A 42,980-nucleotide genomic window follows, 5' to 3' on the forward strand; every position below is an offset into this window, starting at 1 on the left:
GGTTATTAATCTTAGAACAAAAGGAATGACCATGACGAGATTACCTTTAACAGTTTGGGCATTCTTTGTTACGGCTATCATAGGTATCGTTTCTTTCCCTGTATTATTTTCTGCAGCTCTATTATTAATATTCGATAGAAGTTTTGGTACTTCATTTTTCTTATCAGATATTTTTATTCAAGGTGAAGTTTTACATTATCAAGGAGGCTCACCAGTTTTATTTGAACATTTATTCTGGTTTTTAGGACACCCTGAAGTATATATTGTTCTATTACCTGCTTTAGGTATTACTTCTGAAATTATTGCTACTAATTCAAGAAAGCCAATTTTTGGTTACAGAGCCATGATTGCATCAATATTAGCAATTGCTTTTTTATCAACAATTGTTTGGGGTCACCATATGTTTGTATCAGGTATGAATCCATTTTTGGGATCTGTATTTACTTTTACCACATTATTAATTGCAATTCCTTCCGCGGTAAAAGCATTTAATTATATTACAACTCTTTGGAAAGGTAATTTACAATTAAATCCAGCCATGTTGTTTTCTATTGGATTAGTGTCGACTTTTATCACTGGAGGTTTAACGGGAATTATTCTTGGGGATTCAACACTTGATATTAACGTTCATGACACCTATTTCGTTGTAGCACACTTCCACTTAGTAATGGGTATTTCTGCACTTTATGGATTTTTTGCTGGAGTTTATCATTGGTTCCCAAAGATGTTTGGTAAGATGATGAATAAAACATTAGGATATGTTCATTTCTGGGTTACTGCAGTTTGTGCTTACGGTGTATTCTTCCCAATGCACTTCATAGGTATGGCTGGTTTACCAAGACGTTATTATACTAATTCTGCTTTCCCATTATTCGATGAGTTAGCTGATGTGAATGTTTTAATTACTATTTTTGCAATTGTAGGAGCTGTATTCCAAGTAGTATTTTTCTGGAATTTCTTCTATAGTATTTTCTACGGTAAAAAAGCATCGCAAAATCCATGGAAATCTAATACTTTAGAATGGACAACACCTGTAGAACACATTCACGGTAACTGGCCAGGTGAAATTCCTGAAGTGCACCGTTGGGCTTATGATTATAGTAAACCAGGACATGATGAAGATTTCGTATCTCAAATTACACCAATGAAAGACGGTGAAGAAGAGTTACATCATTAGAATTATACTTATCTAAATAGTAAAAGCCTTTCCTCATTGGAAAGGTTTTTTGTTTTAACTTTGCCTATATTTGTGATATGAATCAGAATTTAGACCCTAATAAAGATCGCTTTACATCTCAAGAGATTGATATTGAAAAGGCTTTACGACCACTTTCATTTGATGATTTCGCTGGTCAAGATCATGTTTTAGATAACTTAAAGGTTTTTGTTCAAGCTGCCAATCAGCGTAATGAAGCTTTAGATCATGCTTTATTTCATGGTCCTCCAGGACTAGGTAAAACTACTTTGGCTAATATTTTAGCTAATGAATTAGGTGTTGGTATTAAAATTACTTCTGGCCCAGTTTTAGATAAACCAGGCGATTTAGCAGGTTTGTTAACAAATTTGGAAGAAAGAGATGTCTTATTCATTGATGAAATACATCGCTTAAGTCCTGTAGTAGAGGAATATTTATATTCTGCTATGGAGGATTATAAAATTGATATTATGATTGAAAGTGGGCCCAATGCAAGAACTGTTCAAATCAATCTAAATCCTTTTACATTAGTTGGTGCTACGACAAGATCTGGATTACTAACAGCTCCCATGCGAGCTCGTTTTGGAATCCAAAGTAGATTGCAATACTATAATACCGAGCTATTAGCTACAATTATTGAACGCAGTGCTTCTATATTACGTGTGGAGATAGATCTAGAAGCAGCTATAGAGATAGCGGGAAGGAGTAGAGGAACACCCCGTATTGCAAACGCTTTATTACGTCGAGTACGTGATTTTGCACAAATTAAAGGAAATGGTAAAATTGATGTAGAAATTACAAAGTATGCCTTAAAAGCCTTAAATGTGGATACAAATGGACTTGATGAAATGGATAATAAAATTTTATCTACCATTATTGATAAATTCAAAGGTGGTCCTGTAGGACTAACTACTTTAGCTACTGCTGTATCTGAAAATGGTGAAACGATAGAGGAAGTTTATGAACCTTTTTTAATTCAGGAAGGATTTATTATAAGAACACCAAGGGGAAGAGAAGTGACTGAAAAAGCATATAAACATTTAGGAAAAATAAAAATAAATAGTCAAGGCGGACTCTTTTAATTGGCTTATGATTACTTTAAAAAAAATTCCAGAGGTTTCTTTGTTAAAATTTATTAGGCACTCATTAGCTATCTTAAAGAATCCTTTGCCGTTTCATAAGGATAACTTTTTATTATACGGGAATATTTTTCGTTTAAAAGTGGGTTTTGGTAAATCTGTTATTTTTAGTCGTGATGCAGATTTATTAAGTTACGTTTTACAAAAAAATCAAAAAAATTTCACGAAATCCCCTATTCAGACTAGAGATTTAGCAAAGTATATTGGTAAAGGGTTGTTAACTGCGGAAGGAGAAAAATGGCAAAAACAAAGAAGATTGATCCAGCCAGCATTTCATAAAGGACAATTACAATTAGTATTGAACACTATTTATGTTACTATTCAAAAAGAACTTAATACGATAACTACTAATGAGCCTAAAGATATTTTTCCAGTATTTAATAACTTAGCTTTTCAAACGGTTGTAAAATCTTTATTTAGCTCTGAAATTAGCGAGGAAGATATTAAAAAATTACAGTATACAACAGAAGTTACACAACAAATGTTGGTTAAAGAATTGCGTCAGCCTTATTTAGGTTGGTGGTTTAAAATGTCAGGTAAAATTAAACACCATATTCTATTGATTGATGAATCTAGATTTATATTAAAGAAATTGGTTAACCAAAGAAAATCTAGTGAAATAAAATATAATGATTTATTAGAGATGTTGCTAGATGCTCGATATGATGATGGTTCAGAAATGGATGAATCTCAATTATTAGATGAAATTTTAATTTTATTTGCCGCTGGACATGAAACTACTTCTAATGCATTAACTTTTACCTGCGAATTATTAGCTAGAAACACTCAAGTACAGGACAAGATTTTACAAGAAGTAAAGGAGATAAAAGAGCAATCTTCCAATTTAATGGATTGGATAATGAAGGCTCAGTATACTAAATTAGCAATAGAAGAAGCTATGCGCCTTTATCCACCTGCTTATTTCATAGATAGAGTAAATAAAGAAGAAGATCAGTTTAAAGGTTTTGTTTTTCCAAAAAATTCAAATTTGTTGTTTTCCGTATATGAAATACATAGACATCCCGAATTTTGGGACAATCCTGAAGCTTTTATTCCTGAACGTTTTTTAAATGAAAATAGGAAGTTTTCTAAGAATTATTATCCTTTTGGAGCAGGACAAAGAATGTGTATTGGTAATAATTTTGCAATGTATGAGATGATTTTAACCATTATGACGGTAGTAGAACGTTATGAAATTAAAGAAAAATTAGACCCTATAAAAATAAAGCCTTTAATTACTTTAAAACCATTAGACGCTATTTTAGAATTTAAAGAAAGAAATTAAATTGAATCTTGCTGAAAAATATACAAAGCTCATAAAAACTGAAGCCAAGCGTTTAGGATTTCTTTCTTGTGGTATATCAAAAGCAGGTTTTTTAGAAGAAGAAGCACCACGTTTGGAAAATTGGCTACAACAAAATCATCATGGTCAAATGAGATATATGGAAAATCATTTTGACAAAAGATTAAATCCAACCTTGTTAGTAGATGATGCGAAAAGCGTGATTTCTTTATTGTTAAATTACTATCCTTCTGAGACGCCTCTTTATAATAAAGCTGAAATATCGTATAAGATTTCTAAATATGCTTATGGTCAAGATTATCATTTTGTAATTAAAGAAAAGTTAAAAGAACTGCTTTATTTTATTCAAACTGAAATTGGAGAAGTAGCTGGAAGAGCCTTTGTAGATTCTGCACCCGTTTTAGATAAAGCTTGGGCCGCAAAAAGTGGGTTAGGTTGGATTGGAAAAAACAGCAATCTGATTACTCAAAAAGTAGGTTCTTTTTATTTCATTGCCGAGCTAATTGTGGATTTAGAATTAGAATATGATATGTCTACTACAGATCATTGTGGAACATGTACTGCTTGTATAGATGCTTGTCCAACCGAGGCTATTGTAGCACCTTATGTTGTTGACGGAAGTAAATGTATTTCTTATTTTACGATTGAACTTAAAGATAATTTGCCTTTAGAAATGAAAGGCAAGTTTGATGATTGGTTTTTTGGATGTGATGTATGTCAGGATATTTGTCCTTGGAACCGTTTTTCAAAACCACATAATGAACCTTTATTACAACCTCATGAAAAATTGCTAAGTATGACGAATAAAGATTGGGAAGAAATAACACAAGAAACTTTTAATGCTGTGTTTAGAAACTCAGCTGTAAAGCGAACAAAGTTTGAAGGGCTTAAAAGAAATATAACTTTCCTTAAAAAGGACTAATATATAAATACTTCCTTTTGGTTATCTTTGTCTTCTCAAAAAAAAGTAAATCGTGAAAAAAAAATACCTTTTAATCACTCTTATTTTTATTATTTCTATAAGTTTTGGTCAAAACCTGCCAAATGATTGTCAGAATTACATTCAAGCTTGTGATAACCAGAGTGTATCGTTTAATGTTTCTGGAGCAGGAATTCAGGAAATTAATCCACCATCTTGCAGTAGTCAAGAAAATAATTCTCTTTGGTTACGGGTTACTATAGATCAGCCCGGAACATTAGGTTTTACTATCATACCACAAAGTAATAGTATTAATGAAGATTATGATTTTTGGGTTTTTGGTCCTGCATCAAACTGTGGTAATTTAGGAACACCTATCCGGTGCTCTACCACTAATCCAGCAGCAGCTGGCCAACCAAATAATCATACTGGATTGAGCGCAAATGCCACAGATACAAGTGAAGGCCCTGGCGCAGATGGTAATAGTTTTGTAAGTCAATTAAATGTATTATCAGGTCAAAGTTATTTTGTAGTGATTGATAGACCTATTGGTAGTTCTCCCTTTTCTTTAAATTGGTCAGGTACAGCCACTATTTTAAATCCTTTTGCTAATTTAAATTTACCTAATTTCCCTAATGTAATTTTATGTGATGAAGGAGCAGACAATTCTGAACCGTATGATTTTTCAGTTTTGGATGCGGCTTATTTAGCCTCTCTTCCTGGTTTTTCAATTACTTATTTTGCCTCCTTGCAAGATGCTTCATTGAATAATAATCCATTAATTAGTAGTACAGCTATTAGTCAGGGGACATATTATGCCCGAATAAGTTCAGATTCGGCACAATGTACAGAAATTAAAACCGTGCAAGTTCTTTTTAATAATTTAGCAACAAATGATGTTACGAAAACGGTTTGTGAAAATACCGTAATGGGAACTGTTAATTATGATTTGAGCTCGCATAACAATGAAATTTATACTGGAAATCAAATAGTAACATATAGTTATTATACTTCTTTAATAGATGCTACCAATACCACTAATAGTATTGCAAATTGGCAAAATATAAGTTTAGCTGTAGGAAATCATGTTTTTTATATTAGAACCGAAAAAGGAACTTGTTTTGATATTTCAGAATTAAGTATTGAAGTTTATGCAAGACCAGTTATCAATGATTTGGTTAGTCTAAAACAGTGTGACGATGATACCGATGGTTTTAGTGCTTTTAACCTTACAGAAGCAAACGAATTGATTACAAACAATCCAGCAGGTTTAACTATAGCTTATTTTCTAACCTTATCTGACGCGCAAAATAATACAAATCCAATTATTAATAATACAAATTTTGTAAACCAAACGGTTAATGTTCAAACAATTTATTATCGTGTCAGTAATGATAATAACTGTTTTAAAACTGGTCAATTGGATTTAACTGTTGCTGCTACCCAAATTCCGGCTACATTTAATCCATTAGTTTTTATTTCTTGTGATACCACTTTTGGAACTAATAACGATGGTATTGCTACTTTTGATTTTAGCACAGCCATCACTTCAATTTCAAATTTATTTACTGGACAAGTAGTAGAGGTAACTTTTTACGAAAATTTAAATGATGCTTTGGCTGAAATAAATGCCATTACAAATATCGCAAACTTTAATAACTTAACAAGCCCTACTACTCAAGATATTTATGTTAGAGTAGATAGTGATGTTAACAACGATTGCGTTGGACTTGGAAAATATGTAACATTGCAAGTAGAGCCTATACCAATTGTACTACCCAAATTAGTGAGAGGTTGCGATGATAATCAAGATGGAATATTTGATTTTGATACTACTACTATCGAAAGTGAACTTTTGAACGGATTAACTAATGTTGTTGTTACTTATACCGATGTTAATAATACAGTTTATAATGCATTACCTAATCCGTTTTCTACTAATTCTCAGGTTTTAAATGTAACAATTACAAATGCAACTGTTAATGCGTGTAGTTATACTACTACATTAGAATTCATTGTAGACCAAGCCCCAGTTTTTAATCCTGTAAACTCTAGTTTGTTAATTCAATGTGATGATGAATTAGATCCTCTTTTACAAGACGGAGTAGTAATTTTTAACACCTCTAATTTTGAAAATACAATCATTGGTAATCAAACAAATGTAGCCGTTGAATATTATGATATAAATAATAACCTATTACCCAATTTTATAGGAAGTTTTGAAACGGGTACACAAGATGTTTTGGTAAAAGTAATTCATCTAGATAATTCTAATTGCTTTGCAACTGGAATTCTTTCTTTTGTAGTGTATTCAAATCCTAAAATCATGATTGATGCACCAAATGAAATTATTTGTACAGATAATCCTAATGCTTTTGTGATTTTAGATGCTGGATTGGAAAATCCTACTAATATCTCAGATTATAGTTACCAATGGTACTTTGAAAACCAAGCTATCTCTGGAGCTAGTCAATACACTTATACAGCTAATACTACTGGAAATTATACTGTTGTTGTAACTAATTCTAACGGGTGTTCAAGCACAAGAAATAGTGTTGTTAATCCTTCCAATATAGCTATTATTGATGATATAGAAATTGATGATTTGGTTGATTCAAATACTATAACGGTTTTGATTTCAGGGGATGGAGATTATCAATTCAGTATTGATGGTGAAAACTATCAGGATAGTAATATTTTTTACGATGTACAGCCTGGATTGTTATCTGTTTGGGTTTATGATAAGAATGGTTGTGGTATTTCAAATAAAGAAATAAGTGTTTTAGGAGTACCAAAATTCTTCACGCCTAACGGAGACGGTTTTAATGATTTTTGGAATATTAAAGGGTTTAATGAACGATTTGGAAATCAAACGGTTGTTTCTATTTTTGATAGATATGGAAAATTGTTGAAGCAAATTTCTTCATTATCTCAAGGTTGGGATGGTACCTTTAACGGAGTTAAAATGCCAGCTGCAGATTATTGGTATACCATCAATATGTTAGATGGGAGAGTGCAAAAAGGACATTTTTCATTAAAAAGATAATTAGAAGATTTTTTCTACATTTTTAGAAAAGAGTAGCATTAAAATTTTTTTCTTTCATTGCTTATTTTAACTTTGTAAGTTCATATAAAAGTGATTATATGCACAAGGATACAAAAAGAAGAGAAGCTTTATTATACCATGCTAAACCTACACCTGGAAAGATTCAGGTAGTACCAACAAAGAAATATGCAACACAAAGAGATTTGTCATTGGCCTACTCACCAGGAGTTGCTGAACCATGTTTAGAAATTGCTAAAGATGTTAAAAATGTATATAAATATACAGCTAAAGGAAATTTAGTTGCTGTTATTTCAAACGGAACTGCTGTTCTAGGATTAGGAGATATTGGTCCTGAAGCTTCCAAGCCCGTAATGGAAGGAAAAGGTTTGTTGTTCAAAATATTTGCCGATATCGATGTCTTTGATATTGAAGTTGGAACAAAAAATATAGAAGAATTTATACAAACCGTTAAAAATATTGCTCCTACATTTGGAGGAATTAATCTGGAAGATATTAAAGCTCCAGAATCTTTTGAAATAGAAAGAAGATTAGTGGAGGAGTTAAATATTCCTGTTATGCATGACGACCAGCATGGAACTGCTATTATTTCATCGGCAGCTTTACTCAATGCTTTAGAATTAGCGGGTAAAGAAATAGATAAAGTAAAAGTAGTGGTTTCTGGGGCAGGTTCAGCAGCATTAGCTTGCGCAAATTTATACGTTTTATTAGGTGTGAAAGTAGAAAATATTTTCATGTTTGATAAAGATGGTATGTTAACAACCTGTAGAGAAGATATTTCAGATTTACAAAAAGTATATGCTAAATCATGCGATCCGCAATCGTTAAAAGAAATGATTGTAGGAGCAGATGTCTTTTTAGGATTGTCTGTAGGTAATATCTTTACTCCAGAAATGTTATTGTCAATGAGTAACGATCCTATTGTATTTGCAATGGCGAATCCTATTCCTGAAATAGATTATAATTTAGCCATAAGTACACGAGAAGATGTTATTATGGCTACTGGCCGTTCCGATCATCCTAATCAGGTAAATAACGTATTAGGTTTTCCTTATATTTTTAGAGGAGCATTAGATGTTCGCGCTAAAAAAATTAATGAGGAAATGAAAATGGCAGCGGTTAGAGCTCTTGCGGAATTAGCTAAAAGTCCAGTCCCAGAACAAGTAAATATCGCTTATGGTGAAACCAAATTAAATTTTGGTCGAGAATATATTATTCCGAAGCCTTTTGATCCTAGATTGATAGGTGTTGTTGCACCAGCGGTTGCAAGGGCTGCTATAGATTCTGGTGTAGCACAAGTAGAGATTAACGATTGGGAAAAATATGAATTAGATTTATTAGAACGTTTAGGTTCTGATAATAAAATGATTCGTATGCTAATGAATAGAGCAAAAACAAATCCGAAACGGGTTGTTTTTGCTGAAGCAGATCATTTAGATGTTTTAAAGGCTGCTCAAATAGTACTTGAAGAAGGTATTGGTGAACCAATTTTATTAGGGAATAAAGATATTATTCAAGAATTAAAAGTAGAAATTGGTTTTGATGCCGATGTTGAAATTATTGATCCTAAAACGGCTGAAGAAGACAAACGTAGAAAGAAATATGCCAAAGCATTTTGGAAATCCAGACAAAGAAGAGGGGTTACTATGTTAGATGCTGAAAAGTGGATGAGAGAACGAAACTATTTTGGTTTAATGATGGTAAATTCTGGTGAAGCTGATACGATGGTTACTGGATACTCTAGAAGTTATCCTACAGTAGTAAAGCCCGTAATGGAATTAATAGACAAAGCTCCTGGAGTTACCCGTATTGCTACTACTAACATGATGATGACTTCCAGAGGACCAATCTTTCTTTCTGATACAGCTATTAACCCAAACCCTACAGCGGAAGATTTAGCTAAGATTGCATTAATGACAGCTAAAACCGTGCGTATGTTTGGTATGGAACCAGTAATTGCCATGGTGTCTTTTTCAAATTTTGGATCTTCAGAAAATGAAAATCCGAAAAAAGTAAGAGAAGCAGTAGCTTATTTGCATAAATATTACCCAGATTTAATTATTGATGGTGAAATTCAAACAGATTTTGCGTTAAATTCTGAAATGTTGAAGAGCAAATTCCCTTTTTCTAAGTTAGCAAATAAGAAAGTAAACACACTAATTTTTCCAAATTTAGATTCTGCAAACATTACTTATAAATTAATGAAAGAATTGAATAAGTCTGATTCCATTGGACCTATTATGCTTGGACTTGATAAACCAGTTCATATTTTTCAATTAGGTGCAAGTGTAGAAGAAATGGTAAATATGGCAGCCGTTTCGGTGGTAGATGCACAAGAAAAAGAAAGAAGATTTAAACAATCTGTTTTAAAATAAAATTATTAAAAACTACTATTAACAAACATGATAACACACATTCAAGGAAGATTAATTGAAAAAACACCAACAGAAGTTGTAATTGATTGTAATGGGATTGGTTATCATGTCAATATATCTTTGCATACTTTTTCACTCATTCCAAATGAGGAAAAAATTAAACTTTTTACTTTTTTACAAATCAAAGAAGATGCGCATACATTATATGGATTTGTTGAAAAACAAGAAAGAGAATTGTTTAAACTTCTAATTTCTGTTTCAGGAGTTGGAGCTAGTATTGCAAGGACTATGTTATCATCATTAGCGCCCCAGCAAATTATTCAAGCCATAGCTTCAAATGACGTAGCTACTGTACAAAGTATTAAAGGAATTGGAACAAAAACTGCTCAAAGAGTAATTTTAGATTTAAAGGATAAAGTGTTAAATGTGTATGCTTTAGACGAAGTTTCTCTAATTTCAAACAATACTAATAAAGAAGAAGCGTTATCTGCTTTGGAGGTGTTAGGTTTTGCAAGAAAGACCGCAGAAAAAGCGGTAGAAAAAGTGATCAAGCAAGAACCTGATGCAAGTGTAGAAAATTTAATTAAACAAGCACTAAAAAACTTATAAGACTTGGAAAAGAAATTAAAACTGAATATTTTGAATAGGCGAGTAAAAAGAATAAAACAACTGTTTTTCGGAATACTCTTATTATTGTTTTTACACGTTAACGGCCAAGAAAATGACTCCATTCAATCTGGTGTAGATTTAGGAAAGATTAAAGTTCCAAATCCAAATAGTATAATAGAAGCTTATGAATATGATGTAACAACAGATCGATACATTTATACACATACATTTGATGGATTTAATGTGAACTACCCACTAGTATTAACTCCACAACAATATCAAGAGTTGGTTTTACGCGAAGAGATGCGTAAATACTACAGAGAAAAATCGGCAGCGGTAGATGGTAAAAAAGAAGGAAGTGAAGACAAAAAGAAAGATCTTTTACCAAGATATTATGTGAATTCTAAGTTTTTTGAAAGTATTTTTGGAAGTAATACTATAGATATTAAACCAACAGGTTCGGTTGAAGTCGATTTAGGACTTCGTTATACGAAACAAGATAACCCAGCATTTTCTCCAAGAAATAGAGTGACTACTACCTTCGATTTTGATCAGCGAATTAGTGTTGGTTTGCAAGGAAAAGTTGGAACCAGATTAAATGTAAACATTAACTACGATACGCAATCTACTTTTGCTTTTCAAAATTTAATAAAATTAGAATATGGCTCAACAGAAGATGATATTCTTCAAAAATTAGAAGTCGGGAATGTTAGTTTTCCTCTGTCTAATTCATTAATTAGAGGATCGCAAAGTTTATTTGGGGTAAAAGCACAATTGCAGTTTGGAAAAACAACAGTTACAGGTGTGTTTTCTGAACAAAAATCGCAGACTAAAACAGTTACCTCACAAGGAGGAGGTACCCTGCAAGATTTTGAATTGTTTGCGCAAGAATATGATTCAGATAAACACTATTTTTTATCTCAATTTTTTAGGGATAAATATGATAGAGCATTGGAAACATATCCTTATATAAATAGTAGAGTTCAAATTACAAGGCTAGAAGTTTGGGTAACGAATAAGCAAAATAGAATTAATTCCAATGAAAATAATTTACGAAATTTAGTTGCTTTACAAGATATTGGAGAAGCACCGTTAACTAATTTAGCACCTCAAGAAGTAGTTGGTATTAATTTAGCAACTTATCCAAACTTTTTTAATGCAGTTGCACCAGATAATCCTTCTGATAATGCAAATAATAAATTTGACCCCAATAGGATTGGAACAGGAAGCAGTTTTTTAACACAGGCTATTCGAGAAGTAGCAACAGCAAATAATGGTTTTACAGTAGGTGTTGATGAAGGATTAGATTATGCTAAATTAGAAAATGCAAGAAAATTAACAGCCTCAGAATATAGTTATCATCCGCAATTAGGATATCTTTCCTTAAATCAGAGGTTGGCGAATGACGAAGTTTTAGCCGTTGCGTATCAATATACTATTGGTGACCAAGTGTATCAAGTAGGGGAATTTGGAACAGACGGGGTTGATGCAACACAAGTTGATAATTCTGGAATTCCATCATCTCAAGCTTTAATTGTTAAGTTGTTAAAAAGTAATTTAACAGCGGTAAAACAAAAAGCTCCAAATGCAGATTTAACCATGCCAACATGGAATTTAATGATGAAAAATATTTATCAAATTCCAGGTGGATATCAACTACAAAAAGATGACTTTAAGTTTAATATTTTATATACAGATCCTTCTCCGTTAAATTATATTACAGCTGCAAACAGTGGTGCTCCCCTTCCTGTAGGAGTTAGAGATACACCTTTGCTGAAGGTGTTAAATGTAGATAAATTAAACTTTACGAATGACCCTCAAGAAGGAGGGGATGGTTTCTTTGATTTTGTTCCAGGAATAACCATTGATCCACAATACGGAAGAATTATATTTACAACAAAAGAACCTTTTGGAGAATTAATGTTTAAAAAATTAAATGATTCTCCAACAGAAGATTACGATAACCCTACAACTTATAATGATAATCAAGCAAAATACGTTTTTAGAACACTTTATAAATCAACCCAAGCGGCAGCATTACAAGAAAGTGAAAAGAACAAGTTTCAACTTCGTGGACGTTTTAAATCCTCAGGAGGAGACGGGATTTCTATTGGCGCGTTTAACGTACCACAAGGTTCTGTTGTAGTTAAATCGGGAGGCAGAATATTGGTGGAAGGTGTAGACTATACTGTAAATTATCAGTTAGGGAAAGTACAGTTGTTAGATCCTTCCTTGCAAGCATCTAATACACCAATTGAAATCTCTGTAGAGAACAATTCTGTTTTTGGTCAACAAACTAGACGTTTTTGGGGGTTAAATGTAGAGCATCAATTCAATAAAAACTTTTTAGTAGGAGGAACTATTTTAAATTTATCGGAACGTCCTTTTACAAATAAATCTAATTATGGTCAAGAATCTGTTAATAATACTATTGTAGGTTTAAATACTAATTTTTCTACCGAAGTGCCTTTGTTAACAAGATTAGTAAATAAATTACCTAATATAGATACCGATGTACCTTCAAATTTATCTTTCAGAGGTGAAATCGCTTATTTATTACCAGGCGCTTCAAAAGCAGATCAGTTTAATGGAGAAGCAACAACTTACGTTGATGATTTTGAAGGATCGCAATCTTCTATAGATTTGCGTTCGCCTTTATCTTGGGAATTAGCCTCAGTACCTTTAGAGGGTAACTTTGATGGTAATCCAGATACCACTGAACCAGCGTCTGATGATTTAAGCGTAGGAAATAAAAGAGCAAAATTAGCTTGGTATACTATTGATCCTATTTTTTACACACAACCACCAGGAGGAATCAATGATAATGATTTATCTTTAAATAGAACGAGAAGAATTTTTAGTAGAGAGTTATTTCCTAATGTTGATATTGCACAAGGAAATTCAAATGTAATTAGTACTCTCGATTTAACTTATTTTCCTAGAGATAGAGGTCCATATAATTATAATTCAAACATTGCAGCAACCAATCAGTTTTCGGTAACTGATGCACCAGATAACTGGGCTGGTATTATGCGTGCCATAAACTCTACTAATTTTGAACAATCAAACGTAGAGTACATTCAATTTTGGGTGTTAGACCCTTACGGCACCGATGCTCCTGATGCTGTTGATCCAGGGAATAATGGAAAATTGGTTATTAATTTAGGTGAGATTTCTGAAGATATCTTAAAAGATGGAAGAAAGCAGTTTGAAAACGGATTGCCAGAAGTTGGTGCTACAATTCCTGCCTTACAAACAAACTGGGGGCAAGTGCCAAGTTCTCAATCTTTAGTGTATGCGTTTGATACAGATGAGGCTAATAGAGCCCTTCAAGATGTAGGTTACGATGGATTAAACGATGCGGCTGAGGCTGCAAAATTCCCTGCGTATGCAGGATATAGCGATCCTTCTGCAGATAATTATCAGTTTTATTTAAGTGCATCAGGAGATATTGTTAATAGATATAAAAACTATAATAATTTTGAAGGAAACTCGCCAGTAAATGTAACAGATACAAACAGAGGAAACGATACTAAGCCAGACGTTGAAGATGTCAATCGCGATCAAACCATGAATACCATTAATGCTTATTTTAAATTTGAGGTTCCAATTCGCCCTAATCTACAAGTTGGAGATAATTATGTAGTTGATGTTAGAACGGTAAATGAGTCTGTACCTAATGGAGGTAATGTTCAAGCAAGATGGATACAATTTAAAATTCCTATTTTAGAATTTACTCAAGACAATGTAGTAGGTTCCATAGCGGATTTTCGTTCTATCCGATTCATGAGAATGTATATGACTGGTTTTAATGATGAAATAACGTTACGTTTTGGATCGTTAGATTTAGTAAGAGGAGAATGGAGAAGATATGTGAATACCTTAGATTTCAATGACCAAGACCCTACAGATGACAATACAGGGTTTGATGTTGTTGCGGTAAATATTCAAGAAAATGCAAGTAGAACGCCAATTCCTTATGTTTCGCCACCAGGAGTAACCAGAGAACAATTGTATAATAATAATACAGTTATTAATCAAAATGAGCAATCATTATCATTGAGAGTGTATGATAAAGACGGTGGTAATGATGATGGTTTACAACCAGAAGATGCTAGAGCAGTATTTAAGAATGTGAACGTCGATATGCGTCAGTTTAAAAAAATAAGAATGTTTTTACACGCTGAAGCACTACCTGCACCAGGAGAAACACAACCGTTACAAGATAATGAAATGAAGGCTTTTCTAAGATTTGGAAATGACTTTACTGAAAATTTCTATCAAATTGAAATTCCTTTAAAAGTATCTTCACAAAATGCTGCTACACCTGAAGCTATTTGGCCAGCTGAAAATGAAATAGAATTAGCATTAAGCGTTTTGACAGCGCTTAAATCGAAAATAATAAGTGATCCAAATTCTATTGCTCCTGATGTGAATGGAATACGCTTTTTAAACGAACAAGATTTAGGTTCTTCAGGAAATAAATTAACCATTGGTATAAAAGGAAATCCTAATTTTGGTTTAGTAAGAACCTTAATGGTTGGATTGAAAAACAATACAAACCAAGTAGTTAGAGGTGAAGTTTGGTTTAATGAATTAAGACTTTCTGATTTAGATAATAAAGGAGGTTATGCAGCAGTTGCTAATGTAGATACTAATGTGGCAGATTTTGCTACTCTTTCAGCAACAAGTAGAGTAAGTACTATTGGCTTTGGAGGAATTGAACAAGGACCAAACGAAAGAAGTAGAGAAGACGTATTTCAATACGATATTGTAACCAATTTAAATCTAGGAAAATTGTTACCAAGAAAATGGGGAATAACATTGCCATTTAATTACGCAGTAGGTGAAGAAACAGTTACCCCAAAATACGATCCTTTTTATCAAGATATTGAGTTGCAACAATTAATTGATAATACTTCTGATCAACAAGAAAAAGACAATATTAAGAACCGAGCTATAGATTATACTAAGAGAACAAGTGTTAATTTTATTGGAGTAAGAAAAGAAAGAGGAGAAGAACAAAAGCAACATTTTTATGATGTAGAAAATTTAACATTGTCTTATTCTTTTAATGAAACACAACATCATGATTATGAAATTGAAAGTTTAGTGGATCAGCAAAACAGAACTACTGTTGATTATGCTTATGCTTTTAAACCATTAACAATAGAACCATTTAAAAATTCTAAAAAACTATCTAAAAGTGGTTATTATAAAATGTTGAAAGATTTTAATTTTAATTTCTTACCAGCAAGCGTTTCTTTTAGTTCTAATATTATTAGACAATTTAATAGACAGCAATTTAGATTAGTAGATGTGGAAGGAATTGGATTAGATCCTTTATATAGAAGAAATTATTTCTTTAATTATCAATATGGGTTTAATTATAACATAACAAAGTCTTTACGTGTAAATTATACAGCAGCAACAAGTAATATCGTTAGGAACTATCTTGATGAAACCAATACACCTATAGATGGATTAGATATTTGGGATGATTATTGGAATGTGGGTGAATCAAATCAACATAACCAACAAATTGTTGTAAACTATGATTTGCCAATAAATAAGATTCCAGCTTTAAGTTTTGTGAAATCAAATTATAGCTATACTGGAGATTTTAATTGGCAACGTTCATCAGACGCTTTTTCAACAATTGAAGCAGAAGACGGAACAGAGTATCAACTTGGGAATACAATTCAAAATGCAAATTCTCATAAGTTGAATACTACTTTTAATATGGATTTGTTATATAAATATATTGGATTAACAGGTAATAAAAAGAAAAAAAATAAAAACAAGAAAGACGCAAAAGAAGCATTGCCAAAACCTGGACAAAAAGTAACAGCTAAAGGAAAGGTGGCTAAAAAAGACGGTAATATCTTTATAGATGGATTAATTGGAGTATTAACTAGTGTTAAAAACATTCAGGTTAATTATACACAAACCAGCGGAACGGTATTGCCAGGATATTTACCAGGTTTGGGATTCTTTGGTTCTTCTAAACCATCTTTAGGGTTTGTTTTTGGAAGTCAATCTGATGTGCGTTATGAAGCAGCTAGACAAGGTTGGTTAACTTCATTTCCAGAATTCAATCAGAATTTTACCCAAGTAGTTAATAAACAACTTAATTTTACTGCTCAAGTTGAACCATTTGCCGATTTAAAAATCGATTTAACAGCAGATAGAATGTATTCCGAGAATTTTTCTGAGCAATATGATGTTTTAAATGGACAATACAATTCACGTTCTCCTTATAATTTTGGTAATTTTAATATTTCAACAATCTTAATTAAAACCTCATTTAGCGAAAGCAATGAAACATTTTCGGAAGCATTTAATGATTTTAGAAATAACCGAATTTTGGTTGCAGAGAAATTAGCCGTTGATCATTATGGTAATAATAACTATCCTAGAGATGCAGAAGGTTATCCTGTAGGTTTTGGAAAAAATAGTCAACAAGTATTGTTGCCTTCATTTAGAGCAGCTTATTCAGGAAGAGATGTTTCAAAAGAATCGGTTGGTGTTTTTAAAAATATTCCATTACCAAATTGGAATTTAAAGTATACAGGATTAATGCGATATAAGTGGTTTAAAGATAAATTTAAACGTTTTTCGTTGCAACATGGTTATAGAGCAAGTTATAATGTGAATTCATTCCGTTCTAATTTAAATGAAGCTCCAACAGATGCAAATGGTAATTTTTATGCTAGTACAATTATATCTAATGTCAATTTAACAGAACAGTTTAATCCATTATTACGTGTAGATTTTGAAATGAAAAATTCAATCAAAATTTTAGCAGAAATGAAGAAAGATAGAACTTTAAATATGAGTTTTGATAACAATCTTTTAACTGAAGTAAGTGGAAATGAATATACAATAGGACTGGGTTACCGAATCAAAAACGTAACTATCAATTCAAAATTGGCCGATAACCCTACAGGAGTAATTAAAAGTGATATCAATATTAAAACTGATTTCTCTTTGAGAAAAAACAATACAATTGTACGTTATTTGGATTATGATAATAATGAATTAGCAGGAGGTCAAGATTTATGGTCAATAAAGTTATCAGCTGATTATTCGTTTAGTAAAAACTTAACAGCCATTTTCTTTTACGATCACCAGTTTTCAAAAGCAGTGATTTCAACATCATTCCCAATAACAAATATTAGGACAGGATTTACTATTCGATATAATTTTGGGAATTAAATATAATAAGTTAAAAATCCGTTTGAAAAAACGGATTTTGTTTTTTAAATGAGAAAAATAAAAAATATTATACAACTTATTTTAGAATTAAATTAATAAAACTACATTTGTAAAACGATTAAAAAATAACACAATGAATATACCATCAAACTTAAAGTACACAAAAGATCACGAATGGGTTTCTATAGAAGGAGACATTGCTACAATTGGAATTACTGATTTTGCACAAAAAGAATTAGGAGATATTGTTTATGTTGAAGTAGAAACTTTAGATCAAACTTTAGATAGAGATGAGGTTTTTGGAACAGTTGAAGCAGTAAAAACAGTGTCAGATTTGTTTTTGCCCTTAACAGGTGAAATCATAGAGTTTAATGATAATTTAGAATCAGAACCAGAAAAGGTTAATTCAGATCCTTATGGTGATGGTTGGATGATAAAAGTTAAATTTTCAGACGCTTCTGAAATTGAAAAATTATTATCTAATGAAGATTACGCAGCTCTTATCGGGGCGTAATTTTTTATACCTAGCCATAGTATGGACTTTGGTTGTTGCTTATCTTTGTTTAATGTCTATGCAACAGTCTGAAGTTTTGGTAAAAGTACCATATAAAGATAAAATAGTACATTTTACCTTTTATTTTTTACTTTTTTTTCTATGGAAGAAAGGGTTAAAAGTGAAAGGATTAAAATCACAAATAAAAATAGTTCTTGTTTTAGTGATGTATGGCATAATTCTTGAAGTATTTCAAGAGATATTTACTAGTGATCGTCAAGGAGATGTTTTTGATGCCTTGGCAAACACACTAGGAGCTGTTACATCGTTGATTTTTTTAAAGTTTGTTGATAAATAAACTTTGAAAAAATTTTAAAACTATTTTTTTATTAATTATATTAGCGACCTCAAAAACAAAATTATGGAAGTAAAGAAAAATCCTAATGTTGACCCTAAAAGGAATAGCGGACTATTTTTTCAGATAGGTCTTGTTGCTGTTCTAGTGCTTACTTATGTGGGTATTGAATTAAAATCAGAAGATCCAAGAGTTGAGACAGAAAAATTTGCGTTAACAGATAATTTAGTATTAGACGAAGAAGATGTAGTGTTAACTATGCCTCCAGTTCAAAAATTACCACCACCACCACCACCTGCACCAGAAGTAATTGAAGTGGTAAAAAATGAAATTAAATTAGAAGAAAAGAAAATTGAAACTACTGAGATTGAAGAAAATAAACCCGTAGTGGTTGTTGAGGCTTCAGAAGTAGGTGAAGCAGGTCCTAGCTTAGATGATATTCCAGATGAGATGCCATTTGCAATTATTGAGCAAATCCCTATGTTTCCTGGATGTGAGGGTGTTGCAAAAAGCAAGCAAATGGAATGTTTCAATGAAAAAATGAATGCACACATAAAAAAATATTTCAGTTATCCAGAAAGAGCTGCTGAAAATGGATCTCAAGGTTCGGTAGCAGTTCAATTTATGATTGATAAAGATGGTGTTGTAAAAGATATTCAAGTAAGAGGTAGAGGAATTAAACAAGATGCTGATTTGTTAGAGCAGGAAGCGCAAAGAATTATTTCTAAATTACCTAAATTTACACCTGGTAAACAAAGAGGAAAACCAGTAAGAGTAAAATATGGTTTACCTATTACATTCAAATTGCAATAAGAAATTTATTTCTATATTAAAAAGCTCAATCAAACGATTGAGCTTTTTTTTGGCATACAATTTGTAGTATTTTATTAACAAGCTGTTAACATTAAATACTATATAATTATGAGAGCAAAAGAAGATTTTAAAAGAAAGACGAAAAATAGTTTTATCTATTTTCAAATTGGTCTTATCACAACCATGGTAATTGCACTTTTTATTTTGGAAGCTAATTTTAAAGATGTAATTAAAAAAACGGATGCTGGATGGTTGACACCTATAGTAGATGATCCTTTTGTTTACAATCCTGCGGAACCAGAACGTCAAGTTGAAAAAGTGAAACCAGTACAGCCAGTTGCTAAGGTTCAACCTCAAGCTACGGTTCCAGATGTTATAGAAGAATTTGATCTTCAAGATGATGATGTGGCTGTGGAAAATCCAGATGTTGCTACTCAAGATGTAACTAATCCGGTTGAAGCAAATCCTGTGGCTTCAAATACAAGTAGTGCAGCAACTGACGTAGTTGATAATTCTCCGAAAAACATGCTTACGGTAGAGCAATTGCCTATGTTTAAAGCTTGTAAAGGGCTTTCTAGATCTGAGCAAAAAGCTTGTTTTGACGCACAATTATATAAAGCCATTTTAAAAAATTTGGTTTATCCAGCAAGAGATCATGAAAATGGAAAACAAGGGACTGCTCTTATCGAATTTATAATAGACGAAAACGGTAATATCACTAATGTTAAGGCTATTGAAAACAGAAGAGGCGCTACAGATGATATGAAGATAGCAGCTGAAAAAGCGGTAAAAAAAGTGCCTCAATTAATTCCTGCCAAACAAGGAAATAAAAATGTAAAAATTAAATATTCTATTCCAATTACATTTAAAGTAAATTAATTCGAATTATTACTAAAAAAAGAATCCCATATCAATGGGATTTTTTATTTTTACCGATATATTAAAAAGAAATGCAATGCATATCGAGCAATATCTAGATGCTACTTATTTAAAAACTGCAGAACAAGCTAAGATTTCTAAAAAGGAAAATAAGGCTATTGTAGAACAATATATTCATGAAGCTATTGATTACAACTTTAAGCTTATTATGATAAGACCTGAATTTGTTTCTTTGGCTAAAGAAATGATGCTAAATACGGTATCCAAAGTGTGTATTGGTACAGTAATCGATTTCCCAAAAGGAGATAAATCAACAGCATTTAAGCTTGTAGAGGCTAAAAAAGCAATACAGGATGGAGCAGATGATTTGGATTTTGTGCTAGATTATGAAGCTTTTAAAAGAGGGGAGATAGATTTGGTTAAAGAACAAGTTTTGGCATGTACTAAGTTAGGTCTTGAGCATCATAAAATTGTGAAATGGATTATTGAAGTGGCCGCATTAAACAATCATCAAATTGTTCAATTGTGTGCTTTGATTAAAAATGTAGTTATCGCTCATTTTAAAGAATCTTCTTACGAAAGTGTCTTTGTTAAATCCTCTACTGGATTCTATGAAACTAAAGATGGCTCTCCGAATGGAGCTACAATTGAATCTGTAAAATTAATGTTAGAAAATGCTTTTCCTTTGCCTGTAAAAGCAGCAGGAGGTGTTAGGAATTATCAAGAAGCAGTTGCTATGATAAAGTTAGGGGTTAAGAGAATAGGGACTTCGTCCGCAAAGACTATTGTAGATGGGAATGAATCAAATTCAATGTATTAGGATGAAAAAAATCATGGTTTTAATAGTTTTTTGTTTCGGTACATCTTTGTTTTCGCAAACTAAAAATGAAACTTTTCCATTGTTTTCGGAATGTGAAAATGAAACGGAAGAACAAGTTAAGAATTGTTTTTATACCACTTTAGAACAGTTTATTTATACTAATTTTAAAGTGCCAAACGTGCTTTCTGAAAAAAAATACAAAGGGAATGTTATAGTGGTTTTTGAAGTAGATACAGTAGGAAGTTTTAAAACGTTATATATTAATGCTGTTTCTAATGACTTAAAAATAGAGACACAAAGAGTCTTTGATATATTGCCAAAAATTAAACCTGCACTTTATTCGGGGAGACCTACCTATTCAAAATTTACACTAACAATAGCAATTCCTTTGGTAAACCCAGAAGAGCGTAAAATTGTTAATACTGTTGCAGAGGAAGAATCTAAAACCAATCAAATGTTAATTGATAATAATAAAGAATTAACTGAATTTGATGCGGTAGAGAAATCGTATAAACCTTTTAAAAATCCGAATTTCAATAGTGATTTAAATATTGCTTTTTCTCATCAGAATTATTATAATTTCGAAGCTTTATTAAATCAAGTTGGAAGTAACAATCATACTGCTACAAAGCCTTATTCGTATAATGAAGTGGCTAAATATTATGATTTTGAAGCAGTACAATCTAAATTGTTAAAACAAAAAGAGTCTTGGTGGGGAAAAAAAATATGGAATGAAAACTTGGTGGCTATTCAAGGTGAAGGCTATTGGTTTACTTTAAATCCAATTTTTGATTTAAGAATTGGAAAAGATTTTGATAGTGACTTATCGAATACGTTTGTAAATACTAGAGGAGTACAACTGCAAGGAGCTCTTGGGAAAAATATTACGTTCACCTCGTCAATTTATGAGAGTCAGGGTCGTTTTGCTGATTACTACAATGCTTATGCAGTTAGCTTGAAGCCTTCGGGTGGAAATCCGGCAATTGTGCCAGGAATAGGAATAGCAAAGCAGTTTAAAGAAGATTCTTTTGATTTTCCTATGGCAGAGGCTAACATTAAATACAAACCAAGTAATTTTATAGATTTACAAATAGGTTATGGTAGGAACTTTATTGGAGATGGATATCGTTCTTTGTTGCAAAGCGATGCTACTAGTCCCTATCCTTATTTTAAAATAAATACTACTTTTTGGAAGATTAAGTATACTAATACTTATATGTGGTTGAAAGACGTTAGGCCAGATGTTACACTAGAAGGAACTTATGCGACTAAATATATGGCAAGTCATTATTTAAGTTATAACGTTTCTAAAAGATTAAATATAGGATTATTTGAAAATGTGGTTTGGACAAATACAAATGATAGAGGATTCGATGTTAATTTTGTGAACCCAATTATCTTTTATAGAGCGGTAGAATTTTCATCTTCTTCAAAGAGTGGTAATGCTGTATTAGGAGCTTCGGCAAAATACAAATGGAATAATCAAGTTAATATTTATGGACAATTCCTGTTAGACGAATTCGCTATTAGTGATGTAAAAGCTGGAAATAAGAGTTGGAGAAATAAATTTGGGTATCAAATTGGAGTTAAATATTATGATGCCTTTCAGGTAAAAAATTTGATGTTGCAATTAGAATACAATCATGTGAGGCCTTATGTTTATTCACACAGCAATCCATTAACAAACTATGGTCATAATAACCAAAGTATGGGGCATGCTTGGGGAGCAAATTTTAGAGAATTGATAGGTATTGCTAGATATTTTAACGGAAGATATTTTGGAGAGGCTAAATTTACTTATGGACAGCGCGGGTTTGATTTTAATACAGCTTCAGATACTTATAATTACGGAGGAAATATTTATTTAAATTATGAAGAAAATAGACCTTTTGACACAGGTGTAAGTGTGGCACAAGGAAATAAAACCACAATTATGATAGCTGATCTGCAACTTGGTTATGTGGTAAATCCTTCGTCCAATTTAAAATTATTTGGGAATCTTATGTTTCGTGATTTTAACCCTAAAATTCAAACAGAAAATTTTCAAAAAATAAGCACAACTTGGTTTTCAATTGGTCTGCGAAGTGATTTATTTAATTGGTATTTCGATTATTAACATTTTTGAGCAATTTTTCTAGCAAAAATTAAGTATAAATAAAAAATCTTATTTGTATCTTTGCGCCCAATTAAACAAGGATATCTATTCATTTTGGATACTTTAGATCATACTATTTCAAAACCGTCACTTTTTTCAAGTTTTGTAGCAATTACTAAAGCTAGATTAGCGTTAAGTGTAGTTTTTTCTACATTAGCTGGTTATTTACTTGGAGTTTCAGATTGGACGAGTCAAAACTGGATTACTTTATTGTTTTTAATGGTAGGAGGTTACTGTATGGTTGGTGCTTCTAATGTTTTTAATCAAATTATTGAAAAGGACTTAGACGCTTTAATGGATAGAACAAAAAACCGACCCTTGCCAGCGGGAACAATTAGCAAGCAAAATGCTTTTATTTTAGGTGTAGTACTTACTGTTTTAGGTTTAGCGATTTTGTATTATGTGAATGCCAAAACAGCTATGTTTGGTGCTATTTCAATCTTTATGTATGTTAGTTTGTACACCCCCTTAAAAACGATAACACCACTATCGGTTTTTGTTGGTGCATTTCCTGGTGCAATTCCTTACATGCTCGGTTGGGTAGCAGCTACAGGTCACTTTGGAATTGAAGCAGGGACACTATTTATTATTCAGTTTTTTTGGCAATTTCCACATTTTTGGGCTATCGGATGGTTTTTATATGACGATTATAAAAAAGCTGGATTTTTTATGTTGCCTACAGGAAAAAAAGATAAAAAGACGGCATTGCAAACCATACTATATACTATTTGGATGATTATTGCTTCAGTTATTCCGGCATTTGGATTTACCGGTAAACTGTTTTTAACTAAAATTTCGGCTGCAATTGTGGTGCTTTTGGGGTTTTGGATGTTGTTTTATGCGTTTAAATTATATAATGAAATGAGTGCAAAGGCAGCTAGAAAATTAATGATAGTAAGTGTTTCGTATATTTCGTTGTTGCAAATTGTATTTATTTTAGATAAATTTATAAGATAGGATGGAAACAAATATGACATTAGAAGAGCACAATTCTAGAAAATCAAAAACATATAAAATGTTACTGATTTTTGGAATGATAAGTATATTTATGATTTTTGCTGGGTTGTCAAGTGCTTATGTGGTAAGTAAATCTAGGCCAGACTGGTTGAGTGATTTTCAATTGCCTATAGCTTTTTTGTGGAGTACTGTGGTTATGATAACGAGTAGTGCTACTTTCATTATGGCTTTACAGTCTATTAAGAAATCAAATCGTCTGAATACTACTCTTTTTTTGTGGCTTACATTGTTATTAGGAGTGCTTTTTGTGTTTTTTCAATTCAAAGGGTTTGCTCAAGTAATAGAAAAAGGGTACTTTTTTACTGGAAGTGAAAGTAATATTACGACAACTTTTTTATACATTGTGGTTTTAGTGCATTTAGCGCACCTTTTTGGAGGTTTTGTATCACTAATTATCGTAATTTATAATCATTATAAACAAAAGTATAATGCCTTACAAACCCTTGGTATTGAACTAAGTGCAATGTATTGGCATTTTATGGATTTTATTTGGGTATATTTGTTTTTATTTTTCTATTTTTTCAAATAGAAAAAAAGTAATAAATTTGGGAACTTTTTAACAATTAAATTTTTATGGGAGCGACAGTTACTATACATGACGATCACGCTTTGCTAGACGGAGGACCAGGACCAATGGGAGCAACCTATGGTAAATTAATGATGTGGTTTTTTATCTTATCAGATGCATTAACTTTTTCAGGATTCCTTGCGGCTTACGGTTTTTCTAGATTTAAATTTATCGAAACTTGGCCAATTGCTGATGAAGTGTTTACACACTTTCCATTTTTACATGGTGTAGATGCACCAATGTATTATGTGGCCTTGATGACTTTTATCCTTATCTTTTCTTCTGTAACTATGGTGTTAGCTGTAGATGCAGGACATCAATTAAATAAAGGTAAAGTTGCTTTTTATATGTTCTTAACTATTATTGGAGGTTTTATATTCTTAGGTTCGCAAGCTTGGGAATGGAAAAACTTTATTAAAGGAGAATATGGAGCAGTAGAAACTAAAGGAGGTTCTATTTTGCAATTTGGAAAAGTAGACAAAGAAGGTCATTTTGAGCGAGTTGCTTTAGCTGACTTTGCATTAGTTTTACCTGAAGAAAGAGAACATTTAACACGTAATAAAGGTTTTTGGTTTATGGAGGAGTCTTCATTGCCATCTTATTCAGTAAATGAAGTTGTTGAAGGTTTTAAAGCAAAAAATGATTTAGTTATTTTGTCTGAGAAAATTCATGATAAAGAGAAAGTAGCTTTAAACAGAGAGCAATCTTTAAAAAGAATTAATGATGCGAAATATGTTGTTGAAGGTGCTAACTTAGTTAGAAATGAATATGGACATAAACTTTTTGCAAACTTCTTTTTCTTTATTACAGGTTTTCACGGTTTTCACGTGTTTACTGGGGTAATAATAAACATAATTATTTTCTTTAATGTTATTTTAGGAACATACGAAAAAAGAAGAAGTTATGAAATGGTAGAAAAGGTAGGATTATACTGGCACTTTGTAGATTTAGTTTGGGTATTTGTATTCACATTCTTCTACTTAGTATAAAAAAATAAAAAGATAAGTTATGGCACACGCACACGAATCAAATACAAAAAGAATCTGGATCGTTTTTGGAATTCTTTCCGTAATTACAACTGTAGAAGTTGCTTTAGGTATAGTTAAGCCAGATTTCTTATTTAGAAGTCACTTTCTATCAACAAGCTTGTTAAACTGGATTTTCATTATTTTAACGTTAGTAAAAGCATATTATATTATGTGGGCTTTTATGCATTTGGAAGGTGAAAAGGCAAGTTTACGTTGGTCTGTTGTAGCACCATTGATTTTTTTAATTCTTTACTTATGTTTTATCGTTCTTGTTGAAGGCGATTACATTTTCGAAGTGTTTAAAAATGGTCACTTAGAATGGATTTTTTAACCTTTCTTTAGATATAGTAAATCCCGATTTTCATCGGGATTTTTTTTACTTTTGTATTTCGAAATAATAGCTAAAAAAATAGTAAATGAAAAAAAAAATTGTTCTTGTTGCGTTATTTATTTTTCCAATAGTTACTTATCTCATTTTTGCTTCTGCTAAGCACAATTCGTTATTTCTTCCTATTCTATCTGAAAACAATGCTGAAATACCTCAATCTTGGCAAACACGCAATAATCAATCAATACATTTACAAGATAAAATTACAATTTTAGGTTTTACTGGTACAGATATGGTGGAGTTTAAGGCTAATATGTTTAATTTAAATCAGAAAATATATAATAAGTATTTTGGGTTTGATGATTTTCAGATGGTCATGATTGCTCCTCAAGGTACTGAGCAAGAAATTGAGAAAATGATTGCTGAACTAAATCGGATAACTGAAGATATGAAAGGATGGAAGTTTGTTTTTACTACTCCTGATAAAATTCAATCCTATTATGATAGTTTGCATTTAAAAACAGAATTAGAGGCTACTTTTGGCACTCCTAATGTTATTATTTTAGATAAAAACAGAAATCATAGAGGACGTAAAGGTAAAAACAAAAAAGGGGAAGAAGAATATAGAGAAAGCTATAACGCATCTTCTGCAGCAGATTTACATAATGAAATGACAGATGACGTAAAAATTATTTTGAGAGAATATCGTTTAGCTTTAAAAAAGAATAAAAGAAAAGATGAATTTCGAGATAATATCGTTAATGAAGTAGAAAAAGCAAACCAAACTAAATAATATATAATGAAAAACAAATCTTATATAGGTATTACATTCATCGTTTTAATTTTTGGAATTTGGGCTGTGCCTAAAATTATTGCAAAATTTCAAAAGTCAGATTTGCATACTATGGGTGAAGTTCCTGCTTTTGAATTGACAGATCAAAACAATAAAACAATTACCAACAAAGATTATTTGGGGAAAGTGTATGTTGTTGAGTTTTTCTTTTCTACTTGTCCAACAATTTGCCCAATTATGAATCAAAACATGTTGAAATTGCAAGACGAGTTTTATGGAAATCCAAAGTTTGGTGTCGCTTCAATAACTATAAATCCTGCATTTGATACTCCAAAAGTTTTAAAAGAGCATGCGGCTATTTTAGGAGTAAAACACTACAATTGGCATTTGTTAACAGGTGACAAAGAGTATATTTATAACTTAGCTAATAAAGGATTTAATATTTATACAGGCGAGAATAAAAATGTTGCCGGTGGATTTGAACACTCAGGTTTGTTTGCTTTAATAGATAAAGAAGGTAATATACGATGTCGTAAAGATGAATTTGACAACCCAATTTTATATTATGATGGTACTACCGATGAAGGTGTTATTGCTATAAAAGAAGACATTAAGAAGTTATTAGAAGAATAATATTTATAATTTAAAAATATTCCTATATGGAAAATAATACTACAATAGAAACAAAATATAATAAATTAATCATTGCTTTATCTATTATTATCCCAGTAGCTGTAGCCGTTCTTTTTGGTGTAAACTTAAGGAAAATGGGTTTTAATGTGCAACCATTAACATTTTTACCACCTATTTATGCTGCGATTAATGGAATAACCGCTATTTTGTTAATTACAGCAGTAATGGCTATTAAAAACGGAAATCGTAAAGTACATGAACGCTTGATGAAATTAGCCATTCTTTGTTCTGTTTTATTTTTAGTGATGTATGTGGCTTATCATATGACTTCAGATTCTACTCCATTTGGTGGAGAAGGAATTGTTAGATATGTTTATTTCTTTATTTTAATTACTCATATTGTTTTGTCTATTGCTATAATTCCATTAGTGTTAATTACTTATGTTAAAGCATTGGCAGAACGTTTTGATAAGCATAAAAAAATAGCGAAAATTACATTTCCGATTTGGTTATATGTTGCTGTAACAGGAGTGGTTGTGTATTTAATGATTTCACCTTATTATGCAAATTAGAATAAAAAGTAAAAAAATAAAAGTAAAAAGTAAAAAGTTGGGTGTTTTAAAAAAAATACTTTTCACTTTTACCTTTTCACTTTTACCTTTCTTCGTAGAAGCACAATGCGCCATGTGCAGAGCTGCTTTGGAAAGTGAAGAAAGTGGTGTGCAAGCAGAAGCCATTAATGACGGGATTGTTTTTTTAATGGTCATACCTTATATTTTGGTAGCCGCAGCTGGTTTTGCTATCTATAAAATGAAATATGCTAAGAAAAAAGAGGCAACTGATGGAGTAGAATAATTTTATTCCATTCCATCAATGGTTATTTTCATTTTTCCATTAGTTGAAATAAATGCAATAATGGCTTTATTGGTTAGTTCTACTTTTTCAAAAGTAAAATCGCTCATAGTGCCATTAATAAATACGCCTTTCATTGGTGAATAATTAGCCAAATACCCTGCCATACTTTTTTTGCCTTCATCCATGTTTTCTTGAATAGAATACCTGCAATTTTCTTGAATTTTTCTAAGAATAGTACCTTGAGCTAGCCAGTTGGCAGATTTTAATAAGACGCTTTTGGTATTCAAAACATAGTCTAATTTGTCAAAGAAAATTTCTTTAGTAACCGTATTGTATTGAGGATAACCAGATAAATAGATCGTGCCATTTACCGAGCCTAATAAATCCAAAGCAATAATTAATTTGCCTTCATTTTGCCATAAATTTACTTTTTGAACCATTACTTTTTTTCCTCCTGAACCAAATTCTTGTCCTTGAAAGTTCTTGGTAATCACTTTAGATGCACTTTCGTAAGTTGAAACGGCAGCTACTGCAACTTCAAATTCATTAGGAATGGTTTTAACAGGTTTTAAAACGAGTTTATTTTTGTCAAAAGTATTTTTGGGTTCTTGACCAATCATGGTTTGCATGGTACATTTTAAACCCATATCCATAGTTATTTTGCTATTTTTTAATTCAGCTTCAGTTACATATAATTCAACAGGTACTAATTTAAACCAAGCTTCATAGGCGTCATTCGTTAAAACTGGAGTACTAATTTTTTCCATTGCATCTAAAACCAAAGGTTTAAAATCACAGGATGAATCGATAGCCTCATCAATCATTTTGGCAATTTTACTTTTAAAAATAGAAACCGTTGGGTTGATAATATAGGTTATTGGGATTTTCTTTCCTGCAATAACAATATTCGGACTTTCACTCCATTTAAAATCTTTAATTGATGATTTAGTGGTTAGTTTCCAATTGTATAAATGAGCTTTACTGTTTAAAGTGATTGTTCCGTTTAAATTAATTTCTTTAGTGTCATTTAAAGCCATAAAGCTAGTTCCATATTGTACTTTGGTCCAAATTTTTATAGGAATTACGGAAAGGATTTCGCCATTGGTTTCGGTTAAATGGATTGGAGCCGTTTTCCAAATCTTCATTTCAGTATTGTCATCGTTTATGTCATTGTCTTCGTAGATTAAGCCATCCATGTTTTTATTTAAAAGTGTTTCTATATCTTTTAAAGTAATTTCTGTAGGTAATGAAATAAAAGAAGTTTTATTTTTAAAAACCATCGGACTATCATCAGACAAAGGAGGTTTTAAAGCCTCAATTTTACTAGTAGAACTGCAGGAAATTAAAAATAAGAATAAAGAGAATACAATAATTAGACTGACGATATATTTCATTTTCAAGGAATTTGTTTACAAAAATAAAATATTATACGATTAGTGTAACAAAAACTTATTTTTTTGGTCTTATAAGAAAATTCATTTATAATTCATCCATAATGATAACTAAAAGAATACTTATTTTTTTCTTGCTCATAGGAATGCAACACATTATAGCACAAGAAAAGAAATGGACTTTGCAAGAATGTGTAGACTATGCGATAAAGAATAATATTTCGGTACAACAATCTGAATTAGATTTAAAAAATTCTGAAATTAATAAAAAAGACGCTATAGGTAACTTTATGCCTAATGTGAGTGCTTCAGCTTCTCATTCTTGGAATATTGGTTTAAACCAGAACATTACAACGGGTTTATTAGAAAACCAAACGACACAATTTACTTCCGCTGGATTAAATGTAAGTGTTGATTTGTTTAGAGGGTTGCAAAATCAAAATCAATTGAGAAAATCAAACCTAAGTATCATTGCATCACAATACCAATTGGTAAAAATGCAAGAAGATATAGCTTTAAATGTAGCTAATGCTTATTTGCAAATTTTATTTAATAAAGAGAATTTAAAAGTTAAAGAACAACAATTGGTTTATAATAAATCTCAATTAGAAAAAACGAAAGAGTTAGTTGGCGCAGGCGTTGTTCCAAATGGAGATTTATTAGACATAGAAGCCTCTGTTGCTAGTGATAATCAAGGTGTAATTGCAGCTCAAAACGCTCTTTTGATTTCTAAATTAAGTTTAGCTCAGTTGTTGCGATTAGATAATTTTCAAACTTTTGACATATCGGATGATAATGTAGATATTTTTGAAAGTGCTATATTATCAGAAAATGCAGATGCCATAATTACTAAAGCTAAAGAGAGCAGAACTGAAATAAAAATTGCACAATCTAATTTAGAAATAGCTAAAAAAGATATTTCAATTGCTAGAGGAGCTTATTTACCAAGTTTAACTGGTTTTTATAGTTTTAGTACGAGAGCGTCCAATTCTGATAGAGTAGTAGGCGTGGAGCCCAATGCTTCTAATCCTTTTTCAACTATAGGTGTTGTAGAAGGGACGAATCAAAATGTTTTACAACCCAATTTTTCACCAATTCTAGGAAATCCATTACCTGTTTTTGAACAATTCGATAACAATAAAGGACAAAACTTTGGTTTACAATTAAATGTTCCCATTTTTAATGGTTTTGCTACGCGAAATAATGTGGCACGTTCCAAAGTGGCAATGGAAAGAGCACAATTGGCTTATGATCAACAAGAGTTAGATCTTGAACGAAATGTTTACACAGCTTATACAGATACCAAATCTGCAAAAGAGAGTTATGAAGCTGCTCTTGTAACATTAGAAGCAAGAAAGTTGTCTTTTAATTACGCTAAAGATAGATATGAAGTAGGATTAATGAATGTTTTTGATTTTAATCAAGCACAAACCTTATTAATCAATGCACAATCTGATGTACTTAGAACAAAATATGATTACATTTTTAGAACAAAAATATTAGAATTTTATTTCGGAATACCATTAATTCAAAAACAATAATAACCATGTCAAAGAAATCGATATACATCTTATTAGGAGCCGGTGTAGGTTTAATTATACTTTTAATTGCATTAAAAAAAGGAGGCGTTATAGGTAATAATGATGATAGTAAAGTGGTTGAAGTGGCTCAAGTTGCCCAAATGACAATCGTAGAAACTGTTTCAGCTACAGGTAAAATTCAACCAGAAATAGAAGTTAAAATTTCATCTGAAGTTTCAGGAGAAATTATTCAATTGCCTATAAAAGAAGGACAGCAAGTTAAAAAAGGAGATTTATTGGTAAAAATTAACCCAGACATTTATGTTTCTGGTGTAAATAGAACTGCTGCTAGTTTGTCAACAACAAAAGCAGGTTTAAGTCAAGCAGAGGCACAAGTAAAAGAAGCTAAGGCAAACTATGATAGAAACAAACCTTTGTTTGAAAAAGGAGTGATTTCAAAATCGGAATGGGATAAAGTTGTTTCATCTTATGAAGTTGCTCAAGCAAATAAACAATCGGCATTTTTTAATGTGCAAAGTGCTACCGCAACATTAACCGAGGCTAGAGATAATTTAGGAAGAACTACTATTTATGCTCCGGCAGATGGAACGATTTCGTTACTTTCGGTAGAATTAGGAGAACGTGTTTTAGGAACACAACAAATGGCTGGGACTGAAATTCTTCGTGTAGCGAACTTAAACAACATGGAAGTTGAAGTAGATGTAAATGAAAATGATATCGTAAAAGTAAATGTAGGGGATTCAGCAAAAATTGAAGTAGATGCCTATTTGAAAAAAGAATTTAAAGGTATTGTAACAAGTATTTCAAATTCGGCTAGTACAGCTTTAACAGCAGATCAAGTAACTAATTTTAAAGTTAAAGTACGTATTTTAAAAGAATCATATGAAGATTTATTAAAAGACAAAGCGCCAAACTATTCTCCATTTAGGCCAGGAATGACAGCTACTGTAGATATTATTACAACTAAAAAAGCAAATATTATTGGAGTTCCAATTAGTGCAGTTGTGATTAAAGAAGACACTACTTCGGTTAAAAAAGATATAGTTGCTGAATTAGAGAAAGAAGAAAAACAAAACAAAGGAACCTACAAACCCGATCAAAAATTTGAATGTGTGTTTGTAAAAGTAGGTGATAAGGCTAAATTAAGAGTGGTAAAGACTGGGATTCAAGATGATACAAATATAGAAATTATGGAAGGCTTGAAAAAAGGAGAAGAAATTATTACAGGGCCTTATTTAATGGTATCCAAAGATTTAACGTCTAATGATAAAGTGAAAATCGAAGCGGATAAAAACGATAAAGCAAAAAAGTAGTTAATAGTTAAGGTTATTTTTTTGGAGACGCAAATTTTATTTGCGTCTTTTTTTGTTTTATAGAATAGCTACTTTGTATTTTTGCATTAATATACCTTTGAGAGAATGGCACTTATTTTAAATATAGAAACGGCAACTAAAAATTGTTCCGTTGCATTGGCACAAGATGGAAAAACGATAGTATGCAAAGAAATTGCGACTGAAAACTTTTCTCATGCAGAGAAATTACATGTTTTTATTGAAGCAGTTCTGGAAGAAGCTAAATGTAATTTTAAAGACATTCAGGCTGTTGCTGTAAGTCAGGGTCCTGGTTCTTATACAGGGTTGCGCATAGGTGTTTCTTCTGCCAAAGGATTGTGTTATGCGTTGCAAGTACCTTTAATTGCTATAGATACTTTGGCTTTATTAGCGCATCAATTAAAAGTAGATAACGGAATTATTATTCCTATGATAGATGCCAGAAGAATGGAAGTGTATACTGCTTATTTTGATAAAAATTATGCTAAAATAAGAGGAACTGAAGCCGAAATCATTGATGCCTCTTCGTATAAAGAAATGGAAGAAATAGTACACTTTGTAGGTGATGGAGCAATGAAATGTAAAACCTTATTAACAGATGCAAAATTTATTTTTCATGAACATATAGTGTATCCTTCTGCTAATGAAATGAGTAACTTGTCGTTTGAAAAGTACAAAAAAAGCGACTTTGTAGATGTCGCTTACTTTGAACCGTTTTATTTAAAAGATTTTGTTTTAAACAAATAATTATTTTTTTTGAATTTCTACCTGATGTGGATAAGGAATTTCAATACCTGCTTTGTCAAATGCTACTTTACATTGTTCTAAGGTTTGACTATGAACTGTTAAGAAGTTTTCGGCCTTTGCCCAAGGTCTAACGGCTAAATTAATTGAACTATCTGCTAAAGCCATAACAATAACAGCAGGAGCTGGTTCTTTTAAAACCAATTCGTTTTTACTTAAGACATCTAAAATAACCTCTTTTACTTGTTTTAAATCGGAATTGTAATCTACACCAATCGTTACATCAATTCTTCGAATCCCTTCTTGAGTGTAATTTTTTATAACACCATTAGACAGCGCACCATTTGGTATATAAACGGTTTGGTTATTAGCAGTTAAAAGTCTTGTATTGAAAATTTGTATTTCCTTTACTGTACCAATTTCTCCTTGTGCTTCAATAACGTCTTCCAGTTTAAATGGTTTGAATAAAATAATTAAAATTCCCCCTGCAAAATTAGATAATGAGCCTTGAAGTGCTAAACCCACAGCTAAACCAGCGGCACCTAAAATAGCAACAAAAGAAGAGGTAGGCACACCTAAGTTTGAAACTACGGTTATAAATACTAAAACACGTAAAGTCCAGAAAATAAAATTTCCGATAAAATTTGATAATGTAATATCAACATGTCTTTTTAGTAAAATTCGTTTAATGGTTTTAGTTGTAATACTTGTTAGCCATAAACCTAAAATTAGAATAATTATAGCAGTTACTACTTTAGGAGAATATTCAACAATGGTTTTGATTACTAATTCGGTATACTTTTCAATTTTTTCGCTAGTCATTTTTTATTTGGTTTATAATAGTTTCAATTTTTATTTCGGGTATTTGACACGTTTTGTTACTACAAAGATAAAAGATGTCTTGCTGTTTGTCAAATCGCTCTTGTAAAAACGGAATATCCGTTGGTTTTGTTGTTCCAGCAAGAAGGATATTTGGGAAATAATGCAAATTAAAAAGAACAGCATTAGCTACAGCATGTGTTCCACAAATAGCAAGTTCTTTTTGAGATTCTAACGTGTTTAGCCATAATGATAACCAATTTGAGAAAGCTGATGCATAATCTATATTTGGTAAAATAATGGACAACATTTTTTGATATGTTTTTTCATAATAGCTATTCTCAAAATAAATACTTAAAGCATATAAATTATGTCCCATAACAGAGTTAGATGCAGGAATTACATTGTCTTCTGTTTCATAATGAGGTGCAATAAGAGCGGTAGCATTTTTTGATGTAAATGAGAAAAAACATTCCTTTTCATCATAGAAATTCTCAAAGCAATAGTCTGTGAGTTGTTTTGCAGAATGAAGATATTCTTTATTAAAAGTAACCTGATATAAGTTAAGATAAGCTGCTATGGTAAAGGCATAATCTTCTAGAAAGCCTTCAATTTTACTTTCATTATTTTTATAAGTATGCCAAAGTGCTCCATTTTCATTCGTCAGTTGATGGGTTATGAATGAGGCAACTTCTATCGCTTTTTGTACGTAGTTTTGGTTACCCAAAGCTTTATAGCTATCCACTAAACCTGAAATATATAAAGCATTCCATGAAGTAATACTTTTGTCGTCTAATCTTGGTTTTTTTCTTTGCTTACGATTCGTATACAGTAAGTTTTCCCATTCTTTTTTCTTTTGAGAAACTATTTCAATGGAAAGGCCTTCTTTTTTAGCAATAGCTTCTAATGTTTGATTTTGTATGAGGACATATTTTCTTTCTTCTTCCCAATAACCAAAAGAATTGATGTTAAATATCGTTGAAAATAGCGGGAAGTCTTCCTGTAAGAGTGTTTGTAATTCCTCTTTTGTCCAAGTGTAGAATGCTCCTTCTTCTAAATGATCAACATCATTTAAGCTATCAGCATCTAGAGAAGCAAAGTAACCGTTTTTATCATTTAAAAGTTCGTTTTCGCAAAATTGAATGGTCTTTTCAATAACTATTTTATATAATTCATTATGTGTTCTTTTGTAAGCGTTGGCATATACAGAAAGTAGTTGGGCATTATCATATAACATTTTTTCAAAATGAGGTACATGCCATTTAAAATCTACTGAGTATCTTGAAAATCCGCCGTCTACGATGTCAAATAATCCGCCCCACGCCATACGGGTTAAAGTTGTGTCAACATAGTTTAGAATAAATTGGTCATTATGTTGAAAACCATAACGTTGTAAGAACTCTAAATTGGTTGGCATCATAAATTTTGGAGCACGGGCATAGCCACCATATTCTAAATCGAAACTCTTTTGCCATTTTTCTAAAAGAAATTGCATTTTTTGCTCTGAAAAGAGGGTGTCATCAGTTGGTTTTTGAACCAAACTAATAAGTTGTAACCCTTCATGAAGTTTGATGGCATATTCTTCCATTTTTTGAGGATTAGTAGTGAATAATTGTTGCAATTGCTCTAAAGCATTAACCCACTCTTCTTTTCTAAAATAAGTGCCACCCCAAACAGGTCTTCCATCTGGTAAACAAACTACATTCAAAGGCCATCCTCCTTGTCCACTCATAATTTGAATAGCTTTCATATATATGGCATCTATATCGGGTCTTTCTTCTCGGTCTACTTTAATGGAAACATAAGAAGTATTCATAGTTTGTGCAACAGTTTCATCTTCAAAAGATTCATGTTCCATAACATGACACCAATGGCAGGCAGCATAACCAATACTAATAACTATAAGCTGGTTGTTTTTTATTGCAAGTTGTAATGTTTCAGAATTCCAAGCCTTCCAATGGATTGGATTTGTAGCATGTTGTAAGAGGTAAGGGCTTGATTCTTTGTGTAATTCGTTCATGAGTAATAATAAAAAAAGCGTTCGTAAAGAACGCTTAAAGGTAAGTAAAGAATTAAAATTAATCTAATTCAAAAGTGACTTTTAAATTCACACGAAACTCAGTTACTTGGTTGTTTTTTACCGCTGCACTTTGTTCTTTAACATATACAGATCTAATGTTGTTTAGCGTTTTTGATGCTTTTTCAACGGCTTGTTTCGTTGCATCTTCCCAACTTTTTTCTGAGCTCGATAATACTTCTATAACTTTTAATACTGCCATAATATAGTTTGTTTTTGTTGTTAATAATTCATTTAAAGGTACTTAAATATTGTAAAAAATGCAAATTATATATTTTTAGGAACTGAAATTAATAACATTAACTTAACATTGAAAAGAAATAGTTGCAGGACTTTTGCAAAAGAAAAAAATTTAAGATTAAATGGAACAAATATATCTTGTAATGCTTGTCGCATTAGCATTATTGGCTTCAATAGATTTAATGGTAGGTGTGGCTAACGATGCGGTTAATTTTTTAAATTCTGGAATAGGATCAAAAGCAGTTTCGTTCAAAACATTAATGATAGTTGCGAGTATAGGAATTGCTTTAGGAGCTTTGTTTTCAAGTGGTATGATGGAAATTGCTCGGAGTGGTATTTTTGTACCTGCCATGTTCACTTTTAATGATGTAATGATTATCTTTTTAGCTGTAATGATTACCGATGTCTTGTTATTAGATATTTTTAACTCATTAGGTTTGCCTACTTCTACAACAGTATCAGTTGTTTTTTCATTACTGGGCGGTGCAGTTTGTTTAGGGATTTTTAAAATGATGACTAATGATAATAATACTAATTCAATTTTAGACTTTATCAATCAAGAGAAAGCTACTGAAATTGTGTCCAGTATTTTAATATCAGTAGCACTTTCTTTTACCATTGGAGCTTTAATACAATATCTATCGAGAATTATTTTTTCTTTTCATTATGAAAGAAGGATAAAATATTTTGGAGCCATCTTTGGAGGTATTGGAATTACGGCAATCACTTATTTTATTTTATTTAAAGGATTGAAAAGTTCATCTTTTATGACTGCCGATTTAAAAGAGTTAATGAAATCAAATCAATTGTTAATTATAGGTGTTTGTTTTGCTTTTTGGACTGTTTTATCTCAAATTTTAATTACTTTAAAAATTAATATTTTTAGAATTATCATCATCATCGGAACTTTTGCTTTAGCGCTTGCTTTTGCAGGAAATGATTTGGTAAATTTTATTGGTGTACCTATTGCAGCTTTACAATCGTATGATATCTTCACAGCTAATGGAAGTGATGCTACTATGTTAATGGGAGCTTTAGCTTCTTCAGAATTGAGAGCAAACTTTTGGTTGCTTTTAATAGGTGGAGGAATCATGGTTTATACACTTTGGACTTCTAAAAAAGCAAAAGAGGTTATTGCCACTGGTGTTGATTTGTCTAGACAAAGTGAAGGAACCGAACGTTTTGATGCAAATAATTTATCTCGAGTTATTGTTAGAGGAGTAATGTATATTGGTCAGGTGTTGAACTATTTTCTTCCAAAATCATTAGAAGTTAAAATTGATAAACAGTTCACTAAAGTAGTACCAGCATCAAAGAAAAGCGAAGAGCCAGCTTTTGATATGGTAAGAGCTTCTGTTAATTTAATGGTTGCAAGTATTTTAATTGCTATAGGAACTTCATTAAAATTACCTTTATCTACAACATATGTAACCTTTATGGTTGCTATGGGAACTTCTTTTGCAGATAGAGCTTGGGATAGAGAAAGTGCTGTGTACCGTGTTGCAGGTGTAATAAATGTTATTGGAGGTTGGTTTGTAACCGCGTTTGTAGCGTTCTTAATGGCAGGAGCTATAGCTGTCTTACTTAATTTTGGAAAAGTATTTGCTTTCTTTGCTTTAATGGTTACGGTAGGAATTCTATTATATAGAAGTGCTAGAAAGCATGTGAAAAAGACAAAAGAAAAGGAAGAAGAAATAAAATTAAAAAAAGAAGATATTTTTTCAATTAAAGAAATTATTTCTGAAAGTTCTTCACAAGTAGGGAAAGTAATTCGTAAAACGAATGGATTATATACTGATGTAATCAATAATTTAGGATTGCAAGATTTAGCCAAATTAAAAGAAAATAAAAAGAAGCTTAAAAAATTAGAAAAAGATATTGATGATTTAAAAAGTAATGTTTATTATGTGATTAAAAATTTAGATGAAACCTCTTTAGAAGCGAGTAAGTTTTATGTTCTTATTTTAGGCTATTTGCAAGATATGGTTCAATCTATTGGTTATATTACTTTAAATAGTTATTCTCATATAAATAATAATCACAAGCAATTAAAATTTAATCAAATAAGAGATTTAAAGTCGGTTGATAATAAATTACAACATTTGTTTAACAAGTTAGATGTTACTTTGCAGAAAGAAGATTTTTCTCAAATTGATGAAATTCTAAAAGAGAAGGCTAGTCTTATTGAATCTATTTCTGAACTAATTCAAAAACAAATCATTAGAATTAGAACAACAGAGAATAGTCCAAAAAACAGTAAATTATATTTTGGATTACTATTGGAAACAAATGATTTAGTGAAAGCTACAATGAATTTATTAGAATTGTTTAAAGAGTTTAATAAACAAATTGATACTAAGAAATAATAAAAAAAGAGAGCGATTAAAGCTCTCTTTTTTTGCATTATTTTTTTATTTTTAAGCATTTATGGCTTCCACAATAATTTCATTGTCGTGTAACATTTGTTTTAGCATATTTTCAATACCGTTTTTTAAAGTAAAGGTAGATGAAGGACAACCACTGCAAGCGCCTTGTAAAACAACTTTTACTTTTTTAGATTCAGCATCAAAAGATTCAAACATAATGTTTCCACCATCACTTTGTACTGCGGGTTTTACATACTCTTCTAGAATATTTACAATTTGTTGAGAAGTAACATCTAGATTTTCAAAATAAGTGTCTTGTTGTTTTGTATGACTCTCCGTTTTTATAATTTGAGTTTCATCAACAACAGTGTTCCCATTTTCAATATATTCCTTAATAAAACTTCTTAGCTCCATTGTGATTTCATTCCAATCAGCAATTTCATACTTGGTAATAGAAATATAATTTTCATCTATAAATACTTCTTTTACAAATGGAAATTTAAATAATTCTTTTGCCAATGGAGAAGCTATAGTTTCATCTATGTTTTTAAATTCTACCAAGGTTTTAGTTAACAGTTTATTGCAAACAAATTTCTGTACAGCTGGGTTTGGAGTTGTTTCTGCATAGATTGTAATAGGAAGTTTTTTGTTAGATGTGGCTTCTTGTTTAATGATTTCACCACCTTTTGCAATAAAATCATTAATCTGTTCTGCTACACTATCTTGTACATCCTCCCATTCCACAATTGAAAATTTTTCAATAGCTATAAAATTACCCGAAATATATACAGTTTTTACAAATGGTAAGTAAAATAATTGCATTGCTAAGGGAGCATTTTTTGTTTCATCAATATTTTTAAATTCGAAATTTTGTCCCTTAATAATGGTTTCTTCGAATTCAAATTTTACAATTGAAGGGTTTTTTGTGTTTTTTATCGATATTTTTGACATTATAACGTTGTTTTTGCAAAGATACGAACATTTTATAATCGTTTATTTATATTTGTTTTAAACAACCAATTTATTAACAAATCTATAACAATAAATTACCAAATGAAACAATACTACTATTTCATTTTATCCTTTTTGTTGGCTATGTGTTCTTATAGCCAGTCAATTACGGTAAATACTACTACATACACAGTGCCACAGTTGGTACAAGATGTATTGATAGATTCTCCTTGTGCTTTGGTTTCCAATTTCTCTTCATCAAATACATGTGGGATTGGTTATTTTCAATATGGAGGTGCGAATTTTGACTTTTCTGCAGGAATGATTCTGAGAAATGGTGATGTAACTGCAACAGCTGGTCAGTATTCTAATTCAAATTTATCAACTGTTTGTTCAGGAACTACTGGTACCGATACAGATTTACAAAATATTAGTAATGCTAGTGGACAAACAGGAAACATACAAGATGCTACTTATGTTCAATTTGATTTTACACCCTTGACAGATAATTTTAGTTTTAATTTTGTATTTGCATCTAATGAATATGGTACGTACCAATGTAATTTCGCAGATGTATTTGCCTTTATTTTAACAGATTTGAATACAGGTGTGCAAACAAATCTTGCTGTTATTCCTGGTACAAATACTCCTGTATCTGTTGTAAATATTAGAGATAATGCTAATAACACTGGATGTCCATCTGAAAATGTGTTGTTGTTTGATACTTATACACCTAGTCTGCCTGCAGCTTCAACTGTAATGAATATGAGAGGCTATACAGTGCCAATGACTGCATCAGCAACAGTTATACCAAACAATAATTATAGAATTAAGTTAGCTATAGGTGATTATAATGATAATCAATTTGATTCTGCAGTTTTTATAGAAGCTGGGAGTTTTAATGTGGGTACGGCAAATTTGAGTTACCCAGTTGGAGTTGGTTTTCAAACAGAAGATATGACTGTCGCAAATGGTTTTGCATTGTGCCCTGGAGATACTAAACTTTTAGATTCGGGTCTTGATCCAGCTGATTATAATTTTATTTGGACAATTGATACAGGTTCTGGACCCACAGTAATTCCTGGAGAAACAAGTGAAACATTATTAGTAACTCAACCTGGTACTTACTGTGTTGAAGCAAGTAATATTTCAGGATCTAGTTGTATTCAGAATGATTGCATTATTGTAGAATATTTACAGGGTATAGTGGTTAATAATCCAGCTTCTGATTTACAAAGTTGTGATGAGAATTTTAACTTAAACGATAATATTCCAGCTGTTTTAGGTTCTTTAGATCCTTCTAATTATGATGTTTTGTATTTTCTAACGGCTCAAGACGCTATAGATAATTTAAATCAAATTTCTCCTTATTTTGTAGACACAAATCCACCAACTACTATTTATGTTCGTGTTGAAGATTTTGCATTGTCTTGCCCAGCATATTCTCAGTTTAACTTGGTTACCTTACCTTCTTTATGTGGTCTTCCAATTGTACAACCTTCAGATTTATATGCTTGTGATGATGTAAGTAATGACGGATTTGAAATTTTTGATTTAACTGTTCAAGATGGAGTTGTAATAGGTACACTTAATGCTTCTGATTATACTGTAAGTTATCATACAACTCAAGCTGGAGCAGATGATATTTCGGGAACATTAGATTTAGCAACTCCTCCAAATGCGTATCAAAATACTTCAAATCCACAAGTCATCTATGTTAGAGTTGAGGACAATACAGATCCTACAGTATTTGCAACAACAACATTTAATTTAATAGTTAACCAAACACCTGTAGCTGATGCACCATCAGATGTTACTCAATGTGATAGTTATGTTTTACCAGCACTTACTACTGGTAATTATTATACAGGTTCAGGAGGAACAGGTTCTATGTTAAATGCAAATGATGTTATTACAGTAAGTCAAACTTTATATGTTTATGCTGAAACTGGAACTACCCCAAATTGTACGGATGAAAACAGCTTTACAATAACAATAGTTCCAGGCGTAACAGCAGATGCTCCAACTGATGTGACAGCTTGTGATAGTTATATATTACCAGCTCTAGTTAATGGAGATTATTATACAGGTTCAGGAGGAACCGGTTCCATGTTAAATGCAAATGATATTATCACGACAACACAGTTAATTTATACTTATGCAGAATCTGGTACTACACCAAATTGTACCGATGAACATAGTTTTACAGTAACTATTAACGTAACTCCAGTAGCTGATGCACCAGCAGACATTACAGTTTGTGATAATTATGTATTACCTGTGTTAACAGTTGGTAATTATTACACAGGTCCAAATGGAACAGGTTCTATGTTAAATGCAAACGATATTATTACAACTACGCAAGTGTTGTATGTTTATGCAGAAACGGGAACTACACCAAATTGTTTCGATGAAAATACTTTCACTGTAACAGTTAATTCAACTCCTGTAGCCGATGCACCAGCTGATGTTACAGTTTGTGATAGTTATATATTACCAACGCTTACAAGTGGTAACTATTATACGGGTCCAGGCGGAACAGGAACGATGCTGAATTCAGGATTTGTCGTTACAACAACCCAAACGTTATATGTCTATGCAGAAACGGGTACAACACCAAATTGTTTCGATGAAAATAGTTTTATGGTAACTATTAACATAACTCCAGTAGCAGATGCACCAGTTGATGTTGCGGTTTGTGATAGTTATGTGTTGCCAACTTTAGCGAACGGTAATTATTACACAGGTCCAGGTGGAACAGGTTCTATGTTAAATGCAAACGATATTATTACAACTACGCAAATGTTGTATGTTTATGCAGAAACGGGTACTACACCAAATTGTTTCGATGAAAATACTTTCACTGTAACAGTTAATTCAACTCCTGTAGCCGATGCACCAGTTGATGTTACTCAATGTGATAGTTATTTTTTACCTGCATTGACCGTTGGTAATTATTAT

Annotated in this window: 32 protein-coding genes; 27 read left to right on the top strand and 5 right to left on the bottom strand. The window is 31.5% G+C overall.

The genetic code is table 11. The features are described from left to right. The 22 genes from CX675_RS01860 to CX675_RS01965 form a co-directional block, all read left to right on the top strand. On the top strand, positions 1–1,177 hold a 1,177-nt coding region (locus CX675_RS01860; RefSeq protein WP_240723564.1), incomplete at its 5' end, for a cbb3-type cytochrome c oxidase subunit I. A gap of 77 nt (positions 1,178–1,254) precedes the next feature. Continuing rightward, complete coding sequence (gene ruvB, locus CX675_RS01865) at positions 1,255–2,277, top strand: Holliday junction branch migration DNA helicase RuvB (protein WP_130733511.1); 1,023 nt, start codon at positions 1,255–1,257, stop codon at positions 2,275–2,277. Positions 2,278–2,284: 7 nt separating this feature from the next. Further along, positions 2,285–3,619 (top strand): cytochrome P450, encoded by a 1,335-nt coding sequence (locus CX675_RS01870; RefSeq protein ID WP_130733512.1) that lies wholly within the window; start codon positions 2,285–2,287, stop codon positions 3,617–3,619. Between the two features lies 1 nt (position 3,620). Continuing rightward, a complete protein-coding gene (queG, locus tag CX675_RS01875; RefSeq protein WP_130733513.1) occupies positions 3,621–4,559 on the top strand; it encodes a tRNA epoxyqueuosine(34) reductase QueG in 939 nt (312 codons plus the stop codon). A gap of 52 nt (positions 4,560–4,611) precedes the next feature. Continuing rightward, a complete protein-coding gene (locus tag CX675_RS01880; protein WP_130733514.1) occupies positions 4,612–7,602 on the top strand; it encodes a T9SS type B sorting domain-containing protein in 2,991 nt (996 codons plus the stop codon). Positions 7,603–7,700: 98 nt separating this feature from the next. Further along, positions 7,701–9,995 carry an NADP-dependent malic enzyme gene (locus tag CX675_RS01885; RefSeq protein WP_130733515.1) on the top strand — a complete coding sequence of 765 codons (2,295 nt, stop codon included), beginning with the start codon at positions 7,701–7,703 and terminating at the stop codon, positions 9,993–9,995. 27 nt (positions 9,996–10,022) lie between these two features. Continuing rightward, on the top strand, positions 10,023–10,604 hold the full coding sequence (gene ruvA / locus CX675_RS01890; RefSeq protein WP_130733516.1) for a Holliday junction branch migration protein RuvA: 582 nt from the start codon (positions 10,023–10,025) through the stop codon (positions 10,602–10,604). A gap of 30 nt (positions 10,605–10,634) precedes the next feature. Beyond that, positions 10,635–17,822 (top strand): cell surface protein SprA, encoded by a 7,188-nt coding sequence (sprA, locus tag CX675_RS01895; RefSeq protein ID WP_370277494.1) that lies wholly within the window; start codon positions 10,635–10,637, stop codon positions 17,820–17,822. Between the two features lie 133 nt (positions 17,823–17,955). Then, positions 17,956–18,336, top strand: coding sequence for a glycine cleavage system protein GcvH (gcvH, locus tag CX675_RS01900; protein ID WP_130733517.1), 381 nt, complete (start codon positions 17,956–17,958; stop codon positions 18,334–18,336). Next, on the top strand, positions 18,305–18,673 hold the full coding sequence (locus CX675_RS01905; RefSeq protein ID WP_130733518.1) for a VanZ family protein: 369 nt from the start codon (positions 18,305–18,307) through the stop codon (positions 18,671–18,673). The genes gcvH and CX675_RS01905 overlap by 32 nt, the downstream gene beginning before the upstream one ends. Positions 18,674–18,736: 63 nt before the next feature. Then, on the top strand, positions 18,737–19,483 hold the full coding sequence (locus CX675_RS01910; protein ID WP_130733519.1) for an energy transducer TonB: 747 nt from the start codon (positions 18,737–18,739) through the stop codon (positions 19,481–19,483). A gap of 108 nt (positions 19,484–19,591) precedes the next feature. After that, positions 19,592–20,362, top strand: a complete 771-nt coding sequence (locus tag CX675_RS01915; RefSeq protein WP_130733520.1) for an energy transducer TonB — start codon at positions 19,592–19,594, stop codon at positions 20,360–20,362. 76 nt (positions 20,363–20,438) lie between these two features. Then, a complete protein-coding gene (deoC, locus tag CX675_RS01920) occupies positions 20,439–21,182 on the top strand; it encodes a deoxyribose-phosphate aldolase (protein ID WP_130733547.1) in 744 nt (247 codons plus the stop codon). A 13-nt stretch (positions 21,183–21,195) separates the two neighbouring features. Then, complete coding sequence (locus tag CX675_RS01925; protein ID WP_240723565.1) at positions 21,196–23,298, top strand: capsule assembly Wzi family protein; 2,103 nt, start codon at positions 21,196–21,198, stop codon at positions 23,296–23,298. A gap of 93 nt (positions 23,299–23,391) precedes the next feature. Beyond that, a complete protein-coding gene (gene cyoE / locus CX675_RS01930; protein ID WP_130733548.1) occupies positions 23,392–24,294 on the top strand; it encodes a heme o synthase in 903 nt (300 codons plus the stop codon). Between the two features lies 1 nt (position 24,295). Further along, positions 24,296–24,883, top strand: coding sequence for a cytochrome c oxidase subunit 3 (locus CX675_RS01935; protein ID WP_130733522.1), 588 nt, complete (start codon positions 24,296–24,298; stop codon positions 24,881–24,883). Between the two features lie 44 nt (positions 24,884–24,927). After that, positions 24,928–25,911, top strand: a complete 984-nt coding sequence (locus CX675_RS01940; protein WP_130733523.1) for a cytochrome c oxidase subunit 3 — start codon at positions 24,928–24,930, stop codon at positions 25,909–25,911. Between the two features lie 19 nt (positions 25,912–25,930). After that, positions 25,931–26,281, top strand: a complete 351-nt coding sequence (locus CX675_RS01945; protein ID WP_130733524.1) for a cytochrome C oxidase subunit IV family protein — start codon at positions 25,931–25,933, stop codon at positions 26,279–26,281. A gap of 85 nt (positions 26,282–26,366) precedes the next feature. Further along, a complete protein-coding gene (locus CX675_RS01950) occupies positions 26,367–27,071 on the top strand; it encodes a hypothetical protein (protein ID WP_130733525.1) in 705 nt (234 codons plus the stop codon). A 6-nt stretch (positions 27,072–27,077) separates the two neighbouring features. After that, complete coding sequence (locus CX675_RS01955) at positions 27,078–27,704, top strand: SCO family protein (protein ID WP_130733526.1); 627 nt, start codon at positions 27,078–27,080, stop codon at positions 27,702–27,704. Between the two features lie 26 nt (positions 27,705–27,730). Beyond that, positions 27,731–28,276, top strand: coding sequence for a DUF420 domain-containing protein (locus tag CX675_RS01960; RefSeq protein WP_130733527.1), 546 nt, complete (start codon positions 27,731–27,733; stop codon positions 28,274–28,276). Continuing rightward, entirely contained in the window at positions 28,266–28,559 is a 294-nt protein-coding gene (locus CX675_RS01965) for a hypothetical protein (RefSeq protein WP_240723566.1), read from the top strand. Before CX675_RS01960 ends, CX675_RS01965 begins: the two co-directional genes overlap by 11 nt. A 2-nt stretch (positions 28,560–28,561) precedes the next feature. Here CX675_RS01965 and CX675_RS01970 read toward each other — a convergent pair whose 3' ends face one another. Continuing rightward, positions 28,562–29,953, bottom strand: coding sequence for a DUF4403 family protein (locus CX675_RS01970; RefSeq protein WP_130733528.1), 1,392 nt, complete (start codon positions 29,951–29,953; stop codon positions 28,562–28,564). A 101-nt stretch (positions 29,954–30,054) separates the two neighbouring features. Here CX675_RS01970 and CX675_RS01975 point away from each other — a divergent pair, with 101 nt between their 5' ends. From CX675_RS01975 to tsaB, 3 genes are all read left to right on the top strand, one after another. Beyond that, positions 30,055–31,491, top strand: a complete 1,437-nt coding sequence (locus CX675_RS01975; protein WP_130733529.1) for a TolC family protein — start codon at positions 30,055–30,057, stop codon at positions 31,489–31,491. A 5-nt stretch (positions 31,492–31,496) separates the two neighbouring features. Next, on the top strand, positions 31,497–32,804 hold the full coding sequence (locus tag CX675_RS01980; RefSeq protein WP_130733530.1) for an efflux RND transporter periplasmic adaptor subunit: 1,308 nt from the start codon (positions 31,497–31,499) through the stop codon (positions 32,802–32,804). Between the two features lie 105 nt (positions 32,805–32,909). Further along, positions 32,910–33,569 (top strand): tRNA (adenosine(37)-N6)-threonylcarbamoyltransferase complex dimerization subunit type 1 TsaB, encoded by a 660-nt coding sequence (gene tsaB, locus CX675_RS01985; RefSeq protein ID WP_130733531.1) that lies wholly within the window; start codon positions 32,910–32,912, stop codon positions 33,567–33,569. Here tsaB and CX675_RS01990 read toward each other — a convergent pair whose 3' ends face one another. Genes CX675_RS01990 through CX675_RS02000 form a run of 3 tightly spaced genes read right to left on the bottom strand, consistent with a single transcriptional unit; the run spans position 33,570 to position 36,664 of the window. Then, the gene (locus CX675_RS01990; protein ID WP_130733532.1) at positions 33,570–34,388 is read right to left on the bottom strand and encodes a mechanosensitive ion channel family protein; all 819 of its coding nucleotides are present in this window, start codon (positions 34,386–34,388) and stop codon (positions 33,570–33,572) included. It lies immediately after the preceding gene. Continuing rightward, a complete protein-coding gene (locus CX675_RS01995) occupies positions 34,381–36,405 on the bottom strand; it encodes a thioredoxin domain-containing protein (RefSeq protein ID WP_130733533.1) in 2,025 nt (674 codons plus the stop codon). The genes CX675_RS01990 and CX675_RS01995 overlap by 8 nt, the downstream gene beginning before the upstream one ends. Before the next feature lie 58 nt (positions 36,406–36,463). Next, the gene (locus CX675_RS02000) at positions 36,464–36,664 is read right to left on the bottom strand and encodes a dodecin family protein (protein WP_130733534.1); all 201 of its coding nucleotides are present in this window, start codon (positions 36,662–36,664) and stop codon (positions 36,464–36,466) included. A 160-nt stretch (positions 36,665–36,824) separates the two neighbouring features. Between CX675_RS02000 and CX675_RS02005 the strand changes: the two genes are divergently transcribed. Continuing rightward, positions 36,825–39,068, top strand: coding sequence for an inorganic phosphate transporter (locus tag CX675_RS02005; RefSeq protein ID WP_130733535.1), 2,244 nt, complete (start codon positions 36,825–36,827; stop codon positions 39,066–39,068). Positions 39,069–39,119: 51 nt separating this feature from the next. On the opposite strand, the gene CX675_RS02010 is transcribed toward CX675_RS02005, so the two are convergent. Continuing rightward, positions 39,120–40,019, bottom strand: a complete 900-nt coding sequence (locus tag CX675_RS02010) for a NifU family protein (RefSeq protein ID WP_130733536.1) — start codon at positions 40,017–40,019, stop codon at positions 39,120–39,122. A gap of 102 nt (positions 40,020–40,121) precedes the next feature. Here CX675_RS02010 and CX675_RS02015 point away from each other — a divergent pair. Continuing rightward, positions 40,122–42,980: choice-of-anchor L domain-containing protein (locus CX675_RS02015; RefSeq protein WP_205728589.1), on the top strand; the 2,859-nt coding region annotated here is incomplete at its 3' end.

Origin of the sequence: Flavobacterium sp. J27, assembly GCF_004303025.1 — a bacterium.
GTDB lineage: Bacteria > Bacteroidota > Bacteroidia > Flavobacteriales > Flavobacteriaceae > Flavobacterium.

Excerpts from the sequence above, each read along its gene's own strand:
- CX675_RS02010 (WP_130733536.1), bottom strand. The coding sequence starts at position 40,019 with ATGTCAAAAATATCGATAAAAAACACAAAAAACCCTTCAATTGTAAAA.
- CX675_RS01955 (WP_130733526.1), top strand. The coding sequence starts at position 27,078 with ATGAAAAACAAATCTTATATAGGTATTACATTCATCGTTTTAATTTTT.
- gcvH (WP_130733517.1), top strand. The coding sequence starts at position 17,956 with ATGAATATACCATCAAACTTAAAGTACACAAAAGATCACGAATGGGTT.
- CX675_RS01965 (WP_240723566.1), top strand. The coding sequence starts at position 28,266 with ATGCAAATTAGAATAAAAAGTAAAAAAATAAAAGTAAAAAGTAAAAAG.
- CX675_RS01950 (WP_130733525.1), top strand. The coding sequence starts at position 26,367 with ATGAAAAAAAAAATTGTTCTTGTTGCGTTATTTATTTTTCCAATAGTT.
- CX675_RS01945 (WP_130733524.1), top strand. The coding sequence starts at position 25,931 with ATGGCACACGCACACGAATCAAATACAAAAAGAATCTGGATCGTTTTT.
- CX675_RS01990 (WP_130733532.1), bottom strand. The coding sequence starts at position 34,388 with ATGACTAGCGAAAAAATTGAAAAGTATACCGAATTAGTAATCAAAACC.
- CX675_RS01975 (WP_130733529.1), top strand. The coding sequence starts at position 30,055 with ATGATAACTAAAAGAATACTTATTTTTTTCTTGCTCATAGGAATGCAA.
- CX675_RS01870 (WP_130733512.1), top strand. The coding sequence starts at position 2,285 with ATGATTACTTTAAAAAAAATTCCAGAGGTTTCTTTGTTAAAATTTATT.
- CX675_RS01925 (WP_240723565.1), top strand. The coding sequence starts at position 21,196 with ATGGTTTTAATAGTTTTTTGTTTCGGTACATCTTTGTTTTCGCAAACT.
- ruvB (WP_130733511.1), top strand. The coding sequence starts at position 1,255 with ATGAATCAGAATTTAGACCCTAATAAAGATCGCTTTACATCTCAAGAG.
- ruvA (WP_130733516.1), top strand. The coding sequence starts at position 10,023 with ATGATAACACACATTCAAGGAAGATTAATTGAAAAAACACCAACAGAA.
- CX675_RS01940 (WP_130733523.1), top strand. The coding sequence starts at position 24,928 with ATGGGAGCGACAGTTACTATACATGACGATCACGCTTTGCTAGACGGA.
- CX675_RS01995 (WP_130733533.1), bottom strand. The coding sequence starts at position 36,405 with ATGAACGAATTACACAAAGAATCAAGCCCTTACCTCTTACAACATGCT.
- deoC (WP_130733547.1), top strand. The coding sequence starts at position 20,439 with ATGCATATCGAGCAATATCTAGATGCTACTTATTTAAAAACTGCAGAA.
- CX675_RS01915 (WP_130733520.1), top strand. The coding sequence starts at position 19,592 with ATGAGAGCAAAAGAAGATTTTAAAAGAAAGACGAAAAATAGTTTTATC.
- CX675_RS01980 (WP_130733530.1), top strand. The coding sequence starts at position 31,497 with ATGTCAAAGAAATCGATATACATCTTATTAGGAGCCGGTGTAGGTTTA.
- tsaB (WP_130733531.1), top strand. The coding sequence starts at position 32,910 with ATGGCACTTATTTTAAATATAGAAACGGCAACTAAAAATTGTTCCGTT.
- CX675_RS02000 (WP_130733534.1), bottom strand. The coding sequence starts at position 36,664 with ATGGCAGTATTAAAAGTTATAGAAGTATTATCGAGCTCAGAAAAAAGT.
- CX675_RS01960 (WP_130733527.1), top strand. The coding sequence starts at position 27,731 with ATGGAAAATAATACTACAATAGAAACAAAATATAATAAATTAATCATT.
- CX675_RS01910 (WP_130733519.1), top strand. The coding sequence starts at position 18,737 with ATGGAAGTAAAGAAAAATCCTAATGTTGACCCTAAAAGGAATAGCGGA.
- CX675_RS02005 (WP_130733535.1), top strand. The coding sequence starts at position 36,825 with ATGGAACAAATATATCTTGTAATGCTTGTCGCATTAGCATTATTGGCT.
- CX675_RS01885 (WP_130733515.1), top strand. The coding sequence starts at position 7,701 with ATGCACAAGGATACAAAAAGAAGAGAAGCTTTATTATACCATGCTAAA.
- CX675_RS01970 (WP_130733528.1), bottom strand. The coding sequence starts at position 29,953 with ATGAAATATATCGTCAGTCTAATTATTGTATTCTCTTTATTCTTATTT.
- CX675_RS01935 (WP_130733522.1), top strand. The coding sequence starts at position 24,296 with ATGGAAACAAATATGACATTAGAAGAGCACAATTCTAGAAAATCAAAA.
- CX675_RS01905 (WP_130733518.1), top strand. The coding sequence starts at position 18,305 with ATGAAGATTACGCAGCTCTTATCGGGGCGTAATTTTTTATACCTAGCC.